Raw genomic sequence first — 56870 nt, forward strand, 5'->3', positions numbered from 1 at the left:
CGCAGCGCAGCCGCCCGCATGTGACCTGCCCGTACGCATCCGTGCGCGAGCCGGGATCCCGGTGCTCCCCCGTGAACACCGGGATCCCGTCCGCTCGTGCTCCAACCTAGGCGGGCACGCGGCCTGTTGCAGGATTCGTTCTGCCCAGTCGTTCAAGGAGATCGGTATCACAGCGCACAGTGTGCGCCCGGTGATTGAATGCGCCCGACCCGCATCGAAGGGATCGTGCCATCCAGCCCTGGAATCGCTCCGACGACATCCTCAAGGCCCACCGGCTCGCGCACACCGGAGGCTCGGCCGCACTGCTGCGCTGGCTGTCCGTCCGGCTGGCCGGCTGGACCGGGGTGGTGGAAGCCGGGGGCCCGCCCAGCTGCCCGGAACCGGAGCTCGCCGCCCGGGCCGCCGCCGAACTCGCCGCCCGCGGGGTCCGCTCGGCCGTGCTGGACGGCCCGGCCGCCACCGCCCTGCTCTTCGCGCTGGACGAGGGCAGCGCACTGGCCGCCGTCCTGCCCCGCCCCTACCCGCCGGGGGCGTCCGTCCTGCTCGCCGACACCGCCGTACCGCTGTCCCTGGTGCGCCGGGTCGAAGAGGCCGCCCGGCGCGAGGACCGGGCCCGGGTGGCCGAGTCCCGGGCCCGCGAGGCGGTGCTGCACCTGCTGATGGACGGCCGGCTCTCCCTCGCCCACCAGGTCGCCGAGGCGCTGACCCCCTCGCTGCCCGACCCGATGCGGATGTACGTCGTCGAATGCCGCCCGGGGACCCGCGAGGAGGTGCTCCGGCAGTGCACCGAACTCACCGGCGGGCGCGCCTGGATCGTGCGCTGCCCGGTCTACGTCCGCCACCTGATCGTGCTGGTGCCGCTGGACGGCACGGCGACCGCCCCCACCGGCCACGACCCGCTCGCCGCGGCGCTCTCGGCCACGGCCCGGGACAGTGTGACCGGGGTCAGCGAGGTGACCGGGCTGCGGGACGCCCCGGCCGCCTACACCCAGGCCTTCCACGCCCTCGCCGTGGCCCGCGGCCGGGTGCAGCGGTACGCCCGGTTCGGGCCCGGCCCCGAGCTGGCCCTGGCCGCCCACACGGCAGGGGCCGGCTGGGCCGAGACCATGCTGGCGCCCCTGCACGGCTATGCGCCCCGGCGGCCTCAGGACCCGGGCGCGCAGGAGCTGCGCGCCACCGCGCACGCCTGGCTGAACTTCACCTCGCACGCCACCCGGCTGCTGAAGATCCACCGGAACACCCTGGCCACCCGGATCCGGCTGGTGGAGGAACTCCTCGGCCTGGACCTGGCCCGGCTGCCCGACCAGGCGGCACTCTCCCTGGCCCTGCGGCTCACCCCCGGCGGGGCCCCGCCCCGCCCCGCGGAGAGCTGCGCGGCCTCCCTGGATGAGGTGCTGAGCCACTCCAGCCTGACCCGCTGGGCCCACCGGCACCTCCGGCCGCTGACCGGCCCGGACGCCCCGGTCGGCGCCCGCGACACCGTCCGGGTCTGGCTGCGCCACGACGCCCGGCTGGTCCCGGCGGCAGCCGCGCTCGGGATCTCCGTACCCGGTGCACGCAAGCGGCTGACCAGGATCGAAGTGCTGCTGGAGCGCTCCCTGCTGCAGTCGCCCAGCGCCCGCCACGACCTGTGGCTCGCACACAGGGCCGAGGAGCTCGGTGTGTGTCACGCCAACTGAATCGATCCAAACGGGTTGATCATTCCTGAATGAGGCGCATCAACCCGAAACGCATGCTGGTCGGTGAACCGCTCGACAGCGCCCGGCTGGGCGAGACCCTGCTGCCCAAGCGGCTCGCCCTGCCGATCTTCTGCAGCGACCCGCTCTCCTCGGTCGCGTACGCCACCGAGGAGATCCTGCTGATCCTCGCCCTCGGCGGAGTGGCCCTGCTGCACCTCGCCTGGTACGACGCCGCCGCGATCGTCTTCCTGCTGGTGGTGGTCGTCGCCTCGTACCGGCAGACCTGCCACGCCTACCCTGGGGGCGGCGGAGCGTACGTCGTCAGCGCCGAAAACCTCGGCCAGACCGCCGCGCTGACCGCCGCCAGCGCCCTGCTCGTCGACTACGTGCTGACCGTGGCCGTCTCGGTGGTCTCCGGCGTGGCCGCCATCACCTCCGCCATCCCCGCCCTGTCCGACCACCAAGTCGGCCTGTCCGTCGGCTTCGTGGTGCTGCTGACGGTGATGAACCTGCGCGGGGTCCGCGAGTCGGGGCGGGTCTTCGCCCTCCCCACCTACGGGTTCGTCCTCGTCATCTACCTGATGTTCGCCATCGCCGCGGTCCGGATGGCCACCGGTGACACCATCCGCGCCGAATCGGCCGACCTGCCGATCATCGCGGAGGGCACCTTCACCGGAATCGCCCTGGTACTGCTCGCGATGCGCGCCTTCGCCTCCGGCTGCACCGCACTGACCGGAGTGGAGGCGATCAGCAACGGAGTCCCCGCCTTCCGCCCGCCCAAGAGCCGCAACGCCGCGAACACCCTGGCCGCCATGGGAGCCCTCTCGGCCACCATGTTCCTCGGGATCACGATCCTCGCCATGGTCTACCGGGTCCACGTCGCCGCGGATCCGACCGAACTGGGCCTGCCGCCCGGAACCCCCATGTCCACGGCCCTCGCGCAGATCGGCCGCGCCACCTTCGGCGACTGGCACTTCCTCTTCTACCTGCTCCAGGCCGTCACCGCAGGGGTGCTGGTCCTCGCGGCGAACACCGCCTTCAACGGCTTCCCGATGCTCGCCTCGATCCTCGCCCGGGACCGGTACGCGCCGCGCCAGCTCTTCAACCGCGGCGACCGGCTGGTCTACTCCAACGGCATCGTGCTGCTGGCGCTCGCCGCGATCGCCCTCATCGTCGCCTTCGACGCCGAGCTGACCCGCCTCATCCAGCTGTACATCATCGGCGTCTTCGTCTCCTTCACCCTCTCCCAGTCGGGCATGGTCCGGCACTGGAAGCGGGAGCTCGCGAACCCCGCCACGCCGGCCGCCGAGCGCATCCACATCCACCGCAGGCGGGCCATCAACGCGGTCGGCGCGGTGATGACCGCGGTGGTCCTGGTCATCGTCCTGATCACCAAGTTCACCCACGGCGCCTGGCTGGTGGTCATCGCGATGCCGCTGCTCTTCCTCGGCATGAAGGGGGTGCGCCGTCACTACGACCAGGTCGCCCGGGAGGTCGCGGTCGCCCCCGGCGTCCGCCCGGAGCGGCCCGTCCACCACCATGTGGTGGTGCTGGTGGCCGCGGTGCACGCGCCCACCCTCAAGGCCCTCGGCTTCGCCCAGGCACTGCGCCCGGACACCCTCACCGCGCTGAGCGTGGCCGCCGACGAGGAGGCGGCGGCCCGGCTGGGGGAGGCATGGGAGGCGCACGACCCGGGCGTACCGCTGCGGATCCTGCACTCGCCCTACCGGGAGGTGATCCGCCCGGTGCTGACGCACATCGAGGAACTCGCGGCCGAGGAGACGACCGACATGCTGTCCGTGGTGATCCCGGAGTTCGTGGTCGGCCACTGGTGGGAACAGCCCCTGCACAACCAGAACGCGCTGCGGCTGAAGGCCCGCCTGCTGTTCACCCCGGGAGTCGCGGTGATCGACGTCCCCTACCTGCTGGAATCGGCCAAACCGCCGGTGACCACCGGCGGGTGACCGCTCCTGCTCCGGATGCTGCTTCGGGTGCTACTTCGGAGCCTTCCCACAGGCCTCGTCCGAGGTGGCCCTGGAGACACCGGCCGCTTCGAGGCTGGCGGTGCAGCTGGTCTGGTTGCCGATCTGGCCCTCGTAGCACGCCTGCCGGGCGGCGTCCTTGATTTCCGCGCTGTCCTTGCCGACGTGCTGCGAGACGTAACTCTCGCAGGCCTGCTGGTCCGCCTGGGCGGCCGGGGCGGCGAAGACGAAGCCGCCGACGGCGAGGACCAGGCCGGCCAGGATGCCGGGGATACGGGCCGGGATACGAGTCGACGGACGCATGCGAATGCACCTGCTCTCTCGGTCGGTCACACGATCCGCGAATACGAGGCGACCGGCTCTACGCATGGGTCGCCCCCGCCCTTTCGACGCTAGAGCACGGCCCCGGTGCGCGCACCTCAGGCGTGGCCGCTCTGCAGGACTGCCGCGTGGGCCAGGGCCAGTTCGACCACCTGGGCCGGATCGGCCAGGGTGCGGCCGGTCAGCTGTTCCAGCCGGCGCAGCCGGTTCGAGACGGTGTTGCGGTGGCAGAACAGCCGCTGTGCGGCGTGGGTGGTGGAGCCCCGGCAGGCCAGCCAGGTGCCCAGGGTGCTGAGCAGCACCCGGCAGTCCTCGCCCGGCAGCGCCAGCACCGGCCCCAGCACCACCTGCCGCAGCCGGTCGGCGAGTTCGCCCTGGGCGGCCACCAGCGCCGCCGGCAGGGCTTCGTCCAGCAGGGCGGTGCGCGGGGCCGTCGAGCCGGCGGCGGTACGGAGCGCCAGCCCGGCCAGCCAGCGGGCCCGGGCCAGCGCGGTCGGCGTCTCCACCACCGGGCTGACCCCGGCCCGCGCTCCGAGCGGCGCCAGCAACTCCCGTACGGAATCCAGCGGGTGCCCGCCCAGATCCACCAGCCCGGTCTCCCCGTCGGCCCGGATCCGCCACAGCACCCGGGGCCCGCCCGGCCCGGCCTTCGGTTCGGCCCCGGAACCGGCCCCGGAGCCCGGCACCAGCACCACCACCGCGAACCGGCCCCGCTCGGCCAGCCCCAGCTGCGCCGCCGCCTCCGACACCAGCCCGCGGGCCGCCCCGGTACCGTCCAGCAGGGCGTCCAGCAGAGCCGCGCGGCGCTCCCGGTCGCGGGCGCTGCGGGCCGCCTCGGTGTGCCGGTAGGCCTCGGCGACGGCATCCGTCAGCTGGTCCAGTACGTCCCACAGCACGGCGGCGGCCGGCAGCAGCCGGGGCAGCCCGGAGCTGTCGTGCGCGGTCACCGCCTCGGTGAGGGCCTGCCAGAGCAGCCGGCCGCCGTGCCGGTAGGTGCGCAGCAGTGAGGTGAGGGGCAGCCCCTGTTCGGCGCGCAGCACTCCGGTGGCGCGGGCGTCGGCCAGGTCCACGGGCAGCCCGCGGACGCTGCGGACCAGGCCGTCGACGGCCTGGCGGAGGTTGTGGTGGATCCGCTCGCGCAGTTCGGCGCGGCCGAGCAGGGCGGCGTACGCGGGATCCTCGGCCAGGGTGCGGTCCGTCAGCCGGTCCGCGGCGGCGGCGATGCGCCGGTCCAGGTCCGCGCGTATCTCGTGGATGATCCTCTCCATGGCGGGCAGCGTGTCACGCGGAACGGCGGCTGGGGAGAGGGCGGCGTACAGCCCACCCGGAGTACTGCACTTGCAGTACTCTGTGCGGGTTGCCGTTCCTCCGAGGGACCAGGGACCCACCATGCGCCAGAACCCCGAACGCCGCGCCGCGCTGCTCGACGCCGCCATCGAAGTCCTCGCCCGCGAGGGCTCCCGCGGACTCACCCTGCGGGCAGTGGACAAGGAGGCCGGCGTCCCGACCGGCACGGCGTCGAACTACTTCGCCAACCGGTCCCAGCTGCTCGGCCAGATCCTGCGCCGCACCCGCGAGCGCCTGGTCCCGGACCAGGCCGCGCTGGCCGGCCCGCTGGACACCGCGGCCCTGCTGCGGGACCTGGTGGACCGGATGCGGCGGGAACGCAGCGTCCACATCGCCATGCTGGAACTGCGCCTGGAAGGCACCCGGCGGCCCGAACTCCAGCAGGAACTCGCCGCGTTCCAGGGCCTCGAACTCGAGGCCAACGTGACCTGGCACCTGGACGCCGGCCTGCCGGGCGACCGCACCGGAGTGGTGCTCCTCTACCTCGCCATGCTCGGGCTGATCGTGGACGACCTGACCGCACCCGAACTGCTGGCCCGCTACCCGGTCGACGGGCTGATCGACGCGATGGTGGAACGGCTGCTGCCGGAACGGTCCGAGGACTGAGGCGGCGCGGCGCGCTGAGGCGCGGCGCGCGCCTCAGCCGACGCCGGACTCGCCCGCGTCGTGGACCAGCAGGGCGATCTGGACCCGGTTGTTCAGGTCCAGCTTGGTGAGGATCCGCGAGACATGGGTCTTCACGGTCGGCAGCGACAGGTACAGCTCGCGCGCGATCTCCGCATTGGAACGGCCGCGTCCGACGGCGAGCGCGACCTCCCGCTCCCGGTCCGCCAGCAGGGCCAGCCGGGCCCGGGCGGCCTCGGCCCGGGCATCGCGGCCGGTCAGCCCCGCCACTTGGTCGATCAGTGCCTGGGTGACGGCCGGGGACAGCACCGGCTCCCCGGCCATCACCCGACGCACCGCGGACACGATCTCCTGTGGCGGGGTGTCCTTCAGCAGGAACCCTGCGGCCCCGGCCCGCAGGGCGCGCAGCACGTGCTCATCCGTGTTGAAGGTGGTCAGTACGATCACCTCGGGCGCGCCGGGCCGGGCCCGCAGGGCCTCGGTCGCCGCCAGCCCGTCCGTGCCGGGCATCCGGATGTCCATCAGTACCAGGTCAGGGGAGTGCGCCGCGACCAGCGCGGGCACCTCCGCCCCGTCGGCGGCCTCCCCGACCACCTCCACCTCCGGCGCCCCGCCGAGCATCAGGCGTAGCCCGGCCCGCACGATCGGGTCGTCGTCGACCAGCAGCAGCCGGATCACGGGCATCACGGGCATCAGGGGCACCTCACGGTTCTGGGTCGGCCGGCCCCCAGGGTAGCCAGGCCGCCACCCGGAACTCCCGGCTCTCCACCCCGTATTCCAGCCGCCCCCCGGCCAGCCGGGCCCGTTCGCCCAGCCCGAGCAGCCCCTGCCCGCCGGGCTCCGCCACCGTCGCTGCCGTGCCCGTGCCCGTCCCCGCCGGCGGCGGCGTGCACGGGTTGACGACCTCCACCGTCAGCCCCCGGCCCGGGCCGCCGGTGACGGACAGCCGGACCGGGGCCGCCGGCGCGTGCTTGCGCGCATTGGTCAGCGCCTCCTGCACGATCCGGTACGCGGCCCGGCCGACGGCGGGCGCCGGCGCGGGCAGGTCCGCCGGCAGGGGCCCGCACTCCACCCGCATGCCCGCCGCCCGGGACTCCGCCAGCAGTTCCGCGATCCCGGCCAGATCCGGCTGCGGACGGTCGCCGAACTCCCCGGGTGGGGACCGCAGCACCCCGATCACCTCGCGCAGGTCCTGCAACGCCTGGTGTGCGCTTTCCCGGATGACACCCGCGGCCCGGGCGATTTCGTCCCGCGGCGCCGACGGGTTGAACTCCAGCGCCCCCGCGTGCACGCTCAGCAGCGACAGCCGGTGCCCCAGCACGTCGTGCATCTCGCGCGCGATCTCCTCACGGGCCTGCCGCTGCGCCCGTTCCGCCCGCAGCGCCGCATCGGCCTCCGCCAGCTCCGCCCGTTCCCGCAGTGAATCCACCAGCTGCCGCCGGGACCGCCGGTACAGGCCCCACCCGATCGCCGCCGCGATCAGCGTGAAGTACGTCAGGGCCGAGCCCGCCCGGTCCTCCGCCATCCCCGGCAGCTGCGCCAGGAACACCGGCAGCGGGGCGAAGGCGACCGCGGTCACCCAGGCCGTCACCCGCCACGGCCGGGTCGCGGCCACCGTGAACACCGCCACCAGGGCCGGGCCGGTCAGGTAGTGCGCCCAGGCGCCGCCCAGCAGCAGGACCACGGCGAGCTGCACCGGCCATCGCCGCCGCAGGAACACCGAGAGGCAGCCCAGCGCACCGGCCAGCAGATCCGCCGCCCGCCAGGCGGGGGAGAGATCCGCGGGCACCGGCACGGCCTGCGTGGTGAGGGCGGCGAAACAGCAAGCGAAGACAAACAGTCCCAGGTCGGCGGCCCAGTCACGGCGGGTCCGGTGGAGGGTGTGCATACCGCGGAATCTACGCGGGGCGGACGGCAGCGGCCGGGTCCGCGCCCCGATCGGATACTTAAGTACGACAGGCCCGGTCCCGGCCGCCATCCTTGGTCGAGGCACCGCCACCGGAGGGCCGACGCCGGTCCGGCCCGCCCCCGCCTACGGTCGGGGCATGACCTCCTCCGATGCGAACTCCGCACCGTCGCACCCGCTCAAGACCCTGTTCGGGATCGCCGCCTTCGTCCTCGTCGTGGGCGGCGCCTTCGGCCTGCTGCACGAATGGCTCGGCTGGATCCGCTTCTTCGGCTTCGTCCGCTTCCTGGTTCCGGACGGCCACGAGGTCCTCGGCCATGCGGTGCTGATCGTCCTGGGCCTGGCGCTCGGTGCGGCCGGCGACCTGATCGGCCGGCGTAACCGCGGCTGACCGACCGGGCAATAGTTGATCTTATGCTCAGGTTTACGCGAGTCAGCTTGGTTTTGGCGGGGCTGAGCCACTTTGATGGGTTTGCCAGGCCTCGTACAGAAGCAGGGGGACCACTCATGGGCAGCACTGATCACAAGGACGACCTCAAGGACGAGTTCAAGGACGACGCCAGGGACCGGGACAGCGCGCCCACCCTGATCTGCTCCGTACAGCGCGCGTTGCGACTGGTGGAGGCGATGCACGCCGAAGGCGGTGCGACGGCCAAGCGGCTCGCCCGGCTGACCGGCATTCCGCTTCCCACCGTGTACCACCTGCTGCGTACCCTGAGCCACGAGGGCTATGTGCAGCGCGAGGGCGGGGCGTTCCGGCTGTCGGACGGTCTTCCGCTTGCTTCTTGATCCATCCCAGCCGGATTCGGCCAATCCCGGTCCGCTTCCGTGCATGTTCCGTTGGAAAATGCCAGAACACCCTTCCGCAGTGTGGAAGTTGAGTAAGTTCCTCTCTGTCGCCGCCGTACGACCGTGCGCTACGGACATTTGGCCGGGAGGGGAGCCCGCGTGCCCGGGATTGACGAATGCCTGCTCGAAGCCATGACGCTGCCCGGTGCCCGCGGGGCAGCGCTGGTGGACTGGAGCAGCGGGCTGGCCCTGGGGACCGTGGGGGAGTCGCCCGTCGGCGACCACGAGACCACCGCGGCCGAAACCGCCGAACTGGCCCGGGCGGCGGCCGAATACGAGTCCTTCGCGGCCGTCCCGCCGGAGCAGGCCGCCGGCGCAGAGTCGCCCGAGCCGCCCGGAGCAGGCGGACCGCCCGTCGAGGACCTGATCGTCACCACCCGCAGCGGCTACCACGTGCTGCGCTTCGTAGAAACCAGCTTCGACAGCAGCGTCTTCCTGCACCTGTGGCTGGACCGCGCCGACGGGAACCTCGCCCTCGCCCGCATCCGACTCCGCGACCTGGCCGAGGGACTGGTACTCAGATGACCGGCACACCCATGACCGGCAGACCCCTGACCGGCACCTCCATAGCCGGCACACCCATGATCGGTACACGCATGACCGGTGCCCAACTCACCGTCCCCGACCCCGCCGTGGTCTCCCCGCTGCTCACCCGGCTCGCCGCCGAACGCGCCACCGGCGCCCTGTTACGCGACCGGGGCACCCTCTTCCTGGAAGACGGCCGGATCGTGCACGCGGAGAGCCCGGCCACTCCGGGCCTGGACGTGCTCCTCACCAGTGGCGGCGGGCTCACCCCCGAGCGCTGGCGGGAGGCCGTGGACCGGGCCGGAGCCCGCCGCCAGGTGGCCCGCTTCCTGGTCGACAGCGGCGGCCTGGCCGGCGGCGAACTGGAGATCTGCCATATCGCCGCCATGTACGACGCCGCCTTCTTCGCCCTCTCGCCCGGCTCGGGACCCTCCCGGTTCCGGCGCGGCGCCACCCACTGGATCGGCTCCGTCCACTCCGTCCCGGCCGCCGCGGTGGAGCGCGAGACCCGGCGCCGCCGCGAGCTGCTGGACGCGGTCTGGCCCTATCCGGCCCTGGACACCGCCCCGGTGGTGCCCCGCCCGGCCGCCCCCGGCCAGACGGTGACCTGCCGTCAACGGGCCCTGCTCCGCCATACGGACGGCATACGCACCCCGGCCGAACTCGCCTGGACCCTCGGCCGGCCCGCCTTCCACACTCTCCTCGATGTCCGGCGGCTCGCCGCGGCCGGACTGGTCGAGACCCCGCACGCGCCGGTCCCCCGGCCGGCCGCGGCCCCCCTGCCCGACTGGGTCACCGAGGCCCAGAGCCCGGACGTGGCGCTGCTCCGACGGTTACGCGACGCACTGGAGGCAAGCCTGTGAGGCTCCCGCTGCGCCCACGCGCGGACCGGCGCCAGCCCGAAAGGAGAACGGTGATGGTGCCTGCCGAAGCCGAAGCCGAGATACTCGCCGAGCTCCGGCGGCTGCGGGCCCGCGTCCCCCAGCTCACCGGAGCCCTCGCCGCCAGCGCCGACGGCCTGGTACTGGCCCGGGACACCGCCGCCACCGAGGCCGAAGCCGTGGCCGCGCTGACCGCCGCTGCCCTCGGCGTCGCCCAGCGGCTCGCCGACACCACCGGCCAGGGCGGCTTCCGTGAACTTCTGGTCCGCGGCGAAAACGGCTACGTCGCCACCTACGCCGCCGGCGAGGCGGCCGTGCTGACCCTGATGGCAGAACCCCGCGCCAACGTCGGCCGCCTCCATCTGGAGGCCCGCCGCTCCAGCCTGCACATCGCCGAGGTCATCGACGACACCCTCGGCCGCCGGGGTCCCGGCGGTCGCCCCTGAACCCTCACACCCCCGTACGCCGGCAGGCCCGTATGCCTCCGGCACCACCCACCAGATAAGTCTGAAGGAGAAAACCCATGGCCAACGTGGACGCCGTCCTCAAGGAAGCCATCACCACCATCGACGGAGCCCTCGGCGCCGCCCTGGTCGACTACGGCAGCGGCATGGCCCTCGGCATGGCCGGCGGCGGCAAGGACCTGGACCTGAACGTCGCCGCCGCCGGCAACACCGATGTGGTCCGCGCGAAGGTCCGTACCATGGAGCTGCTCAAACTCCAGGACGAGATCGAAGACATCCTGATCACCCTCGGCACGCAGTACCACCTGATCCGGCTGCTGAAGGGGCGCAGCGCCCAGGGGCTGTTCCTGTACCTGGCTCTGGACAACAAGCGCGCCAATATGGCGATGGCCCGGCACCAGCTGAAGAAGATCGAGGCGGGGCTCGAGGTCTGAGCTTCTTCGACGGAGCTGTCACCAGCGGGTCACAGTCCGGCGGCGGGTGGCTTAAATCTGGCCACCCGCCCCGCCGACCTGCCGTTATATGACCCCATTCGCCAGGATTTCACAAAGTCATTACCGCGTAAGATGTTGTACTTAGCTGATCATTGACTGACAAAATCCGCTGGAGAGCCCGCACCCCATGTCCCCGCGCCTGAGCATCGTCGTCCCCGTCTACAACGTCGAGCTCTATCTCGACGAGTGCCTGGAATCCCTCGCGGCACAGACATTCCGTGACTTCGAGGTCGTCATGGTCGACGACGGCTCCACCGACTCCAGCGCCGTGATCGCCAAGGCCTTCGCCGCCAAGGACAAGCGGTTCCGCCTGGTCATGCAGGAGAACGCGGGGCTCGGCGCCGCCCGCAACGTCGGCGCCCGGCACATTTCCGCGGGCAGCGAGTACCTCGCCTTCGTCGACAGTGACGACACCATGCCGGACAACGCCTACCAGCTGATGATCGACACGCTGGACGGGACGGGCTCCGACTTCGTCGCGGGCAACGTGCTGCGGTTCCGCTCCGTCGGCATGAACCAGTCCTGGGGCCACAAGGCACCCTTTGCCAAGACCCGGCTGAAGACCCACATCTCGAAGTTCGCGCCGCTGGTCACCGACCGCACCGCCTGGAACAAGGTCTACCGCCGGACCTTCTGGGACAAGCACGGCTTCCAGTACCCGGAGGGCATCCTCTACGAGGACGCCCCGGTCAGCATCCCCGCGCACTACTTCGCCGGCAGCGTGGACATCCTCAGCGACGTCGTCTACCACTGGCGGGTCCGGGAAACCGGTGAGCGCTCCATCACCCAGCGCTCCACCGACCCGGTCTCCCTCACCGACCGCGTCACCTCCGTCCGCCTGGTCCGCGAGGCCCTCAAGGGCAAGGAGGGCGCCGAGTACGCCAAGTACCTGCGCGAATACGACTACAACGTACTGATCGAAGAGCTCCCGCTGATCTACAAGTACGTCCCGGAGGGCGGCGAGGACTTCCGCGCCGCCTTCGTCAAGGACGTCGGCAGCCTGGTCCGCGAGATCGGCACCAAGCCGTGGGCCGACCTGGCCGTCGGCGACCGCCTCAAGGCCTACTTCGCCCGCGAGGGCCGAGTCGAGGACTTCATCGCCCTGCTCGAGCACCAGGAGGAATTCTCCTGGAGCATCCCGGTCAAGGGCTTCGCCCGCCCGCAGGCCGACTACCCCTTCCTCCAGGGCCGCCCGCCCGTCCCCGCCGCGCTGCTCGCCGTCGGCCGCCGCGAGCGCCGCCTGGTCAGCGGCCTGGAGACGGTCGCCTGGGCCGACGGCAAGCTGCTGCTCCGCGGCTGGGGCTTCCCCGGCCAGCTCGGCGCCGAAAGCCGGCTGCGGTCCCGCAAGAAGCTCGTCTTCCGCGAGAAGGGCCAGCGCCGCAAGGTGGTCGTCGGCGCCCGTACGATCGCCAACCCGCAGGTCAGCGCCAACCACGCGCACCTCGCGCTCCGCCACGCCGACTGGGCCGGCTTCACCGCCGTCCTCGACCCCACCACCTTCCAGCAGGGCGGCGAGTGGCAGGACGGCGTCTGGAACGCCTCCATTGTGGTCAAGGACGTCGCGATCCCCTATCAGGCCCGGCTCAAGGCGGGCGAGCACGACAGCGCCCAGGCCCCGCCGGCCCACTGGGTGAACCAGGACGTCCGGATCGTCGCCGCCACCGCCGGCAACGCCCTCTCCCTGAAGGTGGAGAACGTCAAGGCCCGCGTCCTCGGCGCCAAGCCCGTCGGCAGCGGCTCCGTCTCGGTAGCCGGCGAACTCGCACAGAACCCCGGCGACGGCGCGGTCCTGCGGGCCGAGCACCAGGCCACCGGCACCGTCCTCACCTTCCCGCTGGAGCTCGGGGCCCTCGCCGGCAACGGCCGCACCCCCTTCACCACCCGGGTGCCGGTCGCCGACCTCGCCGCCGTACCCGACCGCGAGGTCGAGCCCGGCCACTGGACCCCCGAGCCCTGGAGCCTGTGCATCGAGAAGGGCGACGGCTCCCGGCTGGACCTCGCGCACGACGAGCGCGGCGGCTTCCACGGCCTGGTCGTGCCCGTCCCGGGCGACACCACCGGCCGCTCCCTGTTCCTCAAGCGCACCGCCGTCGGCTTCCTGCAGTTCTGCATGCAGCCCTCGCCGCCGCTGGTCGACCGGGCGAGCGCCGAGGACGGCGTCTTCACCCTCGGCGGCGTCTTCCACAAGCCCGCCGACGACGAGTACGAGCTCGTCCTGCACAACTGGCGCGGCGAGGAGTACAGCTACCCGGTCAGCACCGCGGACGGCCGCTTCGAGGCCGTCTTCAAGCCGGTCCTGCCGGAGGCCTTCGCCGGGAACACCACCCTCCCCGAGGGCCGCTGGTGGCCGACCCTGCGCCCGATGAGCCAGGCCGGCACCACCGCGGGCCTGCTCGGCGTCGACCGCGGCGCCCCGGTCCAGATGATCGCCCCCGCCCTGGGCGCCGGCCCGGTCGCGGCCACGGTCGACGGCCGCCGGATGCGGGTCGAGGCCCGCTTCTACGACCGTATGGCCCTGGTCGCCGACTCGCTGCGCACCCCGCACGACCGCGCCCGGTTCCACCAGCGCGTCATGCGCGACGAGACCTACCCGCAGCTGCGCACCGCCCCGCTGCGCGACGTGGTCGTGTACTCCACCTTCCAGGGCAACGCCGCAGGCGACTCCCCGCTCGCCATCCACCGCGAGCTGGTCCGCCGCGGTGAGCAGCTGGAGCACATCTGGCTGGTCAACGACGGCCGCGCCGAGGTCCCCGCGACCGCCCGCGCCGTGGACCCGGCCTCCCAGGAGGCCTGGGAACTGCTCGCCCGCGCCCGGTACTTCGTCACCAACGACAGCGTCCCCGGCTGGTTCAAGCGCCGCGAGGGCCAGACCGTCGTCCAGACCTGGCACGGCACCCCGCTCAAGCAGATCGGCCACGACTTCATCCACGACTACTACACCAGCCCCGGTGTACTGGAGGCGCTGGAGCACGACAGCGCCCAGTGGACCCTGCTCGCCTCCCCGAGCAGCTTCGCCACCCCGGTCCTCACCCGCGCCCTCGGCTTCAAGGGCGAGGTGCTGGAGGTCGGCAGCCCGCGCACCGACGCCCTGGTCAACCGGGACGAGGCCCGGGCCGCAGAGGTCCGCCGCCGACTCGGCCTGCCCGAGGGCAAGAAGGTCGTCCTGTACGCCCCGACCTGGCGCGAGAACCGCGAGGGCTGGAGCGGCGGCTACAAGCTCGACCTGCGCATCGACCTCGACGCGGCCCGCCGCGAGCTCGGCGAGGACCACGTCCTGCTGGTCCGCGGTCACTACCGGGTCAACGAGCAGCTCCGGGACTCGGTCCGGGACGGCTTCGTGGTGGATGTCTCCCGCTGGCCCGACACCGCCGACCTGCTGCTCGTCGCCGACGTCCTGATCAGCGACTACTCCTCGGTGCTGTGCGACTTCGCGCTCACCGACAAGCCGATCCTGCTCTTCACCTACGACCTGAAGCACTACCGCGACACCCTGCGCGGCTTCACCTTCGACTACGAGGAGAAGGCCCCCGGCCCGCTGCTCGAGGACTCGGAGAGCCTGATCGCCGCGGTGCGCAATGCCGAGGCGCTGGGCGCGGAGTACGCCGGGGCGCGGGCCGCCTTCCGGGCCGGCTTCGCCGACCTCGACCGGGGCGACGCCACCGCCAAGGTCGTCGACCGGATGCTCGGGAAGTAACCCGTACGAATGCTTCTGCCGGTCCGGCCCCGGGTCACCGATGAATTTCGGGCCCGGGGCCGGTCTGTATGTGCGAGAAGGTCCACCACTCGCCAGGAGGCAGTCATGAGCGGCAACGGGTTCACCACGTGCCTGTGGTTCGACGGCAAGGCCGAGGAGGCTGCCGCGTACTACGTCTCGGTGTTCAAGGACGGCAGGATCGGCCGGATCGACTACTACACGGAGGCGGGACCGGGTGAGCCCGGCTCGGTCGTGACCGTCGAGTTCGAGATCAACGGGCAGAAGTTCGTGGCCCTTGACGGCGGGCCGGAGTTCACCTTCAACGAGGCCGTCTCCTTCATGATCGAGTGCGCCGACGAGGCGGAGGCCGACTACTACTGGGACGCCCTCACCAAGGACGGCGGCCAGGGGGTCGCCTGCGGCTGGCTCAAGGACAAGTACGGGGTGTCCTGGCAGGTCACCCCGGCCGAGGCGATGGAACTGCTCCGCGACCCGGACCCGGCACGGGCGGCCCGGGCCACCAAGGCCATGCTGACGATGAAGAAGCTGGACGTGGCGGCCATGCGGAAGGCCGCCGACGGCGGCTAGGCGTCCGTCACCCGTCGGCGGCGATCCGCCGCAGCAGCTTCGGCAGCGCCGTACCGATGGGTTCCCGTACGACCTCCTCGGCGAGCGGGTCGTACGGGGTCTCCTCGGCGTTGACGATGATCAGCCGGGCGCCGTGCTCCGCGGCGATCCCGGCCAGCGAGGCGGCGGGCTGTACCTGGAGGGTGGTCCCCACGGCGATGAAGATCTGGCAGCCCTTCGCCACGGCCATGGCCTGCGCGAGCACCTCCGGGTCCAGCCGCTCGCCGAACATGACGGTGGCCGACTTCAGGATCCCGCCGCAGCCCAGGCAGGCCGGATCGGGTTCCCCGGCGGCCACCCGGCGCAGCGCCTCGTCCATGCCGGACCGGGCGTGGCAGCGGGTGCAGACCACGGCCCGCGTGGTGCCGTGCAGCTCGAAGACCTTCCGGTCGGGCAGTCCGGCGAGCTGGTGCAGGCCGTCCACGTTCTGGGTGAGCACCCGGACCGGGGTCCCGCCGCGCTCCAGCTCGGCCACGGCGAGGTGGGCGGCATTGGGCTTGGCGTTCCGGGCGGCGGCCTCGGCGCGCATCAGCCAGGAGCGCCGCCGGATTTCGGGGTCCGCCATGTAGTACGCGTAGGTGACGAGCTTTTCGGCCTCGGGGTCGCGCTTCCAGAGCCCGTTCGGCCCCCGATAATCCGGAATTCCGGAATCCGTGGACATTCCGGCCCCACTGAGCAATGCGACGAGCGGCTTTCCCATAGCGCGACTGTACGAACTCCCGGATGGCGTTGGCCACCGGAATACGCGGGGCGCCCGGCGCGGGCCCTACCAGGCCGTGAACACCAGGCCCGCCGTCGCCGCCCACACCAGACCGACCGAGGCCAGCAGCGTCTGCAGTTCCCGGCCGGCCGTGGCGAACCGGGCGGTGAGACCGAGCGTGCCGGCCGCCCCGGCCAGCAGCCCGAGGCCCGCGGCGAGCAGTCCGGGCAGGGGCACCAGCAGCACGGCGGCCAGCGCCGGCCCGGCACCGCCGAGCACTGTCAGTCCGTAGAAGACCACCGCGACCTGCCGCGCCGCGCGACTCTCGACGAGCACCGCGCCCCCCTGCCTGCTGTTGTGCCTGCCACCTACCTGCGCTGGGAGCATGCCTCACGGCGGAGGGGTCTAACCGGGCGAACTCGCCGCTGCGCCAGGCATAATCGGCTGTCCGCCGTGCCCGTCCGGTCGCCTGGAGATCCGCGTGATACGCCGCCCCGCCCCCCTCACCGCCGCTGCCGCCGTCCTCACCGCGGGACTGCTCGCGCTGACCGCCTGCGGTACGACCAGAACCACGGCCGGTTCGGACGGCGCCGGCGGCGGCTCCGCCCCGGCCTCCGCGGCCCCGTCGGCCAAGCCCGACTACGTGGTCGCGGCCGAGGCGTCCGCCGCCGCGGCACAGCAGCGCCACGACCGGCAGTTCCCGGACATCGTCGCCCGCTGCAAGGACGCCGTTGCCGCGGCGAGCCCGTCGGCGAGCGGGGCGACCGGGGGCCCGGTGGACCCCGAGGCGGCCAAGTACGCCGAGAACCACGCCTACAAGACGAAGGGCGAGCTGAGCCCCGAGGCCGAGTGCACGGGCCGGGCCCACGCCGCCCGGATCACCAAGTCCCTGGCCGGGGCCGGGAAGACCACCCCGGCCACCGAGGCCGACCTCCGGAAGGCACTGGAGAAGCTCGGCTACCCGACCGCCTCGGGCGAGGTGTTCCGCTCCGGCGGCGCCCTGGGCTTCGCCTTCTTCGTCGACGGCTCGGGTGCCTGTGTCACCGGCCGGCTGGACACTCCGCCCCGGGTCGAGGCCCACGGCCCCTACATGGAAGGCGGCTGCCAGGAACCCCGCGGCGGCCACTGACCGGTGACGCGATCCGGCTGCTGCTGTTCCCGCGGACCGGCCGGGGTCTGGTACAACACCCGCCATGACGGGATTCGAGATCGCCGGCGCGAGCGCCGCCGACATGGCACTGTTCCGGGACTGGTCCGATGACGAGGGCTGGAACCCGGGGGACACCGACCGGTTCGCGTTCGCCGTCGCCGATCCGGAGGGTTTCCTGGTCGGGCGGCTCGACGGGGAGCCGGTGGCCTGCATCTCCGCCGTCCGCTACGGCGCCGGGTTCGGCTTCATCGGCTTCTACATCGCCCGGCCCGCGTTTCGCGGCCAGGGGTACGGGATCCAGCTGTGGCGGGCCGGCATGGAACGGCTGGACGGCCGGCTGATCGGCCTCGACGGGGTGGTCGAGCAGCAGGACAACTACCGCACGTCCGGGTTCCGTCCGGCCTGGACCAATATGCGCTACGAGGGGGTGCCGCAGGGCTCCGGCCCCTCCGGCCCCCTCTTCGGCGCCGCCGCCGGTGCCGGTGCCGGAGGTTTCGAGGTGGTGGATGCCGCCTCGCTGCCCTTCGCCCGACTCGCCGCGTACGACCGCCGGTTCTTCCCGGAGCCGCGTGACGCCTTCCTCGCCGCCTGGACCGGACTCCCCGGCCGGACCGGGCTCGCGGTCGTCCGCGACGGCCGGATCGAGGGCCTCGGCGTGGTCCGTCCGAGCAGCACAGCCGCCCGGATCGGACCCCTGTACGCCGCCACGCCCGCCGTTGCTGCCGCGCTGATCCGGGGGCTGGCCGGCCGGGTGCCCGGCGGGGCCGTGGCCCTGGACGTGCCCGATGCCAACCCGGCTGCGGCGCCCCTGATGGCCGAGCTCGGCCTGGCACCGACCTTCGAGACCGCCCGGATGTACACCGGGCCCGCGCCCGAGGTGGACCTGGCCGGGCTCTACGGGGTGACCAGCCTCGAGCTGGGCTGAGCTGGGCGAGTGGTCACGGGTCCGGCCGCTGCCGCCGGCCGGACCCGTGACCGGAGTGACCGGCCGCCGTCAGAAGCCGAACAGCACGCCGCTGCCGGCCCGGAACGCGCACGGGTTCGCGAAGGTGTGCTCGAAGCTGACCAGTTGGCCCTCCCAGACCCCGGCCGCCGTCACCGACATCGGGTCCCACTCCCGGGTACAGGCGATTTCCTGGCCGCCCTCGGTTATCGCCGAGAACTCGCCCTGCTGCGCGCGTAATTCGGCGCAGGCGGCGGCCGGGGCCGGGTGCGTGCCGGACGGGCCGGGCATGCAGGAGAGGGTGACCGCCCGCAGCACCGTCCCGTACGCCGGGTCCTCACCGGCGCTGAGGGAGAGCACCAGCGCCGACGGCGCGTAGAGGCTTTCGGTGCCGGCCGGGGCCGCGCCGGCCGGGCCGGAGGCGGCCAGCGCGGTGACCGCGGTGAGCGCCATGGCGGCGGACGAAAGCCCCAGACTGCGTGCGATGGATCGCATTGCGAACACTCCTCGGTTGGTTGTGCCGGATAACGGACAGGAGTCTTGCTCACGTTGGCCGCGCGCGCTTCCCGGCGGCACCAATTCCGGTCACCCGCCGTGACCGCATGTGTGCAGAGTGCGGCCATGCCGGTGGTGTCCACCTGCGGCGCAGCCGTCCGCGGATTCGGCCGAAGCCCGCCTGAACCGACCCCGGGGGTAGGGCCTGCCCCACCCCCGGGACTCGGTCCAGGCGTGATGTGCCGGGCCCGCCGCGCCGGTTGAGTGGAGGCCATGCGAAACGATGCGCTGAACACGGCCTCGGGAACATCCGCCACATCCGCCACACCCGGCACACCCGGCACTCCGGCGGTCCGGTTGCGGGAGGTCAGCCGGGTCCACGGCACCGGCGGCCACGCCGTCACCGCCCTGGACCGGGTCTCCCTGAGCCTCCCCCGGGGCAGCTTCACCGCCGTCATGGGCCCTTCCGGTTCCGGCAAGTCCACCCTGCTGCAGTGCGCGGCCGGCCTCGACCGGCCCACCTCCGGCTCCGTGACGGTCGGCGGTACCGAGCTCACCGGGCTCAGCGAGACCCGGCTGACCCTGCTGCGCCGGGACCGGATCGGATTCGTCTTCCAGGCCTTCAACCTGCTGCCCGCGCTGACGGCCGAACAGAACGTCGCTCTGCCGCTCCGCCTGGCCGGCCGCCGGCCCGCCGGAGCCGAGGTGCGCGAGGTCCTGGAACGGGTGGGCCTCGGCGCCCGCGCCAAGCACCGTCCGACCGAGCTCTCCGGCGGCCAGCAGCAGCGGGTGGCCCTGGCCCGCGCCCTGATCACGCGCCCGGAGGTGCTGTTCGGCGACGAGCCGACCGGCGCGCTCGACTCGCAGACCGGCCGGGAGGTGCTCAGGATGCTCCGCGCCATGGTGGACACCGAAGGGCAGACCGTGGTCATGGTCACCCACGACCCGGTTGCCGCCTCGTACGCGGACCGGGTGGTCTTCCTGGTCGACGGCCGGATCCACGGAGAGCTCGCAGGCGCAGGCGCAGGCGCAGGCGCGAATGCCGAGGCCATCGCGGCCCGGATGACCCGCCTGGAGTCCGCCCCGGCCCGCCCGGAGGCCGTCCCGTGCTGACCGCGGCCCTCGGCACCCTGCGCACCCGCTGGGTCACCTTCATCGGCAGTTTCCTCGCCCTCGCCCTCGGCGTCGGCCTCCTCACCACCATGGGCCTCGGACTCGCCGCGAGCCTGGAGGCCCCCGAACGGCAGCCCGAACGGTTCGCCCGGGCCGCCGTGGTGGTCCAGGGCACCGACGTCCTGCGGGTGCCCACCCCCATCGGCGACCGCACCCGGACCCTCGAACACCCGCGGCCCGTGCCGCTCGCCCTCGCCGGCCGGCTGGGCGGGCTCGGCCCCACCGTGGCCGACCGCAGCTTCCCGGTCCGCGCCCCCGGCGCCCCCCGGGACCTGGTCGGCCACCCCTGGTCGACCGCGGCCTTCGCCCCGTACGAGATCCGGCACGGCCGCGCTCCACAGGCCGAGGGCGAGGTCCTCGCCACCGGCGACTGGGCCCGGCCCGGACAGCGGCTCACCACCGACCGCGGGCCGGTCACCGTGGTCGGCACCGCCCCCGGCCTCGGCTTCGAGAACGCGCTGTTCTACCCCGATGCCCAGGCCGCCCGCCTGTCGCCCGCCATCGACCGGCTCGTCGTCACCGCCGATCCGGCGGCCGTCGAGGCCGCGGCCGGGCCCGGCTTCCGGGTGCTCACCGGGACCGACCGCCGGTACGCCGACCCCGACCCCGAGCGTGACGCCGAGGCCCTGGTCGCCGTCAATGCCCTGCTCGGCACGGCCGGCGGAGTGACCGGATTCGTCTCCGTCTTCGTCGTCGCCTCCACCTTCGCCTTCGCCGTCGCCCAGCGCCGCAAAGAGTTCGCGCTGCTGCGCACCGCCGGCGCCACTCCGCCGCAGATCCGCCGGACGGTCCTCGCCGAGGCGGTGCTGGTCGGCACGCTCGCCTCGGCGGCCGGCTGCCTGCTCGGTGCCGCCGGGGCACCCGTCCTGGCCCGCCGCCTGGCGGAGGAGGGGATCGCCCCGCGCTGGTTCGCCATCGGCGACCACATCTGGCCCTACCACCTGGCCTTCTGGACCGGCCTGCTGGTCGCCCTGGCCGGGGCCGCCACCGCCTCCTGGCGGGCCGGCCGGGTCGGCCCCGTCGAGGCGCTGCGGGCCGCCGCCGTCGAGACCGGGGCGATGACCCGGGGCCGCTGGGCCGGCGGACTGACCCTGCTCGCCGCCGGACTCGGACTGCTCGCCTACGCCCTGCTCACCGACCCCGCCGAGCTGCCGCACCGCAAGACCTACACCAGCCGCCCGATGCTGCTGATCGTGGCCTTCGCGCTGCTCGCCCCGGTGCTGGTCCGGCCGCTGACCCGGCTGCTCGCCTGGCTGCCGGCGCAGCTGCCGGGCGCCGGCGGCATGCTGGTCCGGGAGAACACTGCCGCCGGAGTCCGGCGGACCGCCGCCGTTGCCGCCCCCGTGCTGGTCACCGTCGCCCTCGCCGGCTCCCTGCTCGGCACCACGGCGACCCTGACCGGGGCGAAGACGGCCGAAATCCGCCGCCAGAGCACCGCCGACTTCGTGGTCACCGGCGGGACCGGCTTTGACTCCGCCACCCTGGACCGGCTGCGCGCCGTCCCCGGCGCCGAGGTGTCCACCACTGCCCGGACGGCGCTCTACACCCTGGAGGACGGGGTCGCCCTGATCCGCTCCGAGGCCCGCGCCGCCGATCCGGCGGGCCTGGCCCGGACCGCAGCACTGCCGCTGGCGGCCGGCCGGGTCGAGGACCTCGACGACGACTCCGTGATCGTCAACGCGGAATGGGCCCGGAAGACGGTCGGCTCCCGGGTCGAGGTGTGGCTCGGCGACGGCACCCGAAAGTCCCTGCGGATCGCCGCCGTCCTGCACACCGGCACCGGCAACAACGGGGTCTGGGTCACCCCGGCGAATGCTCCCGGTGCCGCCGTCGACCGGGTGGACGTGGCGGTGGCCGCCGGCGCGGACCGGACGGCCGTGGGCGCGGCCCTGGCCCGCGCCGCGGACCGGACCGGTGCCACCGTGTCGACCAAGGAGCAGTGGGTCGATGCCGTCTCCCCGGCGGCCAAGCGCACCACCCGGATCGGCTTCCTGCTGGTCCTCGGCATCGCCCTGCTCTACACCGGCATCGCCGTGGCGAACACCATGGTGATGGCCACCGCCGACCGCCTCCGCGACCTCGAGGTCCTGCGGCTGGCCGGGGCCACCCGCCGGCAGGTGCTGCGCCTGGTGGCGGGGGAGGCGCTGCTGGTCGTCACGGTCGGCGCGGTCGTCGGGGCACTGGCCGCCGGGGTGAACCTGCTCGGCCTGTGGGGCGCCCTGGGCCTGCTGGAGGCACCCGCCGCCCTCGTGGTCCCCTGGCAGCCCCTCGGGGCCGTGCTGGGCGCCTGCGCGGCGGCAGCGGTGCTCTCCGCGGTGATCCCGGCCGGGCTGGCGCTAGGGGGTGTTCGGGGGGTCAGGGCCGGATAGCCCGGGTCGTCTGGGAGTGTCGGCGACCGACGACAACGCGGCAAGCCGCGGCGCCTGGGGGTCCCCCCGGACGGAGTCTGGGGGAGGGCCGGGCCCGGCCCTGACCCCCCGGACACCCCCTCGGGGCCGGGGCATGGCTCAGATGACCGGGCTGGTCCGCGGCATGGACAGGTCCATCAGCCGGGTCCGGGTCTGGTGCAGCCGCTGGGCGAGCACCCGGCCGACCCAGTGGCCGAGGGCGGATCCGAAGGCGGGATCGGCGTCCATCTGCATCCGCACGGCCGCCCCGTCGAACTCGTACGCCCGGACCGGGGTCATCGCCTCCGCGCCGAGCTGCCAGACGTACGGCGGGAACAGCCAGGACCACCCGACCAGCTCGCCGGGCCCGAGGCTCTCGATGGCGGCCGGGCGGCGGCCGGGAACCGGCAGCTCCAGGGTGACCGTGCCGGACCGCACGATCCAGAAGGACTCGGCCGGGGTCCCTTCGTCGAAGATCCGTGCGCCTTCGGGAAAGTTGACCTCGTGGGCGAGGTTCATCAGCCGGCTGCGGTGCTCGGCCGACAGGACGGCGGCGATGCGCGTGGGGGAAGGTGTGCTCACGACGGCCTCCGATCAGGGCCCCCCGTTCCTCCAGTGTCCGCTGTCGGCCGGAAGAAACGCCTCCGCGGGCCCGGATTCAGCCTGGATGCAGCCCGGACTCAGCCCGGATTCAGCCCGGACTCAGTCCTCGGCCTGGGCCTCCAGGCAGGCCAGCTCCATGGAATCGAGCACCGCCTCGTAGCTGCGCCGGCTGAGCTCGGCCACGTTCTCGATCTGGGCGGTGGCCCACGCGGACAGGGTCATGACCAGCACCCGGAGCCCGTCCGGGCCGTGCTCGGCCAGGATCGCGTCGGCCAGCGCCATGGCTCCTTCGGGCACCCGCTCGGGCGGCTCCAGCCCGACCAGCTCACGCAGCAGTCCGATGGTCCGGCGTGAGATCTCCGGTGTGATCCTGGCCAGCCGGAGGTCTTCCTCTTCGTCCATCAGCCCGCCCCGCCCGTCGTCCGTGCCGCGCCGTTACCCCTCTCCGCACGGTAGAACGCTCCCCGCCGCCAGGGGACGCTTTCCGCAACATCCTGCCGTCCGCTTGCCGTTGGCCGAGGCGAAGTCCGAGATCCTAAAGTCGGATCATGATCCAGGAAATCGACCCCACCGCTCATGTCCGGGTGGCCCGGCCCTCGCGGGACCTCGCCGCCGCGACACGCTTCTACGTGGACGGCCTCGGGCTGACCGTCCTGTGGCGCACCACCGAGCGCGTCCCGGGCGAGCACGACCTGCTGATGGTCGGCCCGCCCGAGGCCGCCTGGCACTTCGAGCTGACGCACGACCCGGACCGGCCGGTGGAGCCGGCCCCGACGGCGGACGACCTGTTCGTGCTCTACCTCGGCAGGCCGGCGGACGAGGCCCTGATCGACCGCCTGACGGCGGCCGGCGGCACCCGGGTCCCGTCCCACAACCCGTACTGGGACGCGTACGGAGTGACGATCGCCGACCCGGACGGCTACCGCCTGGTGCTGTGCTCCCGCACCTGGGGCTGAGTGGCGCGCCCCGGCACCCGGCCGGCGGCGAATCGGTCAAGTCGGGTGCCGAGTGAGGTCCGTAGCCCTATTGTGCGCCCGTACGGATGCCGTACGGGCGCATGACGGACGTACGGTCGATCGCATCGCACTGGGGGGTTCATGCGTACATCCAGGTGGCTGACAACCGCCCTCGCCCTGTCCGTGGCCGGAGCCGGTGCAGGCATCGGGCTGGGCGTCGCACCGGAGGCGGCGGCCATCACGCCGCCCGTGGCCTTCACCGCCGATCCGCTGCCCACCTGGCAGCCCAACGGAATCGTGTGGGCCCTCGCCGAGGCCGGGGGGACCGTGTTCGCCGGCGGGACCTTCTCCGCCGTACGCCCGCCCGCCGGGGCCGGCGGCAGCGAACAGCAGGCCGTGAACTTCACCGCCCTCGACGCCGCGACCGGCGCACCCACGGCCTGCAAGCTGTCCTTCACCATCGGCAGCGGCACCGCCACGGTCCGCGCGCTCGCCCTCTCGCCCGACAAGAAGACCCTGTACGCCGGCGGGTACTTCGGCGCCGTCAACGGCACCCCGGTCAGCAGCCTGGCCGCCATCGACGTGGCCACCTGCACCCCGAAGGCCTCCTTCCGGCCGGCCTTCGCCGCCACCGTCCGCGCCCTCGCCGTCACCGGCGACACCGTCTACGCGGGCGGCGACTTCCTCACCGTCGCCGGGCAGCCGCGGCAGCGGTTCGCCGCCGTCGCTACCGCCGACGGAGCCCTGCGCCCCTTCACCGCCAACGCCGACGAACCGGGCCGGGCCGTCGAGGTCACCCCGGACGGCACCAAGGTTCTGCTCGGCGGGGACTTCTTCACCGTCAACGGGACCAGCACACACGCACTGGCCGTGGTCGACGCCACCAGCGGGGCGCTCACCAAGACCTACCCCGGCTTCATCGAGACCAACTCGGTGGTCAAGGACATCGCCACCGACGCCACCGGCTTCTACACCGCCAACGAGGGCACCGGCGGCGGCGTCTTCGACGGCCGGATCGCCCTGAACCTGGCGGACTTCAGCCAGCGCTGGCGCGACACCTGCCTCGGCGCCACCCAGGCCGTGCTCCCGTACCAGAACGTGCTCTACAGTGCCTCCCACGCGCACGACTGCTCCAGCGTCGGAGAGTTCCCCGACGGGCGCCGCTACCACCTCCTGGCCCAGCCCACCACCAGCGTCGGCAAGCTCGGCTGGGCCCCGGACACCAACGACGGCATCGGCGAGGGCATCGGCCCGCGGGTGATGTCGGTCGGCTCCAAGGGCGGCGTCCAGTACCTGTGGGTGGGCGGCGAGTTCACCACCGTCAACGGCGCGGCCCAGCAGAGCCTCACCCGGTTCGCCTCCACCGGTGACACCGGCGCACCCACCGCGCCCGTGGCGAGCGCGGTGAGCTTCCGGCCCGGCCAGGTGCAGGTCCGCTGGCGCACCAGCCTCGACCTCGACGACAGCCGCCTGACCTACCGGATCTACCGCAACGGAGCCGCGACCCCGGTCGGCACCGTCACCACCGACTCGCTGTTCTTCCTCCGCCCCCAGGCCTCCTGGACCGACACCACGGTCACGGCCGGCCAGACGTACACCTACCGGGTGACGGCCACCGACGCGGCGGGCAACACCAGCGCCCTGTCCGGCACCGCCGCGGTGACCGTCCCGACCGCGCCGGAGGCCTACCCGGACCGGGTCCGCTCGGACGGCGCCGGGCTGTACTGGCGCTGGGACGAGTCCGCCCTGCCGTACGTCGCCGACTCCTCGGACGGCGGCAACACCAGCGGCGTCCACCACAACGCCCCGGCCCTGCGGCAGACCCCCGCGGCCGTGACCGGCGCCAGTACCGCCATCGGGTTCAACGGCACCGACGCGAAGGTGTACAGCGACCGGCGGACCCAGGTGGGCGGCAGCTACACCCTGGAGACCTGGGTGAAGACGGGCACCACCCGGGGCGGCAAGCTCCTCGGCTTCGGCAACAACCAGGACCGCGGCAGCAGCCAGTACGACAAGCACCTGTACATGACCAACGACGGCCGGATCGTGTTCGGCGTCTACACCGGAGCCACCCGGACCATCACCACCGGCGGCACCGACCGCTACAACGACAACACCTGGCACCATGTGGTCGCCACCCAGGGCCCCGGCGGCATGGCGCTGTACGTGGACGGGGTACAGAAGGGCACCCTCAACGTCACCGCCCACGAGAACTTCGCGGGCTTCTGGCGGGTGGGCGGAGACAGCCTGGGCGGCTGGCCGGAGCGCCCGACCAGCGAGTTCTTCGCCGGTCAGCTGGACGAGACGGCCGTCTACCCGACGGTGCTGACCCCCGCGCAGGTGCAGGCACACCACGCCCTGGCCACGGCCCCGGCCCCCTCGGTGGTCCAGCTCACCGCGGCCGAGGACACCTACGCCAACGCGGGCGCCCCGGGCACCAACTACGGCACCTCCGGCTCGCTGGCCGTCCGCGGCACCTCGCTGTACTCCTCCTACCTGCGGTTCAACCTGCCGGCGGCGCCGGCCGGAACCGTGCTGAAGTCGGCCACGCTCAGCGTGAAGACCAGCACCATGGCGGGCGCCGGCACCGCCGACACCGTCTCTGTCGTCCCGGTCACCGGGGCCTGGACCGAGGAGGGCACCACCTACACCAACCGGCCGACCACCGGGGCCCCGGCCCTGGGCGGCTTCGCAGGCATCCCGGACGGCTCGGCGGTACACACCACCGGACTGGACACGGCGGCCCTGTCCGCCGCCCTGGGCGGCAGCTACAGCCTCGCGCTGACCAGCCCGGGGACGGACGCGCTCTGGCTGTGGTCCTCGGAGGCCCCGGCCGGCGAGGGCACCCCGCGGCTGACCCTCACCTTCGGCCCGTAGCGGCGGATTATCCGGGGCCGGGACCGCTCGTGGGCGGTTCCGGCAGCCAGTCGCGGGTCGGGTCGTACTCCAGCCATCGGCTTCGCCCCGCTTCCTCGGCACAGGCGGCGGCGAGGCCGTTCAGCGCCGGGTGTCCGTTTCCGGAGCGCCACAGCAGCGACCAGGCGTACAGCGGCGTGGGATCGACCAGGGGGACGGAGCGCAATCCCGGGACCTGCGGCAGTGGCACATCGGCAGGCACCAGCGAGAAGCGCCGTGGCTCTTCCGCCACCTCGGCGAGGAAGTGGGCGAGCCCCAGGTTGAGGCTCGTGGCCCTGTTCTCGATGCCGAACCGGTCGGCGAACCGGTGGAGGAAGTCGAGCCGGTCCAGTGCACCGGGTGCCCACAGCACGCTGCCCTGCAACTGGTCCGGCCGCAGCGCCGGTTCGGCCGCGAGCGGGTGGTCCGCGCTCAGGACGGCGTCCACCGGTTCGAGGCGGACGAGGCGGTGGGCCAGCCCGGCGGGCAGCGGGGGGTGGACCCGCCCGAACGCCGCGTCGATGTCGCCGTGCAGCAGTGCCGTCGTCACCGACGCCAGATCGCGCCCGTGCCCCAGCGCCAGTTCCCCGGCTCGTCCGGCAACCTGGGCCAGCGTCCGCATCGGCGCGTAGAGGTGCCCCCAGACGTCTACGCGCAGCGGATGTTCCTTCCCGAGCACCGCCGCGACCGCGGCGTCGGCGGCGGCCAGGGTCTGCCGGGCCGGCGCGAGAAAGCGCTGTCCGGCCTCGGTGAGGCGTACTCCGTTGCCGCCGCGCCGGAACAACTCGGTGCCGAGCAGGGATTCCAGCCGCGCGATCCTCTTGGACAGCGCTTGCTGGGAGATCGCGAGCGTCCCGGCCGCCCGGCCGAAGTGCAGTTCCTCGGCGGTGCGCACAAAGGCACGTACCTGCGCCACGTCGAGATCCATGGCTCCCACCCTAGGCGACAACCAGAAGTTGTCGGCCTTGCTTGGTCGTTGTTGGATCGCGGGGCAGCCGTGGGGGTTGCATGCTCTCCATGCAAAGACTGATTCCCACGGGAGAAGCGGCGCGCCCGGTCGCCTTCGCCGAGGTCTCCCAGCCCGTGCCGGAGCCCGGTGAGGCACTGATCAAAGTCGAGGCGTTCGCCCCGAACCGGGGCGAGACGTTCCTTCTCGAGAACCCCCGGCCCGAGCTGCTGCCCGGCAAGGACATCGCAGGGCTCGTCGTACAGGCGGCAGCCGACGGCTCCGGCCCCGGCATCGGCACCCGCGTGGTCGGGCACCCGGCGCAGGGCGGCTGGGCCGAGTACGCCGCCGTGCCCACGCACTCGCTCGCGGTGCTCCCGGACAGCATCGACAGCGTACGGGCGGCGGCGCTGCCCCTGGCCGGGATCACTGCCCTGCGGCTGCTGCGTACGGCCGGCTCCCTGGCCGGCCGACGGGTGCTGCTGACCGGTGCATCGGGTGGCGTCGGCCACTACGTCACCGAGCTCGCCGTGGGAGCCGGAGCCGAGCTGACCGCAGTGACGGCCACGCCGGTGCGCGGCGAGCGGCTCGCGGAACTGGGCGCGAAGGTGGTGCACGAGGTCGCGGCGGCTGGGGGGCCGTTCGATGTCGTACTGGAGTCCACGGGCGGGCCGGATCTGGCACTCGCCCTGTCGAAGGTGCGCCCGGGCGGCCTGCTCGTCTGGTTCGGCCAGGCGAGCCGCACCCCGGTGTCCCTCGACTTCTTCCAACTCCTCGGCGGGCCCGAGCGCGTCACGATCCAGCACTTCCACTACGCCGGGGCCCCGTACGGCTCCGATCTCTCGGCACTGGTGAGCCTTGTGGAACAGGGCCGGTTGCATCCGGAGATCGGCCGCATCGCCGACTGGGCACAGACCGCCGAAACCCTGGTCGACCTGCGCGAGCGCCGGATACGCGGCAAGGCCGTCCTGCTGACCGGAGGAGCACGATGAGCACGATGAGCCCCGTCGAATTCGCCGCCGCCCAGTGGACCCGTGCCACCGGTGCGGGCGTGGACCCGCACGAGTACCGGCGCGTCACCGATGGCCTGACCTCCGTCGCCGACTGGGGGCCGGCGTTCCGGCGCACCGGACACGGCTACCTCCAGCGCGCGGAGGGCGCGGGATCATCCCGTACTGCGGGTGAGTACCTGCTGATGGCGGCCCGGTGGTTCCACCTGGCCACCCTGGCGCCGTACCCGGAAGCACATCGCGCCGCCGTCGAGGCGGATCACGCCCTGGGCCGAGCTCTCACCGTGCTGGAGCCCGGTGCGCGGCGGGTGAGCGGCGAGGGATTCACCGGCTGGCTGCGCGGCCCCTCCGACGCGCCGGGGACCGTGGTCGTGGTCCCCGGCCTGGACTCGGCCAAGGAGGAGTTCCTCGATCTGGTGTCCGCGCTGCTGGCCAGGGGGCTGGCGGTATTCGCGATGGACGGCCCCGGACAGGGTGTGCTCGCGGCCACCTCGACGTTCGTGCCGGACTACGAGCGGATCGTGGGCCGAGTCATCGACGCCCTCGGGGTCGCGCGCATCGGGCTCGTCGGCCTGAGCCTGGGCGGCTATTTCGCGGCCCGGGCCGCGGCGCTGGAACCGCGCGTGGCGGCCGTCGCCACCGTCAGCGGTCCGTTCCGCCTCGACTGGGCGGAACTACCCCCGCCGGTACGGGGCCTCATGGCCCAGCGCGCCGGAGGAGCCGATGCCGCCCACGCGTTCGTACGCCATGTGGACCTCGCCGCCCTGGCCCCCCACATCGCGGCTCCGCTGCTGGTCGTGGACGGCGGCGAGGACGTCATCCCCGGCGTGACGAACGGCGAGCCCCTGGCCCGCCTGGCGCCGCACGGCAGCTACCTGTCCGTCCCGCACGGCGACCACCTCCTCGGCAACGCGCGGCCGGACTGGCTGCCCCAGCTCAGCGACCACATCACGCGCACCCTGGTGGGAACTCCGGCGTGATCCAGGCAGGTCACCGGGGTCGGGGGCGTGGTCCACGTGGGCGAGGATCTGGCGGAGGAGTGCCGCCACGTGCGCGTCGTGGAGCTCGTAGACCACGCTCCGGCCGGTCCGCCGGCCGGTGACCAGGCCGAGGTGGCGCAGCAGCCGGAGGTGATTGGAGACGGCGGGCTGGCTCAGGGAGAGGTCCGCGGCCAGGTCGCCGACCGGGCAGGGGGAGTGCCGCCCCGCCGGACCGCCCAGGAGGAGCTCCCGGCCGCCTCCCGGCCGCCGAACCCCGGAGCCGATCACGGCCGCGACAGCCACGGCCGCGACAGCCACGAGCGCGCCGAACTCGTCAGCGCCCTCCTTGCCCTCGCCGCCTATCTGGCCGGGCTCGGCCTGCGCCTCTCCGGCACGAGCGGGCCGGGCGAGACCGTCGCCTTCGCCCTCTTCCTCGCCGCCTACGCCTTCGGCGGCTGCTTCACCCTCCGCGAGCCTTCCAGGTGGACTCCCTGATGCTGATCGCGGCGGCCGGCGCCGCCGCCATCGGAAAGTGGGAGGAGGGCGCCGTCCTGCTGGTCCTCTTCAGCCTCGGACACGCCCTGGAGGGGTACGCCCTGGGGCGCGCCCACCGCTCCGTCGAAGCCCTCGGCGAGCTGGCACCCCGTACCGCAGTCCTGCTCCGGGACGGCGAGACCACCGAGGTGCCGGTCGAGACGCTGGCCGTCGGCGACACCGTCCGGGTCCGCCCGCACACCCGGGTCCCCGCCGACGGGTTCCTCCTCGCCGGCACCGGCAGCATCGACCAGTCGGCCCTCACCGGCGAGAGCGTGCCCGCCGACAAACACCCCGTTGCGGACCCGGCCGCCGCCCTCGCGGACCCGGCCGGCACCGAGGCCGGAAGCCGGGTCTTCGCCGGCACCGTGAACGGCCCCGGCTCCCTCGACATCGTCGTCACCCGCCTCGCCGCCGACAACACCCTCGCCCGGGTGGTCCGCATGGTCCGGGAGGCCGGGCAACGCACGTCCCCCACCCAGCGGTTCACCGACCGCTTCCAGAAGATCTTCGTACCGGCCGTCCTCGCCCTGGTCGGCGTCCTCCTCGCCGCCGGGGCGCTCTCCGGCGAGCCCTTCACCGACACCTTCTACCGGGCGATGGCCGTCCTGGTCGCCGCCAGCCCCTGCGCCCTGGCCATCGCCACGCCCGCCGCGGTGCTCAGCGCCGTCGGCCGGGCCGCCCGAGGCGGCGTACTCGTCAAGGGCGGCGCCCCGCTGGAGGAGTTCGGCCGGCTCCACACCATCGCCTTCGACAAGACCGGCACCCTCACCGAGGGCCGCCCGCGGCTGACCGACATCGTGCCAGCCGAGGGCAGCACCCGCGCGGAACTGCTGCGCGCCGCCGTCGCCGTGCAGCGGCTCAGCGACCACCCGCTGGCCCGGGCCGTGGTCCGGGACGCCGCCGGACAGCAGCTCACCGAAACGGCCACGGCCACGGACGTGCGGGCGGTGGTCGGGCGCGGGGTGACCGGCGAACTCGACGGCCGGACCGTCCACATCGGCAGCCTGGCCTACGCCGACACGCTCGCCGGCGCGCCCGTCCCGCCCGCGCTCCGCGACCGCACCCAGGCCCTCGCCCGAGACGGCCGCACCACCATGCTGGTCCGGCACGGTGACCGCTGGCTCGGGGTGCTCGGCCTGATGGACGCACCCCGTCCGGAAGCCGCGGACACCATGGCCCGGCTGCGCCGGCTCGGCGTGACCCGGATCGTGATGCTGTCCGGCGACGACCCGCGGGTGGCGGACGCGGTCGGCCGGCAGGTCGGCGTGGACGAGGCCCGCGGCGGCCTGATGCCCGAGGACAAGGCCGCCGCGCTGGCCCGGCTCCGTACGGCCGACGGCCGCACCGCCATGGTCGGCGACGGGGTCAACGACGCCCCGGCCATGGCCGGGTCATCCGGCAGAACCTGTGGCTGAGTCTGGGCATCGTCGCGGTCCTGGTCCCGGCGACCGTGCTCGGCCTGGGCATCGGCCCGGCCGTCCTGGTCCACGAGGGCTCCACCGTGATCGTGGTGGCCAACGCCCTGCGCCTGCTGCGCTACCGGGACCGGGACCGGGCCGCGGACTGATCAGACCGTCCCGTGACGGGCCATGTCCTCCATCGTCCGGGTCAGGGTCCCGACGAGGGCCGCCTTGGTGCGCCGCGCCTGCGGGGTGTCCACGTGGACGGAGTTCAGGTGGATCCCCTCGTGGCTGCGGTGCAGCCACAGGTACATGCCGTTCGTCGAGGGGATCGAGGTGTACGCGCGGGCCTGCCAGTCGGCGTGCTGCGCCGCGCCGGGAACCTCCCTGGAGTCCATGTACGAGAAGAAGTTGACCGCGTGGGGCCAGGGGCGTGCAGACAGCTCCGGGGTGAGCAGCCGCAGCACGACGACGAAGGGGACCCGGCCGCCTCTGACCATCCGTGTCGAGGCGTCCCGGGCGGCGGCCACGGTCTGCGCGAAATCCGGCCCTTCCGCCACCGGGAACTCGACCGGGAGCAGGTTGATGAACCATCCCGTGCTGTGTGCGTGGTGGTGGCGACCGCGGGTGCCCACCGGCACCAGAGCGCGGTGGACATCGGGGCCGCCTTCCTTCCTGAGGCTGACGCCGACGGCGGCGAGGGCACCGGTGGACACGCCCGCGCCGACCGCCCGGCAGCGGGCCTCCAGGGCCGCTGCGTCGGAGCGGTCCAGCAGGGTGTCGGTCGTATTGACCGCGGGGCAGCCGGCGCCGGGCTCGATTCCGAGGTCCAGCGGGAACCTCGGGAACGGGCCGCCGTTGCGGGCGATGAACCCCCTCCAGTGGTCCAGCCTGCCGTCGTCCGGCCCGATCACAGCTGCCCGGCGCCGCTCCTCGCGGCTGTGGTCGAGGAAGCCGCCCGCCGCGGGGAGGTCCGGTTCCCGGCCGGAGGAGAGGGCGGTGTAGGCGGTGGCGATGTCGTTGAGGACGATCGTCATCGACATGCCGTCGGTCACCAGGTGGTCGCAGGCGAAGTGGACCGTGGTGGACTCGGCGCGGATCATCGCGCCCATGACGAACCAGGGCCCGCGACGGGTGTCGGTGGTCCCCAGGAACCGCTCCACATAGGCGCGGGCCTCGGCGGCGGAGGCCATGGGCCCCCGGTCGACCGGTTCCAGTTTGACGTCCTGTGGTGCGGAGACCTCGACGGTGAGGCCGCCGGGCGAAGCGCTGAACACGCAGCGCAGTACCTCGTGGCGCCGTACGCAGTGGAGCAGTGCGGCTTCGAGTGCCGGGCGGTCGAGCCTGCCGCGGATCTCGAAGGTTCCGGCGAAGCTGTCGGTGCGGGGGCGCAGGCCGTCCCGCACCTGGTCCTCGGCCGCACCGTCGGACGGTGTGGACGCGCCGAAGTGGTACTCCTGGTTGTAGGACGGCAGGTGGCGGTACGGCTCCGGGCCGGCGGACCCGGTTGCCGTGTGCACCCGCCATTCCACGGCGTGCCCGGGGGCGATGACCAGCTCGGAGCTGGGCTGTTGAAGCACCGGTCGGTGCCCCTTTCGATGGGGGTCCGTCAGAACCGGCCGGAGCGGGCGATGTTGTCGAGGGTGTGCGTGAGGGTCCCGATGAGGGCCGCCTTGGTACGGCGGGCCTGGGGGGTGTCCACGAAGACGGAGTTCAGGTGGAGACCGGTGTGGTTGCGGTGGAACCAGAAGAAGATGCCGTTGCTGTGCGTCGTGGAGACGTACTTGTGCGCCTTCCACGCGAGGTGGCTGTGCGCCCCCGGAGTCCTCCTGAAGTCCAGGTAGGAGAAGAAGCTGACGGCGAACGGCCAGATCCGGGGCCCGGTCTGATCGGAGGTCAGCAGGTCGAAGACCCGGACGAACGGGGCATCGGCGTACGGCCGCGTCGCGTCGAGGGCACCTTGGGCGCCCGCCATGATGCCCGCGAAGTCGCTCTCGTCGGCCACCGGGAACTCGACGGGGAGCGTGTTGACGAACCACCCCATGCTGTGTGCGTGGGGTCCCCGGCCGCGCGTGCTGACCGGCACCAGGGCACGGTGGACGTCCGGCCCGCCTTCCCGTTTGAGGCTGACACCGAGGGCGGCCAGGACACCGCCGGACGTCCTGCCGCCCACCGAACGGCAGCGGGCCTCCATCGCGTCGAGACGGCCGGCGGGCAGCAGCGTGTCCGCCTCGTTGACGGCGCGGTACGCCACTCCCGGCTCGATCCCCAGGTCCAGGGGGAAGGACGGGAAGATCTGTCCGTCGTTGCGGGCGACGAACCGCTTCCAGTGGTCCAGCAGTGCGTCCTCGGGGCCCATGGCCGCGCCGCGGCGCCGCTCGGCGGCACCGTGGGCGAGGAAGCTGCCCGTCTCGGGGAGGTCCGGTTCCCGGCCCTGGGCGTACGCCGCGTAGGCCGTGGCGATGTCGTGGATGGCGACGGGGGTCGACACCCCGTCGGTCAGGAGGTGGTCACAGGCGAAGTAGACGCTGGTGGACTCCTCCCGGATCATCGCGCCCATGACGATCCACGGACCCCGCAGGGTGTCGGTGCCCTGGAGGAACTGCTGTACGTACGCGCCGGCTTCGGCCGCGGAACCGATCCGCCCGACGTCGACGCGTTCGAGTTTCACGTCCTGCGGCGGGACGACCTCCAGCGCAGGCCCGTCGGCAGCCTCCCTGAACACACAGCGCAACACCTCGTGCCGCCGCACGAGATGGAGCAGAGCGGCCTCAAGAGCCCCGCGGTCGATGCTCCCGCGGATCTCGAAGGAGCCGCCGATGTACGAGGCGTAGCCGACGTCCGCCGCGCGCAGGGCCTGGGCAACGGAGAAGTGGTCCTTCTGGTTGTACGAGGCGAGGTCACCCGGATCGGAGTCCTCGGAAAGCCCGGCGGTTCCTGCAGCGGACACCGTCCATTCCACGGCGTATCCGGGTGTCATCTCCATGTCCTCGACGGGCAGCTGCAGCACGGGGAGCCTTCCTGATCGGTCGTCACATCGCTCCGCCCCTGGGTTCGCCGCTGGGTTCGCCGCCCCGGGTCATACACCCGTAACGAGCCGGACACCACGCGGTGACGGTGACGGCCGCTCCCGCGTGGCGCGTACCGTCACCGCACCTAGGCCCTGTCCGGGCCGGCCGCAGCAGCCGCCTCGCGGAGCGAGGCCGGCAGCGGGCCGGGCAGCCGGGCCAGCAGCGCCGTGCCGGCCGCCAACGCCGCCTCCGCCTCCGGGTGCAGCCCGGCCGCGGCAGCGGCGTGAGCCACCCGGAAGTGCTCTTCGGCCACCGTCGGCCCGAGGCCCAGCCGGTCCCAGCCGATGCCGGACAGCGCCACCGCCGGCGGCCCGTCCAGGGTGGCGACCGCGCGGCGCAGCGACTTCCAGGCCGCGGTCACCTCCCCGGCGCACCGCTGCGCCGAGGCGGCCGAGGCGAAGGCAGAGCCCCGCGCGAAGGGCTCGTCCAGCAGGCTGGCGTGCAGATACCGGGCGCGGGCCGCCTGCCAGTGGTCCCCGATCTCCTCGAACGCCGAGGCCAGCAGACCGATCAGGTCGCGGTCGGCCGGCCCGGTGGCGTCGAGCAGCCGGATCAGCGCCGCCCGGGCCAGCTCCGTCCGGCCCTGCCGTCCGGCCAGGCGGGCCCAGTCGATCTCCGGCTCGTCCCGCGGGTCCTCCCCGTAGTCCGAGTCGTCCCACGAGGTCGCCCAGGCGCGCAGCTCCTCCGGCTGCTCCGGGAACTCGCTGCCGCCCAGCCCGTAGTACAGATCCGGCTGCTCTGCCGCCAGCGAGCGCAGCAGGGCGTGGTCGGCGGGCTCGCCGTACCGGCCGAGCAGGACCGCGGCGAGCCGGAACTCCGGCGAGTCGCCGCCGAACCGGGCCTCCTGCTCCACCAGGGCCCGCAGCACCGGCCGGTCCCCGGGCCGCCGGTCGTACTGCGCGGCCCGTAGCACTCCGGCCCGCCGGCCCGCATCGGCGAGGATCGCCGGGCCGGCCGTGCCGTCCCGGAGCCGGTCGAGGTCGGCGCGGGCGGGGGCGAGGACGGTCTCCCACAGCGCCGGCCTCGGCAGCTCGTCGACCCGGCGGTACGCCAGCCCCTCCGCCGCGTTCAGCAGCAGGAACTCCGGTTCCGTACGCAGCAGAGCCCGCTGCAGCCGGGCCGCCAGCTCGCGCACCGGCAGCCGGCGCAGCCCGAGCCCGGCCAGCAGCCGGTTCCGGTCCGCGTCCAGGGTGGGCCCGTAGTACTCGGCGATCTCCTCCTCCACCTCGGCGATGTAGGCGGCGAGTTCGGCATCGTCCAGGGACAGGTCGAGATCCGCGTACGCCCCCCAGGAGGCGAGCCCGACGATGGTCTCCAGCGTCTCGGAGACGCTCTCGCCGAGTAGCCCGGATTCGCCCTCCGACCCCCCGTACAGCACCTCACCGCCCGCGCACAGGTAGAAGGTTCCGCCCGTGTCGTCGCCCGCGGCTATCCGCAGCGGGGCATCGGAGGCCAGCCGGACCTCCTCCACATTGCGCCTGCGGGCCACGTCGAAGTTGAAGGGGTACGCGGCCAGATCCGCCAGCTCGGGGCGGCGGAGCAGCAACTCCAGGGCCGGGTCGTCACGGTGTGTCATGATCGGACGGTAACAGCCGGGTCCGACAGACCTGCTCTAACAGCTCGCCGGCGGTGGTTCGACCTCCAGGAAGCGCCGCCGGCGCGGGCCGCGGTAGAGCAGAGTGTGCCAGCCGAGACGCTCCAGCACCTCGGCGCAGGCGGCCAGTTGGCGCTCCTCCTGTTCGGCGGCCCGGCTGCCGGCCGGGCCGGACCAGGACACCCGGACCAGCCCGGGGCCGTCGCCGGCGGTGACCCGGTACCCGGCGGCCAGACGGTCGCCGGTCACCGGGTCGACGGCCGACGGCGGAAGGCCCGCCGCCTCCAGGGCCACCGCGACCGCGCGCAGCGGCTGTTCCCGCTCCCAGACGGCCGGGCCGTCGGCCCCCATGACCCGGCGGATCTGCAGCAGCCCTTCGAACGCGGTCCGCACCTCCACCGCGCGCCGGCCGGCCGCCCCCGGCGCGGGCGCCGGCTCGTCACCCGTGGCCGCCTCGAAGGGCCCGGGTCCGCTGCCTGCTGCCGTCATCGTCCACCCCAGTGTCCCTCTGAGTACGTGTGCCGGACCGTCTGAGTATCTGCTCCGATGTTCGGCCGGGCGCCCGCCGGTCGAATGGGAACCATGATCTCCGACGCCCGCCGGCACCCGCGCATACAGCACGTCACCCTGGCCGGCCAGGCCCTGGCCACGGCCCTGGTTCCGCTGGTGGTCGGTGTCCTGCTCGCCAAGGCCGTGGCCGGGGACCCGATGACCCCGGTGAACGCGCTGATCGCCGGCGGCGGCCAGCGGGCCCGGATGGTGCCGGCCGAACTGCGCCGGCGGGGCCGGGACACGGTGCGCCGCGTCCGCCCCGCGTCCCGCCTCGGCGGCCGGCGCCCCGGTCAGCGGCCGTACTGACCCACGCAGAGGTCGACCACCGACGGCGGGACCGTCCCATCGGCGGCGGCGCACAGGTCGTCCATGCCGTACGCGGCGCCCGGATCCGGCCGGTCCGGGCGCGGGCGCGGCCGGGCCTGGGACGGCCGGTGCGGGTGCGCCTTGCGGGGCTTGGACGGCTGCGCGGCCCGGCGGGCGGCCGACGGCCGATCCGGTCCGGGCGGCTCGGCGAGGGCCGGCTCCGGCTGCCCGGCCGGCCCGGTCTGTGGCAGCCGGCCCAGTGGGAGGGGCGGCTCCGCCGTGGGGGAGGCCGGTACCGGCACCCCGGCCTGCGCGGGATCGGGCGCGGGGACCGCGCTCCCGGCCGCCGGAGCCGCCGGGGCGACGGAGACGCACCCGGCGCTCGCGAGGAGCGCGGCGAGGGAGAGGGACAGGCGGACGGCCTGGCGCAACTGCATCGGTCCACCATGCCGCACCCGGGGTGCCCGTGCGGCTTTCCGTCACGCATGTGGGTGACGGATCGCCCCGACGAGATCGTGGCCGACCGCGCTCCCTTCGGAAGTCCCCTGCCCCGCCGGAGATCTGCCGAACGCCTGCTGACCGTGGTGCCGGCCCTGGTCGCCGTGCTCCGCACGCCGGTGGCCGGCGCGGCGCTGACCCTGCTGCCGCCGGAACGATCCGGGCCACCCGCCGTACGGCCCGACCGGGCGGCTGGCCGGGCCGGTGGCCGTACTCCGCCGGGAGTACTCCCGGCGGATCACCGGCCGTCCCCCGCCACCCCGCGGAGCAGCCGCGATCTCCCCCCTGGGCCCCACGAACTCCGCCCCGGCGGACGGTTGTCTGGAGACACACCAGACACCTGCCAGGAGGGAGGCCCGCATGAGGGCCGCAGTGAAACAAGGTCGGTCCCGGGCATGGGGGGTGCTCGCGCTCTGGGTGGTCGTCCTCGCCGTCGCCCTGCCGTTCTCCGGCAAGCTCGCCGACGTCACCCAGAACCGGGTCGTCGACTACCTGCCGGACGGCGCCGACTCCACCCAGGTCGCCCGCATCCAGGAGAGCCTGCCCGGCGGCGGCTCCACCGACCTCGTCCTCGTCTACCACCGCGAGGGCGGGCTCACCGCCGCCGACCGCGCCGCAGCCGACGCACAGCTCGACCGGATCGCCCGCGAACACCGCCTCACCACCCGCCCGGAAGCCGTTCCCGCACCGGACGGCAGCACCCTCATGTACCCGGTCTCCACCACCGAGGTGGACCCCGACGGGCCCGCCCGGGTCGAGTTCGTCGAACAGGTGCGGGAGACCGTCCGGGGCGGTGACGGACTGACCGCCGAGGTCGGCGGGCCGGCCGCCGCCGCCACCGACGCCGACAAGGTCTTCGAAAGCCTGGACGGCCCGCTGCTCTGGACCACGGTCACCGTCGTCGCCCTCCTGCTCGTCCTGATCTACCGCAGCCCTCTGCTGTGGATGGTCCCGCTGCTCGCCGCAGGCGCCGCCAACTTCCTGGCCAATGCCACCGTCTACGCCCTCCACCGGGGCTTCGACCTCACCGTCACCGGCCAGAGCACCGCCGTGATGGCCATCCTGGTCTTCGGCGCCGGCACCGACTACGCCCTCCTGCTGGTCGCCCGCTACCGCGAGGAACTCCGCCGCCACGAGCGCCCGTACGAGGCCATGACCGCCGCCCTGCGCGGCTGCGGCCCCGCCGTCCTCGCCTCCTCCGGCACCGTCGCCGCGGGCCTGCTCTGCCTGCTGGTCGCCGACCTCAACAGCAGCCGCGGCATGGGCCCGATCGCCGCCGTGGGCGTGCTGTGCGCCCTGGTCGCCATGATCACCCTGCTGCCCGCCCTGCTGGTCCTGCTCGGCCGGCGCGTGTTCTGGCCGCTTGTCCCCGCGTACGGGAGTGAACCCCGGGCGGGCCGTTCGCTGTTCGCCGCCATGGGCGGCTCGGCGGGCCGCCGCCCCGTCACCGTGCTGCTGACCGGCGCCGCCGTCCTCGGAGCCCTCGCCCTCGGCTCCCTGAACACGCCCGGCCCCCTCAAGCAGGAGGACGGCTTCGTCACCACGCCGGAATCGGTCACCGCGCAGACCACCCTCACCCGCAGCTTCCCCGACCAGAGCAGCCGGCCCCTCGCCGTCGTCGTGCCGGCGAAGGCGGCGGACACCGCCCTGGCCCGGATCCGCGGGACCGCCCGCGTGGTGTCCGCCGAACCCGGGCGCAGTGCCGACGGCTGGACCGAGGTCTCCGTCCTCGCCCAGGACCCGCCCGAGTCCGCCGGCGAACGGACCACCATCGAGGCCCTGCGCACCACCCTGGCCGGACTGGACGGCCACGTCGGCGGATCCAGCGCCCAGCAGCTCGACATGGAGGCCTCCAACGCCGCCGACCTGCGCCGGGTGGTGCCCCTGGTCGTCCTGTCCGTCCTCCTCATCCTGATCCTCCTGCTCCGCAGCCTGGTCGCCCCGCTGCTGCTGGTCGCTGCCGTGATCGCGGTCTGGGCGGCGGCCCTCGGCATCGGCGCCCTGATCTTCGGGCCGGTGTTCGGCTTCGAGGGCACCGATCCCGGACTGCCGCTGCTGACCTTTGTGTTCCTCGTCGCCCTCGGCGTGGACTACGGCATCTTCCTCATGCACCGGATGCGCGAGGAGTCCCTGGCCGGAGCGGAGCCGTCCGCCGCCGCCCTCACCGCGCTCCGCGCCACCGGCGGGGTGATCGCCTCCGCCGGGCTGGTGCTCGCCGCCACCTTCGGCGTGCTCCTGAGCATGCCGATGGTGGCCCTGGCGGAAATGGGCTTCTTCATCGCGGTCGGCGTGCTCCTCGACACCTTCCTGGTCCGCACCTACCTCGTCACCGCGGCCAGTGTGGCGCTGGGCCGGAAGGTCTGGTGGCCCGGACCGCTCAGCCGGCCGGCGCTGCAACCGGCCCCCGAGCGCACCCCGGGCACTCCGGGCGCCACCCCGGACCCCCTCAAGGTGCCCTGAAAATCCCGTGATCGACAATGTGCGGGTGCCTGCGACCACACGAACGGGCGGCTGGGCCGAACGCGTGCTGGCGGCCGTCCACCGCGACCCGATGTCGGCGCCCCACCGGCAGCGCACCGACGCCCTCCTGGCGGGGGGCGCCGGTGCGCTCTCCCTCCTGATCGCCCTCACCCTGAACGGCGGCCGGGAGCCGGACGCCCTGGGCCTGGCACTGCTGGTGGCGGCTGCGGTGCCGCTCGCCTGGCGGCGCCGCGCGCCCCTGCTCACGCTGCTGGCCGTGGCCGCCTTCGAAGGCCCGTACCACGTGCTCGACAACCCGGACCAGGGTCCGGTGGCCCAGTCCGTCATCGCCCTGTGGACCGTCGGGGCCACCGGCTCGATGCTGCGGACCGCGCTCACCGGCCTCGCCGGCGTGGCCGTGGCGCTCGCCCTGATGCTGGCCGGCCACATGGACTCCGGCCGGGAGATCCTCGAGGTCTGCGGCTGGATCCTGGCCGTCCTCTTCCTCGGCCAGGACGTCCGCATCTACCGGCGGTACGTGGCCTCCCTGGTGGAACGCGCCGAGCGGGCCGAACGCACCCGCGAGGAGGAAGCCGCCCGCCGGGTCGCCGAGGAACGGCTGCGGATCGCCCGCGACCTGCACGACCTGCTGGCGCACAGCATCACCCTGATCGGGGTGCAGACCTCGGTGGCCGCGCACGTCCTGCGGGCCGACCCGGACCGGCTGGACCGGGAGGCCGTCGCCCAGGCCCTGGCCGACATCACCGCCACCTGCCGGGAGGCACGGACCGAACTCCGCGGCACCCTGGAGGTGCTGCGCGCCGACAGCGGCAGCCCACCCCCGCCCGCCGGCGCGGACGGCCCGCTGCCCGGCCTCGGTGCCCTGCCCTCCCTGGTACGGGCCGCCGAGACGGCGGGCGCCCGGGTCGCGCTCACCCTCCGCACCCCGCCGGCGGGGCCGGCCCCGGCCGTCGGCGCGGCGGCGTACCGCATCGTGCAGGAGGCCCTGACCAACGCGGTCCGGCACGCCGGACCGGCCGTCGGGATCACGGTGGTGGTGGAGCCGCAGGCCGACGGCCGGGAGCTGCGGGTCAGCGTCACCGACGACGGACACGGGCCCCGGCCGCAGAGCGGTCCGCCGGGCTTCGGCATCATCGGGATGCGCGAACGGGCCCGCAGTACGGGCGGAACACTGACGGCCGGGCCCGGCCCGGCCGGCGGCTTCGCGGTCGAGGCGGCCCTGCCACTCCATGAGAACCGCGCCCCCCACACCCCGGCCCCGGCCGCGGCTACGGTCCCGGCCGCGACCCCGGGTCCCGGTCCGGCCGTGACCCCGGGTCCCGGTCCGGCCCCGGGCCCGGGCCCGGACCCGGGTGCGGACAAGGACAGCGTGCCGACGGCACGGCAGGCGCAGGACGGGGAGACGGTGGCATGACGGGTATCAGGGTGCTCTTGGCGGACGATCAGGCGCTGGTCCGGGCGGCCTTCGCGCTGCTCCTCGACTCGGCCCCCGGCATGGAGGTGGTCGGGCAGGCGGGCACCGGGGCCGAGGCGGTGGAGCTGGCCCGCTCGGCCCGGGCCGACGTGGTGGTGATGGACATCCGGATGCCGGAGATGGACGGCATCGAGGCCACCCGCCGGATCGCCGCGGACGAGGACCTCGCCGGCGTCCGGGTCCTGGTCCTCACCACCTACGACACCGACGAACACGTACTGGAGGCGCTGCGCGCCGGGGCCTCCGGCTTCCTGGTCAAGGACACCGAACCGGCCGACCTGCTGGCAGCGATCCGCACCGTGGCCGCCGGGGACGCACTGCTCTCGCCGGGACCGACGGCCCGCCTGATCGCCCGGGTGCTGCGCACCCCGGGCCCGCCCGAGCCGCCCGCCGGCCATGCCGTCGGCGGCCTCTCGGACCGGGAGCGGCAGGTGCTGGCCCTGGTGGCCCGGGGCCAGAACAACACCGAGATCGCCGAGACCCTCGGCCTGAGCCCGCTCACCGCAAAGACCCACGTCAGCCGGATGATGGGCAAGCTCGACGTCCGCGACCGCGCACAACTGGTCATCGTGGCCTACGAGTCGGGGATCGTGGTGCCCGGCGGGGACCGGGCCCCCGGCCGCCCGGACGGCGGCGCGCGGTGAACCGGGTTTGACCTGGAGTGCGGGGTGCGCGAGAGTGCCGCCGGGGCCGGGGGCGCAGTGCCGCGCGAGCCCCTGCGCCTGCCAGGAGCCCACCGTGTCCCACCCCCGTGACCCGGGCGGTCCCGTCGCCGAAGACGGCCCGCTCGTACGCCCCTATGCACCGGCCGGACCGGGGCACCCCGCTCCGGCGGGATCCTGGCCACCGCCCGTGCCGGAGCCGGCCCCGCTGCGGCCACCGGTCCCGCCGGTGTCCCCGTATGCCGCCGCGCGCGGCTCCCGGCGCCGGGAGCCCGCCCGCCGGCGCTCCCGTACGCCGCTGCTGTTCCTCGGGCTGACCGCCGTCGCGGTGACGGCGGGACTGCTTCTGCTGCTGCCGTCCCAGGAGCCCGGACGGCCGAAGGCGGTGGAGCCGCCGCCGCTGAGCGGCGTCCCCGGCCTGCCGGGCGGGGGTGGCGCGGACGCGGACCCGACAGCCCCGACCTCCGCCGGTACCGGCACGTCCGGCCCGGCCGCCACCCGCCCCGCCACCTCGCCGCCCTCCACACCGCCGACCCCGTCGAAGTCCCCGTCCGCGACCGGCGGGGCCACGGCGCAGCCCACGCCGTCGCCCGGCCGGCCGGACAGGTCCGGGGCCACCCTGCGGACGGGTGCCACCGGCCCCGAGGTGGAGACCCTGCAGCAGGCGCTCTTCGGACAGGGCTTCACCTACGTGTCCGTCACCGGCGTCTACGACGACGACACCAAGCGCGGGGTCAAACAGTTCCAGCGGGACCGCAGCCTGCGCGGTGACCCCGCGGGCGTCTTCGGCCCGGCCACCCGCGCCGCCCTCTACGGCTCATGACCCCGGTCAGCCCGGTCGGCTGCTGCCGATCGCCTGGTCGTAGCGGAACAGGCCGGCGGGGTCGTAGCGGCGCTTGACCTCGACGAGGCGGTCGTAGTTGGGGCCGTAGTAGGCCTGCTGCCAGTTCTGCAGGTCGGGGTCGGGGAAGTTCACGTACGCGGCTGAGGTCGCCAGGGAGCGGCGCAGGGTGCGGTACACGGCGCGGGTCTGGGCGAGCAGGTCCCGGACCGTCTCCGGCGGGGTGCCGGGGGACCAGTGGGTGCCGATGTCGATGACGAACGTCGCGTCGCGGTGGGGGTACGCGGTCTCGCCGGGCGAGGGTTCGGCACTCCTGCCGCCCATCGCGAACAAGGTGACGTAGCCGGGGTTGCCGGGGATGCCCGGCTGCCACCGGCGGACCCAGTCGATGATGTGCTCGACCGCCTGCGGGTCCAGCCATTCCGTGGGCACCAGGGACTTGGATGCGCCCGCGCTCGGCTGCCCGGGCGGCTCCAGGAGATAGTCCTGAGCAGCCCAGAACCCGCGCTGCTCGATGAAGGCCTTCGACGGCCCGAGCTCCAGCAGCGGCCGGAGCAGCCGGCGCAGCCGCTCCTCGTCGCCGAGCCGCTGCCCGAGCAGCCACACGACCGGGTCCCCGCCGTCACCGGGATTCCTGAAGCCCACCCGGACGTCGAAGTCGTTGCCCCGGTCGCCGGCCAGGATCTCCTGCACGCGGTCGGCCACGAGCACGCCCGCGCCCAGGTCGAAGGTCAGATCGAAGACGGTGGCGGACAGTTCGCCGACCGGGGTGGCGTCGAAGACGAAACCGGTGTTGATGCCGAAGTTGCCGCCCGCGCCGCCGCGCAGCGCCCAGAACAGGTCCGCGTTCTCGTCCTCGGCGGCCCGCACCAGCGAGCCGTCCGCGAGCACCACCCGGGTCTCCCGCAGCCGGTCGCAGGTCAGACCCCACTTGCGGTCGTTGAACCCGAGACCGCCGCCCAGGGCCAGCCCCGCGATCCCCACGCCCGGACAGCGTCCGCCCGGGAAGTACAGGTTCGCCGAACGCGCCGCGTACACATCGGAGTTGGTGGCGCCGCCGCCGAGGAGCAGCCGGGTTCCCCGGACCGCCACCGCATTCATCCGGCGCAGGGTGATGAGCAGGCCGCGGGTGGTCGAGTAGCCGGCGTAGTTGTGGCCGCCCGAGCGCGGTGAGAACGGCAGGCCGTGCGCCGTCGCCCAGCGGACGGCCGCCCGGACGTCCCGCTCGCTCGCGCAGGCCACGATGCCGGCCGGTACGACGCCCGCGTAGCGCAGGTTGTCGGGTACGGCGAGCTCCCCGAACCCGTCGCTGCCCGGGAGGTAGAGCCCGGCGCCCGGGGAGAGTTCGCCCGCGAGCTGCCGCCAGGCAGCCGGGGCCGGGCTCCCGTCGTCTCGGGCACCGCGGGACCCGGCGGCCACGGCACGGCCGCCCGCCCATGCCGTGCCCGCACCCACTGCGGCTGCCTGCGCACCCCGGCGCAGGATTTCCCGGCGACTGATCCGCATCCGACGGCCTCCTCGTGTGGCACCTGCCGTCATCGTGGCCGTGGCGGAGGCCCGGAGCTGCTCCGCCACGCGTCCACCCGCCGGAACTCACCGGAACTCACCGGAACTCATACGAACCGCCTTTTCGTACAGCGGTACGGCCCTACAGCGGCACGGCCACCACCGTGGACGAGGTCGCCGGGTCGGTCCAGTCGGAGTCGAAGCGGGCGTTCACCACGTACAGCCGCCCGGCGTGCACCGCCGCCGTGGTCGGCTCGTCGAACCGGGGGTCGGTGATCCGCCGGAGGAACCGCGCCCGGCGGCCGTCCGCGCCGATCCGGAACACGTCCACGGCGTACGCCCAGTTGCGTACGACGTACAGGGTCCGGCCGTGGACCACCAGGCCGTCGCCGTTGGTCACCGAGCCACCGCCCTCGAGGACCGTACGGGTGGTTTCGCCGGTCCGCGGGTCCACTCGGAACACGGCCTCCGCCTGCGAGCTCACCACCAGCAGCGCCCGGCCGTCCGGGGTCCGCTCGATGCCGTTCGAGCCCCAGAACTCCCCGCCGGGCGGGGTGGGCACCCACTCCCCGGCCAGCGGCAGGGCGGCCGGCGGGCCGGAGCGCAGCGGCAGCCGGTACAGGACGTCACGGAAGGAGTCGGTGAACCAGGCCGCCCCGCAGCCGATCACCACGTCGTTGACGAAGGAGGTACCCGTTCCCGCCCGGTGGGTGGCCAGGATCCGGCCGCTGCGCGGGTCCACGACCCGGATCTCGCCACTGCTGCCGCCCGCGACCAGCAGCCGGCCGACCGGGTCCACCTTCAGCCCGACCGACATCGGCCCCTGGCCCCGGCTGACCATCCGGCCCCGGCCGGTCGCCAGGTCGAAGCCGTACAGCGAACCGTCCAGCAGCGAGCCGGTGTACGCCGTGCCGCCGGGGCCGACGGCTATGCCCTCGGGCTGGAATCCGGCCGGGATCGCCACGGTCTCCGGCCAGGTCGCCGCGGTCGGTGCCGGTGCCGGTGTCGGCTGCGCTCGGGCGGTGGGAGCCAGCGGCCCCAGCAGGGCGGCACCGCCGGCTGCTGCGGCGGTGCCGAGGAGACGGCGACGGGATAAGGAATGGGCCACGGTGTCCGGTCCTTCCGAGCTGATGGGCTGATGGTCTCTCAGGTCTCTGACCCAGTCACTTCAGCACATAGCAGAGCCGAAAACCGGTCGCCCAACGAAAATCGGCGGACCAAGGTGAGGTCCATGTCGACCTTGAAAGTCACCGCCGAAGTCCTGACCATCCACCCGCATCCCAACGCCGACGCCCTCGAGCTGGCCCAGGTCGGCCTCTACCGGGCCGTGGTCGCCAAGGGCCGCCACCGCACCGGGGACATCGCCCTCTACATACCCGAACAGGCTGTGCTGCCCGATGCGTTGATCGAGGAGCTGGGCCTGACCGGCCGACTGGCCGGCAGCGCCTCCAACCGGGTCAAGGCGGTCCGGCTGCGCGGGGAGCTCTCCCAGGGCCTGGTCTGCCTGCCGTCCGCGCTCGACGGCACCGACCTCAAGACGGCGGCCGAGGACGGCACCGACTTCGCCGAGACGCTCGGCATCACCAAATGGGTGCCGCCGGTCCCGACCACCATGAACGGCGAGGTGGAGTCCGCCCCCGAGCTGCTGCCCTGGGTCGACATCGAGAACCTGCAGCGCTATCCGCACATCTTCGAGCCCGGCGAGCCGGTGGTCCTGACCGAGAAGCTGCACGGTACGGCCTGCCTGCTGACCTACCTCGCCGCGGACGGGCGCGTCCTCGTCTCTTCCAAGGGCTTCGGGGCGAAGAGCCTGGCCCTGAAGGAGGAGGAGCGCAACGTGTACTGGCGGGCCGTCCGGGCCCATGGCGTCCCGGAGGCCGCGGCCAGGCTGGCGGCCCGTCTCGGCGCCACCCGGGTCGGGATCTTCGGCGAGGTCTTCGGAGCCGGCGTCCAGGATCTGACGTACGGATCCGACGCCCGCACCACCGGACCCGGCTATGCCGTCTTCGACGTGTCCGCCGAGATCGACGGCCAGGTCCGCTGGCTGGACCCGGCTGCGCTGCTGGACGGCGAACTGCCCCTGGTGCCCCGGCTGTACGAGGGTCCGTACGAGCTCGACACGGTGCTGGAGCTGGCCACCGGCCGGGAGTCGGTCTCCGGCCGGGACGTGCACCTGCGCGAGGGCGTGGTCATCCGGCCGGCCACCGAGCGGTACAGCCCGGTGACCGGCGGCCGGGCCATCGCCAAGGCGGTCAGCCCGGCCTACCTCACCCGCAAGGGCGGCACGGAGTACGAGTAGCCAATCCTCCGGTCACTCGTCGTTGGCCGGCAGGCTGTCCATGAAGGAGCTCACCGAGAACACGGCCCGGCCCGGACCGGACGGGCCGTATCCGGGCGGGGAGCTCAGACCGAACTCCTCCATCGTCGCCCGGTAGGCCTCCAGCAGACGGATGTGGTACTCCAGCGGGGCGCCCTGCGGGTTGGCCTTGCCCAGCGGGGTGGTGGGCTCCGGGCACCAGGTGGTGAACCGCGGGGTGATCCCGTGCGACATGAAGTAGCGCAGCCCCTCGACCGTGGAGTCGATGGCCTCGTCCACCGTGGTGAAGCCGAACGGCTCGGCCATCTCCACACCCGCGACGAAGTTGGGGATCACATTGCGCGCACCGAACACCTCGGCGGACTCCAGGATCCGCCGGTGCCATTCCTCGCGCCCGATGTACTGCTCCTTGCCCGGGCAGTACAGCTCGAACAGGCGCTTGTCCCACACCTCGTAGTTGGGGTGGTAGATCCGCACCCCGTAGTCGTAGAACCGCTGGACGTCCTCGCGGGGCAGCGCCTGCGCGACCACCTTCCCGGTCCACCGGCCCGGGAACCGCTCCTCGATGGCCTTCGCGTACTGGCCGTAGAAGTCGGCCTCGTCCTTGCCGCCGACCTGGGAGGTGATGGCACCGCCGGTCAGCGTGTACGCCTTGGACGCCTTGGCGGTGTCGTACCGGTCGATGATCTCCAGGGCCTCGAGGATCTCGTCGAGCTGCTTGACCCCGGTGTAGGGGCGGCCGGCCGCCTTGTGCTGGCGCCAGTTGTGGTTGATGTCGCAGTACTGGCACTCCTGCTTGGCGCCGAAGTACTGGCAGACCCGGAACACCGTCAGGTAGATCAGGTAGCCCCACTGGATGGTGGGGGCCACCTCCATCACGGACTTCCCGTTGGACAGCTTGTGACGGTAGTACTCCGGCATCGGCGGCAGCCCGACATCGGCGATCCGTACGCCGTCCAGCCACAGCCCGAGCATGCCGTCCTCGCCGGCCGCCACCCGGTACGGGGAGGCGGGGTTGACCCGCACCGACACCACGGTGCGGCGCAGGTCGTACGGGCCGCCGGTGAGCACGATCTCCTCCGGCGGACGGCGCAGGGCCGCGGCTCCCAGTTCGGGCAGGGTGCGGTGGTCGAAGGAGAAGATGAAGTACGACTTGGGCTTGACGTCGCCCGCTTCGTTGTCGCTGAGCGCGGATTCGTCGAAGGCGATGCCACCGCGGAGCAGGTCCTCCTTGATCACCGCTTCCCGCGGCACCTGTGGGAAGCGCGCCATCAGCGACTCGATCATGTCGGTGCGGCGCTCGGCGGCGGGGGTGTGCGGCGTGGGTGCGATGTCTCCGGTCACCCCTCCAGGAATATCAGCCCGGCCCGGTGCCGTGCGCGCCGGGGGGAGGGGGACTCAGGTGTCGACTCACGTATCCCAGGGCAGCCGGACGGCCTCGATCTCGGTGTCCTCGAGCAGGGCCCGGACCAGCTCGGGCGGGCCGGTGACCTTGGTGCCCCACAGGTCCCAGTCGGTGTAGGTGACCCAGGAGCGGTCGGCGGACCAGAGGTTGGAGGGGCTGGCGACCACCTCGGGGTAGTCGTACAGGGCGAGTGCGTCACCGAGCCGCCCGCCGACCACGCGGTACGCGCGGAGGTCGTCCCAGTCCTGGGTCAGGAACGGGCTGAAGTAGGCGAAGCAGCGGGTGTCCGGGCCGTCCGGGCTGAGGTCGGTGAGGATCCGTATGAGCCGGTTCCAGGTCTCCCGGTCCAGGGAGCCCTCGGTGGGCGGCTCGATGCCGACGGGCCAGCTGCCGTCGGCGAGCGTGGCGTCGGGTGCGCTGCGGTACGAGGGCAGCTTCCCTTCGGCGACGATCGGGTGCCCGGTCCGCTCGGCCAGCTCGGCCCAGCGCAGCCGGCGCCATCCCGGGCCGGGGCGCTCGGCGCGGCCGAGCCCGCCGCCGGTGGCGACGCCCACCGTGGAGCTGCTGAAGTCCACACCGCCCACGCCGCGCGGCACCTCGATGTCCCCGGCGGCGATGTCGGCCCGCAGCAGTTCGTCGTGCGAGACCACGCCGGGCCCGAGCTCGCTCTCGTACATGGCGTTGAGCACCCAGGCGGCGTCGGGCCGCCGGGGGACGGGGAAGCCGAGGATCCCGTCGTCCTCGCAGAGCTCGGCGAGCCAGTCGGCCTCGGCGGAGGCGACGACCGGCCACAGCCGGGTGAAGTCAAGCATGCGTCCATCTTCCCACCAGCCCCATTCACCCCAGCCGCCTTGGCTGCCGCCAGCTGTGCGGACCGGGCGGAGGGCGCGCTCTGCTGCCGGAGACGGCCGGTTGCGGGCGGCAGGGGCGCTGCCCTGCGCCCCGGCTCGGGTGGGTCCGGCCGCGCGTCGGCCCGAGCGGGCGGCCGGCGCCGCCGCGGGGGCCGGTCAGGGGAGGGTTGGGAACGTGCCGCCGTCCGCGCGGGTGACCTCCACTCCGGGGAGGTCGCGGGACCATGTTTCGGCGAGGGCTGTCAGTGCTGCCGCGGGGGGTGGGGTGTGGCCGAGGCCGATGGTGAAGTGGGCCGAGGTGGGGCTGGTGCGGTACGGGCGGGGCCAGGCGTGGGCGTCGGGCGCGCCCGACAGCTCCAGCGCGCCGAGGAGGGCCCGCATCCGGCCCCGTACCCGGCCCAGGGTCTCCTCGAACTCCACCGGCCCGTACGCCCGTACGGTCACCAGCGCCCAGGCCGCGTGCCGCCGGTGCAGCGGCGGGGCCGACAGCAGTGCCTCCGCGGAGCCGCCGCCCTCCAGGGCCTCCCAGGCCTGGTACAGCTCCCGGACCAGCAGGTCCCGGAACCCGGCCGACACCTGCCCGGTGCAACTCCGTACCGGTGCGGAGGGGGTCAGGACCAGCACGGGCTCCTCCGCCGGATCCGCCGGCTCCGCCGGCCCGCGCAGGGCCACCGGCCGGCGCCAGTCCCAGGCCGCCCAGGTCGCGAAGAACTCCCGTAGTAGTCCGTCCGGTTCGGACACAGCGGGCTCCGCCGCCCTGGCCACCACGCGGGCCGCCAGCACCGCCCAGGCGAGCCCGGGCAGGCCGCCGTGCGGGGCCGAGTCCAGGCCGCGGGCCCGGGCCCAGGCCTTCACCTGCCGGGCCAGGGCTTCGAAGGCATCCGTTCGACCGCCGACCGCCGCCCGCACCGCATCCGCGTCGGACACCGCGCTCAGCGCGACCGCCGCGGCCTCGCCCAGCTCCGTCCGCCGGGCCACCGCCTCGGCCGGGGGCAGCGTCCCCGACCCCACCAGCATCAGGTCCACCGCCAGCCCTCCCACCGAGAACCGCAGCCCCGGCACCCGCGCACCCGGCACCCGGCGGAGCCGCTCCGCCTCCGGCAGCCCGGCGGCGACCCTGGCCTCGGCCGCCGCCAGGTCGGCCTCGCCGGGCAGTACCGCGACCAGGTCCAGATCCGCACCGGGCAGCGCGCAGCCCATCCGCCGCGACCCGACCGTCTCCAGCACCGCGTCCCCGCCCAGCGCGGCGGCCACCCGCGCCGCCACCGCCTCGGCGAACCCCGGCCCGCCCGCCTCGGCCGCGCCGGCCTCGGCCGGCTCCGGCACCCAGCGGACCTCGCCGGAGCCCAGCGCCACCGTGGCCCGTACCCGCATCGGCTCCGCACCGCGTCGCGACAGCAGTGCCAGCTCCCCGAGTCGGGTCGCCGGCAGCCCGGCCAGCGCCTCGGAGCACTCGGCGGCGAGCCGCTGCGGGTCCGGCGTACGGCCCAGCGACAGGTGCGGGGTGAACCCCGAGGACCGCCCCCGGCAGCGCGGGAACCGCTCCGCCAGCGCCGCGTACAGCTCCTGCCAGGGCGCCTCCCCGGCCCCGGCCGGGTCCAGCCAGACCGTGGCGTCCTCGCGGTGCCCGAAGCTGTGCACCCCGGCCGGCCGCACCTCGAACGCCGCCCTTCCGGCGGCCACGGCCGCCACCAGCTCCGCGGCCCGCTCGAAATCCGCCTCCGGCACGAAGCCGAACAGCAGGTTCACATGCGGCGGCCACCGGTCGATCTGCGGGTCGTGGGCCCGCCGGATCCGCTGGATCGCGGGCCACAGCTCCTTCGGCGGCAGCCAGGCCAGCGCCGTCCGGGGCGTCGGCGGCACCTCCAGTACGCCGACAGGGTCGGCCGCCGGACCGAAGGACAGGTCCGCCCGTACGCCGTAGTGGTCCGAGATGAACAGCCCGTCCGCCTCCGGTACGTCCCCCAGCAGGCCCGCGCCCGCCACCCGGCCGCCGCCCCGCAGCAGCACCCGGTCCAGCCGCGAGGCCCGCCCGGTCAGCGAGGAGACCGCGGCCAGCGGATTGGCCGCGGGGTCGAAGGTCGGCGTGCGGTCCGCCGGACCGTACGCCTCCGTCCACGCGTCCCGCAGCCCCAGCGCGGCGGCCGGACCCTCCCGGCCGTTCCGCCCGTCGTTGAAGTCGCCCAGCAGTACGAGGTCCCCCTCGATCCCGCCCAACCCCTCGGCCAGCCGGGCCAGTTCGGCCTCCCGCCGTTCCCCGCCGCGCTCCGAATGGTCACTCGTCAGGTGGGTGGCGGCCACCACCAGCGGTCCGCCGGCCGTCTCCACCACCACCGCCGTGACCGCCTTGTGCGGGCCCAGCACATGGACGCCCGCCTCCCGCACCGGCAGCCGGCTGAGCAGCAGCAGCCCGCTGCCGTCCACGTCCCGGCCGCCGGGATCGGTGCCCAGCGTGTATCCGGCGCGCACCCAGTCCGCCGCCAGCAGCATGTCCAGCAGCTCCGGTTCGACCTCCTGCAGGGCGATCACCTCCGCCCCGGCCGCCGCCAGCGCGGCGAGCAGCAGCGGCCGGCGCCGCGCGGTGTCGATCAGCTCGCCGTCGTACCGGTCCCAGAGCGTGTTCCAGGTCAGCAGCCGCAGCCCGGCACCGGCCGCGGGCCGCGACTTAGGCCCGGGGCCCTCCGCCGGACCCCACCGGCTCCCGTCCCAGGCGTACGGCGTCCGCGCCGTGAAGAACGGGGACCGCAGCAGCCGCGGCTCCCGCACCCGCCCGGCCTCCGACATCCCGACCCGGTCCAGCCCGCTGCCCCGGTCCCACACCAGCTCCCCGTCCGCCTCGACGAACAGCACCCGGTGCCACGGAATATCGCCGCCCGGCACGAAGGCGGGCAGCGGAATCCGCTTCGGCGGGGCCCCGCGCTGGAGCAGGCCGAGCACGAACCGGGCCGGGTCCAGGCGCGGATCCCAGCGCACCTGGTGGTAGATCTCCTCACTGGTCCGCATCAGTTCCTCACGCCCCACTCGCCCCGCTGGCCCCACTCGGCCCGCTCATCCCACACGCCGTCCTCGCCGCCCTCGGCCAGGCCGCCGGCCCGGTCCTCGACCACGCCGTCCGGACCGGCGTACCAGGTGCGGTGCGCCCGCCCCGGGTACGGCGGGGCGAACCGGCGCAGCTGCCCGGCCAGCACCGCCGCGGGCACCGGGTGCTGCCGGACGCCGTTGCGCCGGACCAGCTCCGCCTCGTCCACCACCAGCACCAGCTGGGTGACCAGGGCGTTGTGCCGCCCGGCCGCCCCCAGCACCGGCCCGCGCTGCCGATCGGTCAGCGAGGTGGCGTCCCACACCACTGTGCCCCCGCCGGCCAGCGCCTTGTCCAGCCGGTCCAGACCGGCCCGCAGCACCTCCGCGTTGGCCCGCTGGTCCGCCCGGTCGCCGCGCTCGGAGCGCAGCTCGTCCAGCGATACGTACGCGCCCGTGCCCGGCAGGGTGCGCGCCACGGTGCTCTTGCCGCTGCCCGAGGGGCCGACCAGTTGGATCAGCCGGGGGAATGCCCCGTCCCGCCACCGCCAGGTCGCCGCCACCGCCTCCTCGACGGTGGAGATCCGGCCCCGGGCGTACGCCTCCCGGGCCTCCGCCCAGCAGCGGTCGGCGGCCTCGGGGTCCAGCCCGGCGAGGGCCTCGCGCAGTCCGGCCCGCAGCGGCTCCAGCGGCGGTCCGGCCAGCAGCCCGGCGTCCTCGGCGTACAGCTCGGACCACTCCAGGTGACCGCGCGCCTCCGCCGCCTCCGGGCCGGTCCGCCCGGCCAGGGCCGCGGCGGACACCGCGTGCAGCAGGCCGAGGTCGGCGGCGGACGCCAGCCGCAGCAGCCCGGCCCGCCGCCCCTCGTCGGGGTACGGGAGGTGCAGCAGCGGATGGAGGCCGACCAGGTCGGCGATCCGGCGAGCCAGCGGCAGCCCGAGCGGGGCGGCGAGCCGCGCGGCCAGCCCGGGCCGGCGGGCGCCGTGCAGGGCCGCGGCGAGGACGCCGGCCAGCCGGGCGTCCCCGGTCGCCCGGAGCAGCCCGAGCCGGCCGGTGACCTCCTGCACGGCGGCTGCCACGGCCTCCCCGCCGGCCCCGCCGGTCCCACCAACCCCGCCGACCCCACCGGCCCCGCCGTCCGTCGGCCCGGCACCAGCCACGCCCGCCGCCGCCAGCAGTGCCGCCGGGTCGGGGTCCGCCCCCGACCGGACGTCCCACAGCGCGGCGGCCGGGCCCCGCCCGTTCTCCACCACGGCCGCGTGCATCCAGTGCGTGTCGGTCACCACGTGCCCGGCCCGTACCCATTTGGCCACCCGCGCCCCGAACTCGGCCTGCCCGAAGCCCTCGACGGTCCGGACCACGTACCCCTCGCGGCGGGTGGTGTTCAGCCGCAGCCGGCGCAGCGCCCGCTCGTCGAACACGCCCCGCCACAGCACCCGGGGGACCGGCACCCCCAGCCGTCGCAGGAACCGGACGGTGGAATCCCAGTCCAGGCAGCGGCCGGTGTCGTCCCAGACCGAGAACCCGTAGAACCAGCTGTCCAGGTCCTCGTACGCCAGGGAGTGCCGGGCGTACAGGTTCTCCCCGCACACCCGCCAGCCCGGCGGGATCCCGGCCCCGATGCGCCCGTGCAGCCCCTTCACCCAGGCCCGCGACGGATGGTGACCGGAGTCCAGCGAACGGGCGTGCAGCCCGTCCGCGTACAGGGTGGTGTTCTCCCCGTCGAGTTTTTCGGTGACCACGACCTCGCGCCCGGCCAGGCCGGCGAGCCCGGCGCTGCGGACGTCGTCCGAGGAGGCTCCCGGTGACCAGGGCAGATGCGGGGTCCGGGGATAGTGCGTGCGCATGGTGACCTGACCCGACCTGTTCCTGTAAGAGACGCCCCACTGTAGGAACCCGCGGGATGCGCTTCCACCCAATAAGGTCCCTCCGAACGAGGTCCGGGAGCCTCGGTTGTGGTTAAGGTCATTGACGCGCAAGGGACTTGGGCGAGGGGGGTGCGATGGCGCGGGTGGTCTGTGTCCACGGCATCGGTCAGCAGTTCGGCGGCGAAGAGGAACAGCACGGCCGGTGGTGGCCCGCACTCGCCGACGGCCTGCGCCGGGCCGGCCACCAGGACCGGCTGAACCCCGCCGACCTGGTCTGCGTGTTCTACGGCGACCTGTTCCGGCCGCCCGGCCGGGTGCTGTCCGGCCACGAACCGCCCTGGGACGCCGCCGACGTGGAGCCGGAGTTCGAGGCGGAGCTGCTGCGGCTGCTGTGGGCCGAGGCCGCCCGCACCGACCCCGCCGTGGTACCGCCCGACGAACCCACCCTGGCCCGCGCCCCCCGGTCGGTCCAGCGTGCCCTCGATGCGCTCAGCCGGTCCCGGTTCTTCTCCGGGCTCGCGCTGCGCGCCCTGGTCGCCGACCTCAGACAGGTCCGGCGCTATCTCTGCGAGCCCGGGGTCCGCCCGGCCGTCGCCGACCGGGTCGCCGCCCGCATCGGCCCCGACACCCGGCTGCTCATCGGCCACTCGCTGGGCAGCGTGGTCGCGTACGAGACCCTCGCCGCGCACCCCGAATGGCCGGTCCGCGCGCTGCTGACGGTCGGCTCCCCGCTGGGCATCCGGAACCTGGTCTTCGACCGGCTCAGCCTGCCGGACGGCGGCGCGCCGGGCGACTGGCCCGGCTCCGTCGAGCAGTGGACCAACATTGCCGACGAGGGCGATGTGGTCGCCCTGGCCAAGGACCTGCGGCCGTTGTTCGGCGAGCGGGTCCGCAGCCATCTGGTGCACAACGGCGCGCACGCCCACGACATGGCCCGCTACCTCGACTCCGCAGCGGCCGGCGCGGCCGTCGCCGATGGCTGCGGACTCCGCTGACCGCCCGCGCAGCTGCGTGCCTGCTGCCGGGGGAGTGCGGTGAGCGGGGCGGCCTCTGACCGCCCGCGCCGCTTCGTGCTGGCCACGGCGGTCGCCCACATCGCCGGGCATCCCGACCACGACGTGCCGGAACTCGCCGCGGACGTCCGCCGGATGACCGCGCTCTTCGCGGAACTGGGCTACGAGCCGGTCACCCGGCCGGGCGCGGGCACCGGCCCGGGCACCGCCCGGAGCGTCGCTCCGGGCGCCGGCCCGGCGCCCGGCGCCAGCCCGGAGCGCCCGCTTTGGCTCGACCCCACCCGCGAGGAGCTCACCCGTACCCTTCGCACCTTCTGCCGGGACCCCGCCCGCCGCCCCGACGACTATCTCGTCTGCTACGTCGCCGCCCACGGCGCGGTGGCGCCCTCCAGCGGCGTCCACCACCTGATGCTCGCCGACACCGACCCCGACGACCTGCGCGGCACCGCCCTGCCCACCGCCGAACTGGTCTCCCTGATCTGGGAGGACACCCCGCTGGAGCGGGTCCTGCTGCTCCTCGACTGCTGCAACGCCGAGGCCGGTACCGACGACGCCCTGCATGCCGCCCTCCAGGCCCGCCGGTTCCGCACCCCGTCCGGACCGGCCGCCGGGCCCGGGGAACCGCACACCACCGGCCTCGCCCTGATCGCCGCCTCCCGCCGCAAGGACGTCACCCGCCCCGGCGCCCTGCCCGCCGCCTTCGAACGCGCCGTCCGCAGCCGCGCCACCGCAGGCCGCGCGCCCGCCGCCATCAGCCTCGAACACGTGATGGCCGCCGTCAGCACCGACCCGCAGGTCCCCGAGTGGCAGCGGCCCGTCTGGTCGCTCGGCCAGGCCTCCGCCGCCATCCCCGAGTTCCTGCCCAACCCCTGGTACGTCCCGGGCGCCGCCGACCTCAAGGTCGACGAGATCGACCGGCTCGTCGAGCTCCGTGCCCGCGAGCGCACCGCCCGCGGGGAGGAGCTCCTCAGCCACTTCCTGCCCCGGGCGCGCGGCACCGACGTCCCCACCGAGGAGGTCTGGGACTTCACCGGCCGCCACCAGGCCCTGCACGCCACCGCCCGCTGGCTGGACGCCCGCCCCCACCACCGGCTCTGCGTGGTCACCGGAGACCCCGGTTCCGGCAAGTCCTCCCTGCTCGGCATGGTCACCCTGCTCACCGACCCGGTCCGGGCCGCCGCCGTGCCCCGGGACCGGCTGCCCGACGGCGACCTGCCCGTCCCCGGAGCCGTCCACGCGGCCGTGCACGCCGGCCACAAGTCCACCCGGCAGCTGCTCGACGCGATCGCCGCCGCCGCGGACTGCGCCGCCGACACCCTCGGCGCCCTCACCGCCGCCCTGCAGCGCCGCACCGACCCCCTCGTCATCCTCGTCGACTCGGTGGACGAGGCCCTCGACCCGCGCGGCGCCACCGACGAACTGCTCCTCCCGCTCGCCGACCCCGAACTCGGCCTCCCGCTGCGGCTGCTGCTCGGCGCCCGCCGACACGTGGCCCGGCGGCTGCCCGCCTCGGCCCTGCGCATCGACCTCGACGAGGAGGAGTACGCCGACCCGCTCGCGGTCCGCGCGTACGTCCGCGCCCTGCTCACCGGGCCCGGCTCGGTGCTGGCCGCCGCCGACCCGCAGCGGGTGGACGCGGTCGCCGAGGCCATCGCCGAAGCCGCCGGCCGGTCCTTCCTGGTCGCCCGGATCACCGCCCGTACGGTCGCCCGCGAGATCCGCGTCCCCGACCCCTCGGACCAGGCCTGGCGGGACGCCCTGCCCCGGCTGCCCGGCGAGGCCATGGAACGCGATCTCCGCCAGCGGCTCGGCGACCGCGCCGCCACCGCCCGCGACCTGCTGGTA

General features: G+C 74.0%; 50 protein-coding genes and 1 pseudogene (2 of these 51 only partly in view). 30 read left to right on the top strand and 21 right to left on the bottom strand.

Annotated elements, in window-relative coordinates; genetic code table 11:
* The 3 genes from ABT123_RS01025 to ABT123_RS01035 all read left to right on the top strand — a co-directional run.
* A protein-coding gene (locus tag ABT123_RS01025; protein WP_351307788.1) for a (2Fe-2S)-binding protein crosses the window boundary here: on the top strand, window positions 1-24 show its 3' end. 432 nt of this gene lie to the left of the window's left edge; 24 of the gene's 456 nt are visible here — the last part of the coding sequence; the start codon falls outside the window, past its left edge; it ends in the stop codon at window positions 22-24.
* Between the two features lie 170 nt (window positions 25-194).
* Window positions 195-1679, top strand: a complete 1485-nt coding sequence (locus ABT123_RS01030) for a PucR family transcriptional regulator (protein WP_351307791.1) — start codon at window positions 195-197, stop codon at window positions 1677-1679.
* 29 nt (window positions 1680-1708) lie between these two features.
* A complete protein-coding gene (locus ABT123_RS01035; RefSeq protein WP_351307793.1) occupies window positions 1709-3643 on the top strand; it encodes an APC family permease in 1935 nt (644 codons plus the stop codon).
* 30 nt (window positions 3644-3673) lie between these two features.
* Here the strand turns inward: ABT123_RS01035 and ABT123_RS01040 are convergent, their stop codons facing one another.
* On the bottom strand, window positions 3674-3964 hold the full coding sequence (locus ABT123_RS01040; RefSeq protein WP_351307795.1) for a hypothetical protein: 291 nt from the start codon (window positions 3962-3964) through the stop codon (window positions 3674-3676).
* Between the two features lie 116 nt (window positions 3965-4080).
* A complete protein-coding gene (locus tag ABT123_RS01045; protein ID WP_351307798.1) occupies window positions 4081-5250 on the bottom strand; it encodes a PucR family transcriptional regulator in 1170 nt (389 codons plus the stop codon).
* A 121-nt stretch (window positions 5251-5371) separates the two neighbouring features.
* Between ABT123_RS01045 and ABT123_RS01050 the strand changes: the two genes are divergently transcribed.
* A complete protein-coding gene (locus ABT123_RS01050) occupies window positions 5372-5935 on the top strand; it encodes a TetR/AcrR family transcriptional regulator (protein ID WP_351307801.1) in 564 nt (187 codons plus the stop codon).
* 33 nt (window positions 5936-5968) lie between these two features.
* Here the strand turns inward: ABT123_RS01050 and ABT123_RS01055 are convergent, their stop codons facing one another.
* Together ABT123_RS01055 and ABT123_RS01060 are read right to left on the bottom strand one after the other, a co-directional pair.
* The gene (locus tag ABT123_RS01055) at window positions 5969-6637 is read right to left on the bottom strand and encodes a response regulator transcription factor (protein WP_502970823.1); all 669 of its coding nucleotides are present in this window, start codon (window positions 6635-6637) and stop codon (window positions 5969-5971) included.
* Window positions 6638-6656: 19 nt separating this feature from the next.
* Window positions 6657-7841 carry a sensor histidine kinase gene (locus tag ABT123_RS01060; RefSeq protein WP_351307805.1) on the bottom strand — a complete coding sequence of 395 codons (1185 nt, stop codon included), beginning with the start codon at window positions 7839-7841 and terminating at the stop codon, window positions 6657-6659.
* 157 nt (window positions 7842-7998) lie between these two features.
* Here ABT123_RS01060 and ABT123_RS01065 point away from each other — a divergent pair, with 157 nt between their 5' ends.
* The 8 genes and pseudogenes from ABT123_RS01065 (at window position 7999) to ABT123_RS01100 (ending at window position 15354) form a co-directional block, all read left to right on the top strand.
* Complete coding sequence (locus tag ABT123_RS01065; RefSeq protein WP_351307808.1) at window positions 7999-8250, top strand: hypothetical protein; 252 nt, start codon at window positions 7999-8001, stop codon at window positions 8248-8250.
* A gap of 194 nt (window positions 8251-8444) precedes the next feature.
* A pseudogene (locus ABT123_RS01070) lies at window positions 8445-8627 on the top strand (helix-turn-helix domain-containing protein); the annotation flags it as partial.
* A 180-nt stretch (window positions 8628-8807) separates the two neighbouring features.
* Window positions 8808-9233 (top strand): hypothetical protein, encoded by a 426-nt coding sequence (locus ABT123_RS01075; RefSeq protein WP_351307811.1) that lies wholly within the window; start codon window positions 8808-8810, stop codon window positions 9231-9233.
* A gap of 71 nt (window positions 9234-9304) precedes the next feature.
* Window positions 9305-10096: a transcriptional regulator gene (locus tag ABT123_RS01080; RefSeq protein ID WP_351308188.1), complete on the top strand. Its 792-nt coding sequence runs from the start codon at window positions 9305-9307 to the stop codon at window positions 10094-10096.
* A gap of 53 nt (window positions 10097-10149) precedes the next feature.
* Entirely contained in the window at window positions 10150-10560 is a 411-nt protein-coding gene (locus ABT123_RS01085) for a roadblock/LC7 domain-containing protein (protein WP_351307814.1), read from the top strand.
* Window positions 10561-10637: 77 nt separating this feature from the next.
* A complete protein-coding gene (locus ABT123_RS01090) occupies window positions 10638-11012 on the top strand; it encodes a hypothetical protein (RefSeq protein ID WP_351307817.1) in 375 nt (124 codons plus the stop codon).
* Between the two features lie 187 nt (window positions 11013-11199).
* The gene (locus ABT123_RS01095) at window positions 11200-14766 is read left to right on the top strand and encodes a bifunctional glycosyltransferase/CDP-glycerol:glycerophosphate glycerophosphotransferase (protein ID WP_351307820.1); all 3567 of its coding nucleotides are present in this window, start codon (window positions 11200-11202) and stop codon (window positions 14764-14766) included.
* 105 nt (window positions 14767-14871) lie between these two features.
* Window positions 14872-15354, top strand: coding sequence for a VOC family protein (locus ABT123_RS01100; RefSeq protein ID WP_351307823.1), 483 nt, complete (start codon window positions 14872-14874; stop codon window positions 15352-15354).
* A gap of 7 nt (window positions 15355-15361) precedes the next feature.
* Here ABT123_RS01100 and ABT123_RS01105 read toward each other — a convergent pair whose 3' ends face one another.
* Window positions 15362-16093, bottom strand: coding sequence for an SIR2 family NAD-dependent protein deacylase (locus ABT123_RS01105; RefSeq protein ID WP_351307827.1), 732 nt, complete (start codon window positions 16091-16093; stop codon window positions 15362-15364).
* Window positions 16094-16159: 66 nt separating this feature from the next.
* Complete coding sequence (locus tag ABT123_RS01110) at window positions 16160-16429, bottom strand: hypothetical protein (protein WP_351307830.1); 270 nt, start codon at window positions 16427-16429, stop codon at window positions 16160-16162.
* A 145-nt stretch (window positions 16430-16574) separates the two neighbouring features.
* On the opposite strand from ABT123_RS01110, the gene ABT123_RS01115 reads away from it, so the two are divergent.
* Together ABT123_RS01115 and ABT123_RS01120 are read left to right on the top strand one after the other, a co-directional pair.
* Window positions 16575-17222 (top strand): hypothetical protein, encoded by a 648-nt coding sequence (locus tag ABT123_RS01115; protein WP_351307833.1) that lies wholly within the window; start codon window positions 16575-16577, stop codon window positions 17220-17222.
* A 64-nt stretch (window positions 17223-17286) separates the two neighbouring features.
* The gene (locus ABT123_RS01120; protein ID WP_351307836.1) at window positions 17287-18168 is read left to right on the top strand and encodes a GNAT family N-acetyltransferase; all 882 of its coding nucleotides are present in this window, start codon (window positions 17287-17289) and stop codon (window positions 18166-18168) included.
* A gap of 69 nt (window positions 18169-18237) precedes the next feature.
* On the opposite strand, the gene ABT123_RS01125 is transcribed toward ABT123_RS01120, so the two are convergent.
* Window positions 18238-18681: a subtilase-type protease inhibitor gene (locus ABT123_RS01125; RefSeq protein WP_351307839.1), complete on the bottom strand. Its 444-nt coding sequence runs from the start codon at window positions 18679-18681 to the stop codon at window positions 18238-18240.
* Between the two features lie 273 nt (window positions 18682-18954).
* On the opposite strand from ABT123_RS01125, the gene ABT123_RS01130 reads away from it, so the two are divergent.
* The gene (locus tag ABT123_RS01130) at window positions 18955-19794 is read left to right on the top strand and encodes an ABC transporter ATP-binding protein (protein ID WP_351307842.1); all 840 of its coding nucleotides are present in this window, start codon (window positions 18955-18957) and stop codon (window positions 19792-19794) included.
* Window positions 19788-22223: an ABC transporter permease gene (locus tag ABT123_RS01135; RefSeq protein WP_351307845.1), complete on the top strand. Its 2436-nt coding sequence runs from the start codon at window positions 19788-19790 to the stop codon at window positions 22221-22223. The genes ABT123_RS01130 and ABT123_RS01135 overlap by 7 nt, the downstream gene beginning before the upstream one ends.
* Window positions 22224-22361: 138 nt before the next feature.
* Here the strand turns inward: ABT123_RS01135 and ABT123_RS01140 are convergent, their stop codons facing one another.
* Window positions 22362-22823: a Crp/Fnr family transcriptional regulator gene (locus ABT123_RS01140; RefSeq protein ID WP_351307848.1), complete on the bottom strand. Its 462-nt coding sequence runs from the start codon at window positions 22821-22823 to the stop codon at window positions 22362-22364.
* Window positions 22824-22943: 120 nt separating this feature from the next.
* Window positions 22944-23246 (bottom strand): hypothetical protein, encoded by a 303-nt coding sequence (locus ABT123_RS01145; RefSeq protein WP_351307851.1) that lies wholly within the window; start codon window positions 23244-23246, stop codon window positions 22944-22946.
* 146 nt (window positions 23247-23392) lie between these two features.
* Here ABT123_RS01145 and ABT123_RS01150 point away from each other — a divergent pair, with 146 nt between their 5' ends.
* Together ABT123_RS01150 and ABT123_RS01155 are read left to right on the top strand one after the other, a co-directional pair.
* A complete protein-coding gene (locus ABT123_RS01150) occupies window positions 23393-23800 on the top strand; it encodes a VOC family protein (RefSeq protein WP_351307854.1) in 408 nt (135 codons plus the stop codon).
* 141 nt (window positions 23801-23941) lie between these two features.
* The gene (locus tag ABT123_RS01155) at window positions 23942-26677 is read left to right on the top strand and encodes a DNRLRE domain-containing protein (protein WP_351307856.1); all 2736 of its coding nucleotides are present in this window, start codon (window positions 23942-23944) and stop codon (window positions 26675-26677) included.
* Between the two features lie 7 nt (window positions 26678-26684).
* Here the strand turns inward: ABT123_RS01155 and ABT123_RS01160 are convergent, their stop codons facing one another.
* Entirely contained in the window at window positions 26685-27623 is a 939-nt protein-coding gene (locus tag ABT123_RS01160; protein ID WP_351307859.1) for a LysR family transcriptional regulator, read from the bottom strand.
* Window positions 27624-27712: 89 nt separating this feature from the next.
* On the opposite strand from ABT123_RS01160, the gene ABT123_RS01165 reads away from it, so the two are divergent.
* The 4 genes from ABT123_RS01165 to ABT123_RS01180 all read left to right on the top strand — a co-directional run bounded on the left by ABT123_RS01165 (window position 27713) and on the right by ABT123_RS01180 (window position 31583).
* A complete protein-coding gene (locus tag ABT123_RS01165) occupies window positions 27713-28633 on the top strand; it encodes a zinc-binding dehydrogenase (RefSeq protein ID WP_351307862.1) in 921 nt (306 codons plus the stop codon).
* Window positions 28634-28638: 5 nt separating this feature from the next.
* A complete protein-coding gene (locus tag ABT123_RS01170) occupies window positions 28639-29631 on the top strand; it encodes an alpha/beta hydrolase family protein (RefSeq protein ID WP_351308191.1) in 993 nt (330 codons plus the stop codon).
* Between the two features lie 69 nt (window positions 29632-29700).
* The gene (locus ABT123_RS36690; RefSeq protein WP_502970812.1) at window positions 29701-30126 is read left to right on the top strand and encodes a hypothetical protein; all 426 of its coding nucleotides are present in this window, start codon (window positions 29701-29703) and stop codon (window positions 30124-30126) included.
* Window positions 30126-31583 (top strand): heavy metal translocating P-type ATPase, encoded by a 1458-nt coding sequence (locus ABT123_RS01180; protein WP_351307864.1) that lies wholly within the window; start codon window positions 30126-30128, stop codon window positions 31581-31583. Before ABT123_RS36690 ends, ABT123_RS01180 begins: the two co-directional genes overlap by 1 nt.
* A 152-nt stretch (window positions 31584-31735) precedes the next feature.
* Here ABT123_RS01180 and ABT123_RS01185 read toward each other — a convergent pair whose 3' ends face one another.
* From ABT123_RS01185 to ABT123_RS01200, 4 genes are all read right to left on the bottom strand, one after another.
* Complete coding sequence (locus tag ABT123_RS01185) at window positions 31736-33148, bottom strand: condensation domain-containing protein (RefSeq protein ID WP_351307867.1); 1413 nt, start codon at window positions 33146-33148, stop codon at window positions 31736-31738.
* 29 nt (window positions 33149-33177) lie between these two features.
* Window positions 33178-34578, bottom strand: a complete 1401-nt coding sequence (locus ABT123_RS01190) for a condensation domain-containing protein (RefSeq protein WP_351307870.1) — start codon at window positions 34576-34578, stop codon at window positions 33178-33180.
* Between the two features lie 146 nt (window positions 34579-34724).
* On the bottom strand, window positions 34725-36215 hold the full coding sequence (locus ABT123_RS01195; protein WP_351307873.1) for a hypothetical protein: 1491 nt from the start codon (window positions 36213-36215) through the stop codon (window positions 34725-34727).
* A 36-nt stretch (window positions 36216-36251) separates the two neighbouring features.
* A complete protein-coding gene (locus tag ABT123_RS01200; RefSeq protein ID WP_351307876.1) occupies window positions 36252-36722 on the bottom strand; it encodes a hypothetical protein in 471 nt (156 codons plus the stop codon).
* Window positions 36723-36815: 93 nt separating this feature from the next.
* Here ABT123_RS01200 and ABT123_RS01205 point away from each other — a divergent pair, with 93 nt between their 5' ends.
* Window positions 36816-37091, top strand: coding sequence for a hypothetical protein (locus ABT123_RS01205; protein WP_351307879.1), 276 nt, complete (start codon window positions 36816-36818; stop codon window positions 37089-37091).
* Here the strand turns inward: ABT123_RS01205 and ABT123_RS01210 are convergent.
* Window positions 37076-37528 carry a hypothetical protein gene (locus ABT123_RS01210; protein ID WP_351307882.1) on the bottom strand — a complete coding sequence of 151 codons (453 nt, stop codon included), beginning with the start codon at window positions 37526-37528 and terminating at the stop codon, window positions 37076-37078. The two genes, ABT123_RS01205 and ABT123_RS01210, sit on opposite strands and share 16 nt — an antisense overlap.
* A 421-nt stretch (window positions 37529-37949) precedes the next feature.
* Here ABT123_RS01210 and ABT123_RS01215 point away from each other — a divergent pair, with 421 nt between their 5' ends.
* From ABT123_RS01215 to ABT123_RS01230, 4 genes are all read left to right on the top strand, one after another.
* Window positions 37950-40049, top strand: coding sequence for an MMPL family transporter (locus tag ABT123_RS01215; protein WP_351307885.1), 2100 nt, complete (start codon window positions 37950-37952; stop codon window positions 40047-40049).
* A 25-nt stretch (window positions 40050-40074) separates the two neighbouring features.
* Window positions 40075-41484: a sensor histidine kinase gene (locus ABT123_RS01220; protein WP_502970814.1), complete on the top strand. Its 1410-nt coding sequence runs from the start codon at window positions 40075-40077 to the stop codon at window positions 41482-41484.
* On the top strand, window positions 41481-42188 hold the full coding sequence (locus ABT123_RS01225; RefSeq protein WP_351307887.1) for a response regulator transcription factor: 708 nt from the start codon (window positions 41481-41483) through the stop codon (window positions 42186-42188). Before ABT123_RS01220 ends, ABT123_RS01225 begins: the two co-directional genes overlap by 4 nt.
* Before the next feature lie 94 nt (window positions 42189-42282).
* Window positions 42283-43029, top strand: a complete 747-nt coding sequence (locus ABT123_RS01230; RefSeq protein WP_351307890.1) for a peptidoglycan-binding domain-containing protein — start codon at window positions 42283-42285, stop codon at window positions 43027-43029.
* A 6-nt stretch (window positions 43030-43035) separates the two neighbouring features.
* Here the strand turns inward: ABT123_RS01230 and ABT123_RS01235 are convergent, their stop codons facing one another.
* Together ABT123_RS01235 and ABT123_RS01240 are read right to left on the bottom strand one after the other, a co-directional pair.
* Window positions 43036-44553 carry an FAD-binding oxidoreductase gene (locus tag ABT123_RS01235; RefSeq protein WP_351307892.1) on the bottom strand — a complete coding sequence of 506 codons (1518 nt, stop codon included), beginning with the start codon at window positions 44551-44553 and terminating at the stop codon, window positions 43036-43038.
* A gap of 142 nt (window positions 44554-44695) precedes the next feature.
* A complete protein-coding gene (locus ABT123_RS01240) occupies window positions 44696-45661 on the bottom strand; it encodes a twin-arginine translocation signal domain-containing protein (RefSeq protein WP_351307894.1) in 966 nt (321 codons plus the stop codon).
* A gap of 123 nt (window positions 45662-45784) precedes the next feature.
* Here ABT123_RS01240 and ABT123_RS01245 point away from each other — a divergent pair, with 123 nt between their 5' ends.
* Window positions 45785-46852 (top strand): RNA ligase (ATP), encoded by a 1068-nt coding sequence (locus tag ABT123_RS01245; RefSeq protein WP_351307897.1) that lies wholly within the window; start codon window positions 45785-45787, stop codon window positions 46850-46852.
* 12 nt (window positions 46853-46864) lie between these two features.
* On the opposite strand, the gene ABT123_RS01250 is transcribed toward ABT123_RS01245, so the two are convergent.
* The 4 genes from ABT123_RS01250 to ABT123_RS01265 all read right to left on the bottom strand — a co-directional run bounded on the left by ABT123_RS01250 (window position 46865) and on the right by ABT123_RS01265 (window position 53991).
* Window positions 46865-48157, bottom strand: coding sequence for a radical SAM protein (locus ABT123_RS01250; protein ID WP_351308197.1), 1293 nt, complete (start codon window positions 48155-48157; stop codon window positions 46865-46867).
* A 123-nt stretch (window positions 48158-48280) separates the two neighbouring features.
* Window positions 48281-49087, bottom strand: a complete 807-nt coding sequence (locus ABT123_RS01255; protein ID WP_351307899.1) for a hypothetical protein — start codon at window positions 49085-49087, stop codon at window positions 48281-48283.
* Between the two features lie 195 nt (window positions 49088-49282).
* Window positions 49283-52129, bottom strand: coding sequence for a poly(A) polymerase (locus ABT123_RS01260; protein ID WP_351307902.1), 2847 nt, complete (start codon window positions 52127-52129; stop codon window positions 49283-49285).
* On the bottom strand, window positions 52129-53991 hold the full coding sequence (locus ABT123_RS01265; RefSeq protein ID WP_351307905.1) for an RNA ligase family protein: 1863 nt from the start codon (window positions 53989-53991) through the stop codon (window positions 52129-52131). Before ABT123_RS01265 ends, ABT123_RS01260 begins: the two co-directional genes overlap by 1 nt.
* A 155-nt stretch (window positions 53992-54146) precedes the next feature.
* Here ABT123_RS01265 and ABT123_RS01270 point away from each other — a divergent pair, with 155 nt between their 5' ends.
* Both ABT123_RS01270 and ABT123_RS01275 read left to right on the top strand, forming a co-directional pair.
* Entirely contained in the window at window positions 54147-55007 is an 861-nt protein-coding gene (locus tag ABT123_RS01270; protein WP_351307908.1) for a hypothetical protein, read from the top strand.
* Window positions 55008-55046: 39 nt separating this feature from the next.
* Window positions 55047-56870: the 5' portion of a caspase family protein gene (locus ABT123_RS01275; protein ID WP_351307911.1), read on the top strand. Its footprint extends 3885 nt past the window's final position; the window shows 1824 of its 5709 coding nt (coding positions 1-1824); the start codon lies at window positions 55047-55049; its stop codon lies beyond the right edge, outside the window.

Origin of the sequence: Streptomyces sp. NPDC002054 (genome assembly GCF_040296685.1) — a bacterium.
Classification (GTDB): Bacteria; Actinomycetota; Actinomycetes; order Streptomycetales; family Streptomycetaceae; genus Streptomyces.

Bases quoted from the DNA above. Each gene is read 5' to 3' on its own strand.
- ABT123_RS01035 (WP_351307793.1), top strand. From the start codon at position 1,709: ATGAGGCGCATCAACCCGAAACGCATGCTGGTCGGTGAACCGCTCGAC.
- ABT123_RS01040 (WP_351307795.1), bottom strand. From the start codon at position 3,964: ATGCGTCCGTCGACTCGTATCCCGGCCCGTATCCCCGGCATCCTGGCC.
- ABT123_RS01045 (WP_351307798.1), bottom strand. From the start codon at position 5,250: ATGGAGAGGATCATCCACGAGATACGCGCGGACCTGGACCGGCGCATC.
- ABT123_RS01050 (WP_351307801.1), top strand. From the start codon at position 5,372: ATGCGCCAGAACCCCGAACGCCGCGCCGCGCTGCTCGACGCCGCCATC.
- ABT123_RS01055 (WP_502970823.1), bottom strand. From the start codon at position 6,637: ATGCCCGTGATCCGGCTGCTGCTGGTCGACGACGACCCGATCGTGCGG.
- ABT123_RS01060 (WP_351307805.1), bottom strand. From the start codon at position 7,841: ATGCACACCCTCCACCGGACCCGCCGTGACTGGGCCGCCGACCTGGGA.
- ABT123_RS01065 (WP_351307808.1), top strand. From the start codon at position 7,999: ATGACCTCCTCCGATGCGAACTCCGCACCGTCGCACCCGCTCAAGACC.
- ABT123_RS01080 (WP_351308188.1), top strand. From the start codon at position 9,305: ATGACCGGTGCCCAACTCACCGTCCCCGACCCCGCCGTGGTCTCCCCG.
- ABT123_RS01085 (WP_351307814.1), top strand. From the start codon at position 10,150: ATGGTGCCTGCCGAAGCCGAAGCCGAGATACTCGCCGAGCTCCGGCGG.
- ABT123_RS01090 (WP_351307817.1), top strand. From the start codon at position 10,638: ATGGCCAACGTGGACGCCGTCCTCAAGGAAGCCATCACCACCATCGAC.
- ABT123_RS01095 (WP_351307820.1), top strand. From the start codon at position 11,200: ATGTCCCCGCGCCTGAGCATCGTCGTCCCCGTCTACAACGTCGAGCTC.
- ABT123_RS01100 (WP_351307823.1), top strand. From the start codon at position 14,872: ATGAGCGGCAACGGGTTCACCACGTGCCTGTGGTTCGACGGCAAGGCC.
- ABT123_RS01105 (WP_351307827.1), bottom strand. From the start codon at position 16,093: ATGGGAAAGCCGCTCGTCGCATTGCTCAGTGGGGCCGGAATGTCCACG.
- ABT123_RS01120 (WP_351307836.1), top strand. From the start codon at position 17,287: ATGACGGGATTCGAGATCGCCGGCGCGAGCGCCGCCGACATGGCACTG.
- ABT123_RS01125 (WP_351307839.1), bottom strand. From the start codon at position 18,681: ATGCGATCCATCGCACGCAGTCTGGGGCTTTCGTCCGCCGCCATGGCG.
- ABT123_RS01130 (WP_351307842.1), top strand. From the start codon at position 18,955: ATGCGAAACGATGCGCTGAACACGGCCTCGGGAACATCCGCCACATCC.
- ABT123_RS01145 (WP_351307851.1), bottom strand. From the start codon at position 23,246: ATGGACGAAGAGGAAGACCTCCGGCTGGCCAGGATCACACCGGAGATC.
- ABT123_RS01150 (WP_351307854.1), top strand. From the start codon at position 23,393: ATGATCCAGGAAATCGACCCCACCGCTCATGTCCGGGTGGCCCGGCCC.
- ABT123_RS01155 (WP_351307856.1), top strand. From the start codon at position 23,942: ATGCGTACATCCAGGTGGCTGACAACCGCCCTCGCCCTGTCCGTGGCC.
- ABT123_RS01160 (WP_351307859.1), bottom strand. From the start codon at position 27,623: ATGGATCTCGACGTGGCGCAGGTACGTGCCTTTGTGCGCACCGCCGAG.
- ABT123_RS01165 (WP_351307862.1), top strand. From the start codon at position 27,713: ATGCAAAGACTGATTCCCACGGGAGAAGCGGCGCGCCCGGTCGCCTTC.
- ABT123_RS01170 (WP_351308191.1), top strand. From the start codon at position 28,639: ATGAGCCCCGTCGAATTCGCCGCCGCCCAGTGGACCCGTGCCACCGGT.
- ABT123_RS01180 (WP_351307864.1), top strand. From the start codon at position 30,126: ATGCTGATCGCGGCGGCCGGCGCCGCCGCCATCGGAAAGTGGGAGGAG.
- ABT123_RS01195 (WP_351307873.1), bottom strand. From the start codon at position 36,215: ATGACACACCGTGACGACCCGGCCCTGGAGTTGCTGCTCCGCCGCCCC.
- ABT123_RS01200 (WP_351307876.1), bottom strand. From the start codon at position 36,722: ATGACGGCAGCAGGCAGCGGACCCGGGCCCTTCGAGGCGGCCACGGGT.
- ABT123_RS01205 (WP_351307879.1), top strand. From the start codon at position 36,816: ATGATCTCCGACGCCCGCCGGCACCCGCGCATACAGCACGTCACCCTG.
- ABT123_RS01210 (WP_351307882.1), bottom strand. From the start codon at position 37,528: ATGCAGTTGCGCCAGGCCGTCCGCCTGTCCCTCTCCCTCGCCGCGCTC.
- ABT123_RS01215 (WP_351307885.1), top strand. From the start codon at position 37,950: ATGAGGGCCGCAGTGAAACAAGGTCGGTCCCGGGCATGGGGGGTGCTC.
- ABT123_RS01225 (WP_351307887.1), top strand. From the start codon at position 41,481: ATGACGGGTATCAGGGTGCTCTTGGCGGACGATCAGGCGCTGGTCCGG.
- ABT123_RS01235 (WP_351307892.1), bottom strand. From the start codon at position 44,553: ATGCGGATCAGTCGCCGGGAAATCCTGCGCCGGGGTGCGCAGGCAGCC.
- ABT123_RS01245 (WP_351307897.1), top strand. From the start codon at position 45,785: ATGTCGACCTTGAAAGTCACCGCCGAAGTCCTGACCATCCACCCGCAT.
- ABT123_RS01250 (WP_351308197.1), bottom strand. From the start codon at position 48,157: ATGATCGAGTCGCTGATGGCGCGCTTCCCACAGGTGCCGCGGGAAGCG.
- ABT123_RS01255 (WP_351307899.1), bottom strand. From the start codon at position 49,087: ATGCTTGACTTCACCCGGCTGTGGCCGGTCGTCGCCTCCGCCGAGGCC.
- ABT123_RS01260 (WP_351307902.1), bottom strand. From the start codon at position 52,129: ATGCGGACCAGTGAGGAGATCTACCACCAGGTGCGCTGGGATCCGCGC.
- ABT123_RS01265 (WP_351307905.1), bottom strand. From the start codon at position 53,991: ATGCGCACGCACTATCCCCGGACCCCGCATCTGCCCTGGTCACCGGGA.
- ABT123_RS01270 (WP_351307908.1), top strand. From the start codon at position 54,147: ATGGCGCGGGTGGTCTGTGTCCACGGCATCGGTCAGCAGTTCGGCGGC.